The organism is Micromonospora sp. NPDC048947 (assembly GCF_040649495.1).
GTDB lineage: Bacteria > Actinomycetota > Actinomycetes > Mycobacteriales > Micromonosporaceae > Micromonospora > Micromonospora alfalfae.
Window position 1 is genome coordinate 1 of the sequence record NZ_JBEZFO010000003.1, and the last position, 57,671, is coordinate 57,671.

Annotated in this window: 46 protein-coding genes (1 of these 46 running past the window's edge); 30 read left to right on the forward strand and 16 right to left on the reverse strand. The window is 70.0% G+C overall.

Features of this window, described 5'->3' with window-relative positions:
- Positions 1–160: 160 nt before the first annotated feature.
- Both AB0B98_RS05530 and AB0B98_RS05535 read right to left on the reverse strand, forming a co-directional pair.
- Positions 161–1,384, reverse strand: a complete 1,224-nt coding sequence (locus AB0B98_RS05530; RefSeq protein ID WP_357361147.1) for an ice-binding family protein — start codon at positions 1,382–1,384, stop codon at positions 161–163.
- 240 nt (positions 1,385–1,624) lie between these two features.
- Positions 1,625–2,278: a methyltransferase domain-containing protein gene (locus tag AB0B98_RS05535; RefSeq protein ID WP_357361148.1), complete on the reverse strand. Its 654-nt coding sequence runs from the start codon at positions 2,276–2,278 to the stop codon at positions 1,625–1,627.
- A 117-nt stretch (positions 2,279–2,395) separates the two neighbouring features.
- Here AB0B98_RS05535 and AB0B98_RS05540 point away from each other — a divergent pair, with 117 nt between their 5' ends.
- Positions 2,396–3,151 (forward strand): SDR family oxidoreductase, encoded by a 756-nt coding sequence (locus AB0B98_RS05540; RefSeq protein WP_357361149.1) that lies wholly within the window; start codon positions 2,396–2,398, stop codon positions 3,149–3,151.
- A 9-nt stretch (positions 3,152–3,160) separates the two neighbouring features.
- Here AB0B98_RS05540 and AB0B98_RS05545 read toward each other — a convergent pair whose 3' ends face one another.
- The gene (locus AB0B98_RS05545) at positions 3,161–5,392 is read right to left on the reverse strand and encodes a hypothetical protein (RefSeq protein ID WP_357361150.1); all 2,232 of its coding nucleotides are present in this window, start codon (positions 5,390–5,392) and stop codon (positions 3,161–3,163) included.
- A gap of 134 nt (positions 5,393–5,526) precedes the next feature.
- Entirely contained in the window at positions 5,527–6,498 is a 972-nt protein-coding gene (locus AB0B98_RS05550) for an AraC family transcriptional regulator (RefSeq protein WP_357283182.1), read from the reverse strand.
- Between the two features lie 84 nt (positions 6,499–6,582).
- On the opposite strand from AB0B98_RS05550, the gene AB0B98_RS05555 reads away from it, so the two are divergent.
- The 19 genes from AB0B98_RS05555 (at position 6,583) to mmsB (ending at position 31,814) form a co-directional block, all read left to right on the forward strand.
- Positions 6,583–7,551: an SDR family NAD(P)-dependent oxidoreductase gene (locus tag AB0B98_RS05555; protein ID WP_357361151.1), complete on the forward strand. Its 969-nt coding sequence runs from the start codon at positions 6,583–6,585 to the stop codon at positions 7,549–7,551.
- Between the two features lie 57 nt (positions 7,552–7,608).
- Entirely contained in the window at positions 7,609–8,787 is a 1,179-nt protein-coding gene (locus AB0B98_RS05560) for an FUSC family protein (RefSeq protein ID WP_357361152.1), read from the forward strand.
- A 60-nt stretch (positions 8,788–8,847) separates the two neighbouring features.
- The gene (locus AB0B98_RS05565; RefSeq protein ID WP_238669232.1) at positions 8,848–9,372 is read left to right on the forward strand and encodes a hypothetical protein; all 525 of its coding nucleotides are present in this window, start codon (positions 8,848–8,850) and stop codon (positions 9,370–9,372) included.
- A gap of 73 nt (positions 9,373–9,445) precedes the next feature.
- The gene (locus tag AB0B98_RS05570) at positions 9,446–10,288 is read left to right on the forward strand and encodes a DUF4097 family beta strand repeat-containing protein (RefSeq protein ID WP_238669233.1); all 843 of its coding nucleotides are present in this window, start codon (positions 9,446–9,448) and stop codon (positions 10,286–10,288) included.
- Between the two features lie 33 nt (positions 10,289–10,321).
- The gene (locus tag AB0B98_RS05575; RefSeq protein ID WP_357361153.1) at positions 10,322–11,299 is read left to right on the forward strand and encodes an ATP-binding cassette domain-containing protein; all 978 of its coding nucleotides are present in this window, start codon (positions 10,322–10,324) and stop codon (positions 11,297–11,299) included.
- A complete protein-coding gene (locus AB0B98_RS05580) occupies positions 11,296–12,084 on the forward strand; it encodes an ABC transporter permease (RefSeq protein ID WP_238669235.1) in 789 nt (262 codons plus the stop codon). Before AB0B98_RS05575 ends, AB0B98_RS05580 begins: the two co-directional genes overlap by 4 nt.
- Before the next feature lie 768 nt (positions 12,085–12,852).
- Complete coding sequence (gene araB / locus AB0B98_RS05585) at positions 12,853–14,535, forward strand: ribulokinase (RefSeq protein WP_238669236.1); 1,683 nt, start codon at positions 12,853–12,855, stop codon at positions 14,533–14,535.
- Positions 14,532–15,224 carry an L-ribulose-5-phosphate 4-epimerase gene (locus AB0B98_RS05590; RefSeq protein WP_238669237.1) on the forward strand — a complete coding sequence of 231 codons (693 nt, stop codon included), beginning with the start codon at positions 14,532–14,534 and terminating at the stop codon, positions 15,222–15,224. The genes araB and AB0B98_RS05590 overlap by 4 nt, the downstream gene beginning before the upstream one ends.
- Before the next feature lie 138 nt (positions 15,225–15,362).
- Positions 15,363–16,358 (forward strand): ABC transporter substrate-binding protein, encoded by a 996-nt coding sequence (locus tag AB0B98_RS05595; protein ID WP_357361395.1) that lies wholly within the window; start codon positions 15,363–15,365, stop codon positions 16,356–16,358.
- Between the two features lie 187 nt (positions 16,359–16,545).
- Entirely contained in the window at positions 16,546–18,087 is a 1,542-nt protein-coding gene (locus AB0B98_RS05600) for a sugar ABC transporter ATP-binding protein (RefSeq protein WP_357361154.1), read from the forward strand.
- A complete protein-coding gene (locus AB0B98_RS05605) occupies positions 18,084–19,154 on the forward strand; it encodes an ABC transporter permease (protein WP_238669239.1) in 1,071 nt (356 codons plus the stop codon). The genes AB0B98_RS05600 and AB0B98_RS05605 overlap by 4 nt, the downstream gene beginning before the upstream one ends.
- On the forward strand, positions 19,151–20,143 hold the full coding sequence (yjfF, locus tag AB0B98_RS05610; RefSeq protein ID WP_238669240.1) for a galactofuranose ABC transporter, permease protein YjfF: 993 nt from the start codon (positions 19,151–19,153) through the stop codon (positions 20,141–20,143). Before AB0B98_RS05605 ends, yjfF begins: the two co-directional genes overlap by 4 nt.
- A gap of 26 nt (positions 20,144–20,169) precedes the next feature.
- On the forward strand, positions 20,170–21,672 hold the full coding sequence (gene araA, locus AB0B98_RS05615; RefSeq protein ID WP_357361155.1) for an L-arabinose isomerase: 1,503 nt from the start codon (positions 20,170–20,172) through the stop codon (positions 21,670–21,672).
- Positions 21,673–22,009: 337 nt separating this feature from the next.
- A complete protein-coding gene (locus AB0B98_RS05620) occupies positions 22,010–24,115 on the forward strand; it encodes a family 43 glycosylhydrolase (protein WP_357361156.1) in 2,106 nt (701 codons plus the stop codon).
- A 412-nt stretch (positions 24,116–24,527) separates the two neighbouring features.
- The gene (locus AB0B98_RS05625; RefSeq protein WP_210781556.1) at positions 24,528–25,514 is read left to right on the forward strand and encodes a LacI family DNA-binding transcriptional regulator; all 987 of its coding nucleotides are present in this window, start codon (positions 24,528–24,530) and stop codon (positions 25,512–25,514) included.
- A 320-nt stretch (positions 25,515–25,834) separates the two neighbouring features.
- Positions 25,835–27,490, forward strand: a complete 1,656-nt coding sequence (locus tag AB0B98_RS05630) for a ricin-type beta-trefoil lectin domain protein (RefSeq protein ID WP_357361157.1) — start codon at positions 25,835–25,837, stop codon at positions 27,488–27,490.
- Positions 27,491–27,802: 312 nt separating this feature from the next.
- Positions 27,803–28,945, forward strand: coding sequence for a multiple monosaccharide ABC transporter substrate-binding protein (chvE, locus tag AB0B98_RS05635; RefSeq protein ID WP_112624825.1), 1,143 nt, complete (start codon positions 27,803–27,805; stop codon positions 28,943–28,945).
- A gap of 83 nt (positions 28,946–29,028) precedes the next feature.
- Entirely contained in the window at positions 29,029–30,567 is a 1,539-nt protein-coding gene (mmsA, locus tag AB0B98_RS05640) for a multiple monosaccharide ABC transporter ATP-binding protein (protein ID WP_238669243.1), read from the forward strand.
- The gene (gene mmsB, locus AB0B98_RS05645) at positions 30,564–31,814 is read left to right on the forward strand and encodes a multiple monosaccharide ABC transporter permease (RefSeq protein WP_238669244.1); all 1,251 of its coding nucleotides are present in this window, start codon (positions 30,564–30,566) and stop codon (positions 31,812–31,814) included. Before mmsA ends, mmsB begins: the two co-directional genes overlap by 4 nt.
- 56 nt (positions 31,815–31,870) lie before the next feature.
- On the opposite strand, the gene AB0B98_RS05650 is transcribed toward mmsB, so the two are convergent.
- A complete protein-coding gene (locus AB0B98_RS05650; RefSeq protein ID WP_357361158.1) occupies positions 31,871–33,250 on the reverse strand; it encodes a DNRLRE domain-containing protein in 1,380 nt (459 codons plus the stop codon).
- Positions 33,251–33,470: 220 nt separating this feature from the next.
- On the opposite strand from AB0B98_RS05650, the gene AB0B98_RS05655 reads away from it, so the two are divergent.
- The 4 genes from AB0B98_RS05655 (at position 33,471) to AB0B98_RS05670 (ending at position 38,702) form a co-directional block, all read left to right on the forward strand.
- The gene (locus AB0B98_RS05655; protein ID WP_357361159.1) at positions 33,471–34,751 is read left to right on the forward strand and encodes an MFS transporter; all 1,281 of its coding nucleotides are present in this window, start codon (positions 33,471–33,473) and stop codon (positions 34,749–34,751) included.
- A complete protein-coding gene (locus tag AB0B98_RS05660; protein WP_357361160.1) occupies positions 34,748–35,731 on the forward strand; it encodes a hypothetical protein in 984 nt (327 codons plus the stop codon). The genes AB0B98_RS05655 and AB0B98_RS05660 overlap by 4 nt, the downstream gene beginning before the upstream one ends.
- A gap of 122 nt (positions 35,732–35,853) precedes the next feature.
- On the forward strand, positions 35,854–37,380 hold the full coding sequence (locus tag AB0B98_RS05665) for an alkaline phosphatase D family protein (protein WP_357361161.1): 1,527 nt from the start codon (positions 35,854–35,856) through the stop codon (positions 37,378–37,380).
- 14 nt (positions 37,381–37,394) lie between these two features.
- Complete coding sequence (locus tag AB0B98_RS05670) at positions 37,395–38,702, forward strand: hypothetical protein (RefSeq protein WP_357361162.1); 1,308 nt, start codon at positions 37,395–37,397, stop codon at positions 38,700–38,702.
- A gap of 82 nt (positions 38,703–38,784) precedes the next feature.
- On the opposite strand, the gene AB0B98_RS05675 is transcribed toward AB0B98_RS05670, so the two are convergent.
- Genes AB0B98_RS05675 through AB0B98_RS05685 form a run of 3 tightly spaced genes read right to left on the reverse strand, consistent with a single transcriptional unit; the run spans position 38,785 to position 42,506 of the window.
- Entirely contained in the window at positions 38,785–39,351 is a 567-nt protein-coding gene (locus tag AB0B98_RS05675; protein ID WP_357361163.1) for a TetR family transcriptional regulator C-terminal domain-containing protein, read from the reverse strand.
- A gap of 51 nt (positions 39,352–39,402) precedes the next feature.
- On the reverse strand, positions 39,403–40,068 hold the full coding sequence (locus tag AB0B98_RS05680; protein WP_357361164.1) for a hypothetical protein: 666 nt from the start codon (positions 40,066–40,068) through the stop codon (positions 39,403–39,405).
- Positions 40,065–42,506: a PEP/pyruvate-binding domain-containing protein gene (locus AB0B98_RS05685; RefSeq protein ID WP_357361165.1), complete on the reverse strand. Its 2,442-nt coding sequence runs from the start codon at positions 42,504–42,506 to the stop codon at positions 40,065–40,067. Before AB0B98_RS05685 ends, AB0B98_RS05680 begins: the two co-directional genes overlap by 4 nt.
- 134 nt (positions 42,507–42,640) lie before the next feature.
- Between AB0B98_RS05685 and AB0B98_RS05690 the strand changes: the two genes are divergently transcribed.
- From AB0B98_RS05690 to AB0B98_RS05700, 3 genes are all read left to right on the forward strand, one after another.
- Entirely contained in the window at positions 42,641–43,288 is a 648-nt protein-coding gene (locus AB0B98_RS05690; protein ID WP_357361166.1) for a M23 family metallopeptidase, read from the forward strand.
- Positions 43,289–43,361: 73 nt separating this feature from the next.
- A complete protein-coding gene (locus AB0B98_RS05695; protein ID WP_357283241.1) occupies positions 43,362–43,592 on the forward strand; it encodes a DUF2188 domain-containing protein in 231 nt (76 codons plus the stop codon).
- A 162-nt stretch (positions 43,593–43,754) separates the two neighbouring features.
- On the forward strand, positions 43,755–46,763 hold the full coding sequence (locus AB0B98_RS05700; protein ID WP_357361167.1) for a fibronectin type III domain-containing protein: 3,009 nt from the start codon (positions 43,755–43,757) through the stop codon (positions 46,761–46,763).
- A 92-nt stretch (positions 46,764–46,855) separates the two neighbouring features.
- Here AB0B98_RS05700 and AB0B98_RS05705 read toward each other — a convergent pair whose 3' ends face one another.
- From AB0B98_RS05705 to AB0B98_RS05720, 4 genes are all read right to left on the reverse strand, one after another.
- Positions 46,856–47,839 carry a hypothetical protein gene (locus AB0B98_RS05705; RefSeq protein WP_357361168.1) on the reverse strand — a complete coding sequence of 328 codons (984 nt, stop codon included), beginning with the start codon at positions 47,837–47,839 and terminating at the stop codon, positions 46,856–46,858.
- A 16-nt stretch (positions 47,840–47,855) separates the two neighbouring features.
- Positions 47,856–48,401 carry a hypothetical protein gene (locus AB0B98_RS05710; protein WP_357361169.1) on the reverse strand — a complete coding sequence of 182 codons (546 nt, stop codon included), beginning with the start codon at positions 48,399–48,401 and terminating at the stop codon, positions 47,856–47,858.
- Positions 48,402–48,674: 273 nt separating this feature from the next.
- Positions 48,675–49,697, reverse strand: a complete 1,023-nt coding sequence (locus AB0B98_RS05715; RefSeq protein ID WP_357361170.1) for a DUF4331 family protein — start codon at positions 49,695–49,697, stop codon at positions 48,675–48,677.
- 159 nt (positions 49,698–49,856) lie between these two features.
- Positions 49,857–51,116: a glycoside hydrolase family 16 protein gene (locus AB0B98_RS05720; protein WP_238669261.1), complete on the reverse strand. Its 1,260-nt coding sequence runs from the start codon at positions 51,114–51,116 to the stop codon at positions 49,857–49,859.
- 380 nt (positions 51,117–51,496) lie between these two features.
- On the opposite strand from AB0B98_RS05720, the gene AB0B98_RS05725 reads away from it, so the two are divergent.
- On the forward strand, positions 51,497–51,895 hold the full coding sequence (locus AB0B98_RS05725) for a hypothetical protein (RefSeq protein ID WP_238669262.1): 399 nt from the start codon (positions 51,497–51,499) through the stop codon (positions 51,893–51,895).
- Between the two features lie 18 nt (positions 51,896–51,913).
- On the opposite strand, the gene AB0B98_RS05730 is transcribed toward AB0B98_RS05725, so the two are convergent.
- The 3 genes from AB0B98_RS05730 to AB0B98_RS05740 form a co-directional block, all read right to left on the reverse strand.
- Entirely contained in the window at positions 51,914–53,380 is a 1,467-nt protein-coding gene (locus tag AB0B98_RS05730) for an aminotransferase class V-fold PLP-dependent enzyme (RefSeq protein WP_357361171.1), read from the reverse strand.
- Positions 53,370–55,052: an ATP-binding cassette domain-containing protein gene (locus AB0B98_RS05735; protein ID WP_357361172.1), complete on the reverse strand. Its 1,683-nt coding sequence runs from the start codon at positions 55,050–55,052 to the stop codon at positions 53,370–53,372. Before AB0B98_RS05735 ends, AB0B98_RS05730 begins: the two co-directional genes overlap by 11 nt.
- 112 nt (positions 55,053–55,164) lie before the next feature.
- The gene (locus AB0B98_RS05740; protein WP_238669265.1) at positions 55,165–55,785 is read right to left on the reverse strand and encodes a TetR/AcrR family transcriptional regulator; all 621 of its coding nucleotides are present in this window, start codon (positions 55,783–55,785) and stop codon (positions 55,165–55,167) included.
- A 68-nt stretch (positions 55,786–55,853) separates the two neighbouring features.
- Between AB0B98_RS05740 and AB0B98_RS05745 the strand changes: the two genes are divergently transcribed.
- Positions 55,854–56,570: an SDR family oxidoreductase gene (locus AB0B98_RS05745; protein ID WP_357361173.1), complete on the forward strand. Its 717-nt coding sequence runs from the start codon at positions 55,854–55,856 to the stop codon at positions 56,568–56,570.
- A gap of 30 nt (positions 56,571–56,600) precedes the next feature.
- Positions 56,601–56,831 carry a 4-oxalocrotonate tautomerase family protein gene (locus tag AB0B98_RS05750; RefSeq protein WP_357361174.1) on the forward strand — a complete coding sequence of 77 codons (231 nt, stop codon included), beginning with the start codon at positions 56,601–56,603 and terminating at the stop codon, positions 56,829–56,831.
- 106 nt (positions 56,832–56,937) lie between these two features.
- On the opposite strand, the gene AB0B98_RS05755 is transcribed toward AB0B98_RS05750, so the two are convergent.
- A protein-coding gene (locus AB0B98_RS05755) for an alpha/beta fold hydrolase (protein WP_357361175.1) crosses the window boundary here: on the reverse strand, positions 56,938–57,671 show its 3' portion. It continues 100 nt past the right edge of the window; 734 of the gene's 834 nt are visible here — the last part of the coding sequence; its start codon lies beyond the right edge, outside the window — the gene reads right to left on this strand; it ends in the stop codon at positions 56,938–56,940.

A 57,671-nucleotide genomic window follows, 5' to 3' on the forward strand; every position in this document is an offset into this window, starting at 1 on the left:
CGACCAGCCCGGTGGAGAGCAGCCGGGCGGCGGTGGTCAGGAAGCCGGCAAGCAGGTTGACCGGCCCCACGTTGGCCACCAGCAGCAGCGTGGCTCCCGGTGGGGAGCGGGCCGACGACGTGACGTGGCCCGGCCGGGATCACACCGGCCGGGCCACCGATCAGGACTCCAGGCGTCGACGCCGGGCCAGGAAGAACGCGAACGCGCCCAGCACGACCATCACACTCCCGACGCCGGTCAGGGCCGGGACCGCACCGCTGCCGGTGACAGGCAGGATGGGTTGCTTGCCGCCGCCACCAGGTTGACCGGGTGCGCCAGGGCTGCCTGGTGCTCCAGGTGCTCCGGGGGGCCCGGACGGACCAGGTGCTCCGGGGCTGCCGGGCGCCCCAGGTGCTCCGGGGCTGCCGGGCGCTCCGGGCGCTCCCGGGCTACCTGGTGCGCCAGGCGCTCCCGGGCTGCCAGGCGCTCCCGGGCTGCCGGGCGCTCCCGGGCTACCGGGTGCGCCGGGGCTGCCAGGCGCTCCTGGACTGCCGGGTGCCCCTGGACTGCCAGGTGCCCCTGGACTGCCGGGTGCGCCAGGGCTACCGGACGGGCCGGGCGGACCGGTGGGCCCGGGCGGGCCGGTCGGTCCGGGCGGGCCCGTCGGCCCGGCGCAGATCGGCGCGGTGATGACGTTGGTGTCGAGGGTGACGGCGGCGGTGCGCGCCAGCGCGCGGCCCTGAAGGGTCGCGCCCGTGGCCATCGTGATCGCGGCCTGAGCCATGATGGTGCCCACGAAGGTGGTGCCGGTGCCGATCGTCGCCGAGCTGCCGATCTTCCAGAACACGTTGCAGGCCGAAGCCCCATTGATCAGGACCACGCTGCTGTTCGACGCCGTTGTCAGCGAGGAGTCGACCTGGAAGATGAACACGGCCGACGGGTCACCCTGGCCGTTGAGCGTCAACGGTCCGGTCAGTTGGGCGGCCCCGATCCGGTAGACCCCTTCGTTGAGCGTGTTGCCACCCAGCTCCGCCGGGAGGTTGGTGAACGGGGTCCGGCCGGCGGCGTCGTTGAAGGCGATGGTCAGGTCGCTCTGAGCCTGGAGCGCGACCGCGTCGCCGAGGTGTACCTCGCCGCCGATGGTCGCCGTACCGAAGCCGGCCGCGGTGTTTCCGGGGAACCGCCCGAGGCTCTGGGCCAGGAAGCTGGGACCGGTGTTGGTCGGCTCCGCTCCGGCCAGGACGGAGAAGTCGGCCGCCGTCCCCAGGTTGACCGGTGCCTCCTGCGCGTTGGCGGCGGTCGAGCTGAAGAGCAGCAGGCTGGCTGCAACTGTGGCGGCTGCGCCAGCCGCGAGCGACGGCAGGACGACCGGCCGCCGTAGCCAGTGTTTGGGTTTAGCTGTCACAGAACACCCTCCGTGGGTAACTACTCGCAGGAGACGTCCAGCGAGTGGCGTCCTGCGTGATACGGCCTGTATAGCGCCGAGAAGCGCGCTGATTACCACATCACGTCAGGTGTTCAAATAAGAGCAAAACGGGACAATAGCCGACGGGCATCTATCTGAATTGGACCGACCCTCGCGTTCGTGTTCGCCGCTTCCGTGACAGGCGGGCGGGTGCGCCCAGGCGGTCGAGCGAACCTCGGCCTACCGGCGGGTGGCCGGGACCGGCCTGATCGCGCGGCCGAGGACGCAGGGGGAGGAGGGGCTGTTACTGGTGGCCGGGAAACGGAACCTGCGCAGCTGCTCCACCTCGAAGCCGGCCGCGCCGATGGCGGCGACGGTGTCGCGGTTGGTGTGGCAGCCGGCGAACAGCTTCGGCCACAGCGTGGCGTCGAGGAGTCGTTGGGCGCGGTGCAGACCGGTGGCCTCCTCGGCGGCCACGTGCTCGAAGAACCGCACCTGGCCTGTGGGGCGCAGCACCCGGCTGATCTCGGCCAACGCGCTCGCCTGATCGGGCACTGTGCACAACACCAACGCGACCACCGCCGCGTCGAACTCGCCGTTCCCGACAGGCAGCGCCTCGGCCAGGCCGTCGACGACAGTGACCGGGACCGGCGCGCTCGACGCGGCGCGCTCGGCAGCGGCACGCAGACGCCGCTCCGGCTCGACCGCGAGGACCTGGGTCACCCCCGGCGGGTAGTGGGCGAACATCCGCCCGTTGCCCGCGCCGATCTCGATCACCCGGCCGGAGAGGCCGGCGACCAGGTCCCGCCGGAACGCCGCCGTGCCGGCACGGTCCATGGCGACGCTGAGCCGCTCGTAGACCCGGGCGAACACCGGGTGGGACACGGTGGTCACGTCGACCTCCTCATCTCCGTCGAGCTTTCTCCGGCATTGTCCTGCATCTGTGCACGCTTTCCGTCTTACTGGTTGGCAGCACGATTCAACCCAGTGCAGACAGGACGTGGTGCGACCATGAAGATCGTCGTCATCGGGGGCAGCGGCCTCATCGGTTCCAAGCTCGTGGATCGCCTCGCCGCCCAGGGCCACGAGGCGGTGCCGGCATCTCCGAAGACCGGCGTGAACACCCTGACCGGCGAGGGAGTTGCCGATGCGCTCACCGACGCCGAGGTCGTCGTCGACGTGTCGAACTCGCCGTCGTTCGAGGACGCCGCCGTACTGGAGTTCTTCGAGACCTCGACCCGGACGCTCCTCGCCGCCGCGTCGGACGCCGGGGTGAACCACTACGTGGCGCTCTCCATCGTGGGGTGCGACCGGATCCCGGACAGCGGGTACATGCGCGCGAAGGTCGCCCAGGAGAAGCTCATCGTCGCGTCCGGACTTCCGTACTCGGTGGTGCACGCCACCCAGTTCTTCGAGTTCCTTCAGGGCATCATCGACACCGCCACGGACGGCGACACCGTGCACCTCGCGCCGGTGCTCATCCAGCCGATGGCCGCTGACGACGTCGCGGCCACGGTCTGCGAGGTCGCGCTCGGCGCGCCGACGAACTCAGTGGTCGAGGTCGCCGGCCCGGAGCAGTTCCGCCTCGACGAACTGGGTCGATCCCTCCTCGCCGACACACAGGACCCTCGGTCGGTGGTGGCCGACCCCGACGCCCGGTACTTCGGCGCCAAGCTGGGCGAACGCTCGCTCGTCCCGGCCGACGATGCCCGCCTCGCCGGCACCGCCCTGGACGACTGGCGTACCCGGGCGGGCCGGGGGCACTGAGCCGGCCCGCTACCCCGGCGTCCCGGGCGGACCGACCCGTCCACCGAGGCGCCGCACCAACTCCTCTACCGCCTCGGTGAACGGCTCGTCGGACTCGCCCGGCCAGTGCCCGTGGATGGGTGGGGCGACGCTGTCCCCTGGGGGTGCCACCACGTCACAGGGGTCACGCTGTCGACGATCCACAGCGGCGGCCGGGTCGCCGGTGGTGGCCGGCTCGGGTGCGGAATGCGGCGAGAAGATCCAGCCACCGATGGGGTCGGTGTCGCGCCACAGGTTCACCCAGCGCCAACCCACCCGCCGGCCGATCTCGTACAGTGCCGCGTCGTCGACGTACGCGGGGAAGAGCCGTGCGTAGAGGCGGCGCAGCGGGGATCCGTGGGTGAGCAGGGCGATCCGGGCGCCGACCTGCGGTGGCAGTTGGAGCACCGTGGCGGCGAGCAGAACCGAGCCGTGGCTGTGCCCGGTGAGCAGCACCGCGTCGCCGCGCTCGACGAGGTAGGTGATTCGGCGGGCCAGTTCCGGCACGGCCCGTTCCGAGTAGCAGGGCGGCGCGAACGGGTGGGCGGCCCGGGGCCAGAAGGTGCCGAGGTCCCAGAGGACGCCGACGTGTCGGCGGTACGGCTCGGTCCGGTACGCGAAGATTCCACCGATGATCAGACCGAGGATGATCGCCGCGATCACCCAGCTACCGAACGCGATGCTGAACGTGACCGCCGCCGCCGGCAACCCGATGTTCGGCTCGATGAGGTCGCCCGGGAGGTGCGCGAGCAGGCCGATCGTGGTGGTGGCCGTGCCGAGTCCGGCGAGGCAGCTGTAGACCACTGCCAACGGCATCAGCTTCTCGGTGAAGCGAGCCCGGGCTATCGCGTCTCGGACCTGCCCCAGTCGGGGTCCTGCGCCGGCCGGCGGGTTGGGGAAGTCGCGCGCGACGATCGCCGCCGCGGCCCGGCGTCGACTCCGGCGGGAGAGCAGGATGACGAGACCGGCGACGATCGCGGTGCCCAACAATGCGCGGAAGAAGCCGTGGATCGCCCAGGTGTAGGCCGCAGGTGGTCCGGTGGCGATGCCCTCCTCGGTCGGCACGTCGCGATCCAGGAAGTCCGCCACCCGGTAGACCAGCTCGGCGGAGTACGCCACCGCAATGCTGATCCCGGTGGCGACGACAACGAGAGCGCCCAGCCCGAACAGCGGGGTGGCGCCGCGTTCCCGGCGCCGGTGCCAGAGCAGCACCACGCCCAGGGCGGCCAACAGTGTCGTCTGAGCTGCGAACAGACCGGTCAGGGTCCGGTCGTAGCCGGGAAGCCCGTGCTGCTGCGACCACGGCCGTGAACTGGTCGGCACGTGTGCCACGACGACCACGGTCAGGATGATGGCAGCGTTCCGGAGGGTGCCGGTGATCCGGTCGAGCCGCCGGTCGCCGGGGGACCGGTCCATCAGCGGTGGTGTGCAGAGCAGCCCCACGCACCCCGTCAGGATCACCCCCGTGATCGCCGTCAGCGCGAGCGTGGCCGCTGACGCGTCGTTCGCGCCCTGGGCCAGGAGCAGGACGAGGTCCAGCGTCGCGAACGCCGCGGCGACGTGGATGGCGCGTAACCGCCCCACCAGCGGCTCGGCGTCCCACTGGCCGACGGTGCCGAGCCGGGGCGCGGCGCTGCCCTGGTCGGGTGCGCGAAACGCCTCGAAGGTCCGCCCCGGACGGCAGCTGACCCGCCAGATCAGGCCGATCGCGGCGACCGGGACCAGCGCGAGCACCGCCAACCGCAGGCCGACCGGCCGCCCACTCAGCCAGGACAACCAACTGCGTCCGGCGTGGCAGTCCGGCGAGGCCAGGCACTGCCAACCGACGAGATCCAGGGCGACACCGGCGACGGCGAGCACGTAGAGCACGGTGAGCGTGAGCGCCAGCACCCGGCACAGGGACTTGACCGCCGCCTCCGACCCGGGGTTCGCCGGGCGCATCCAGATCGCGACGTTGACCAGCATGAAGGGGAGCAGGAACACCACCGCCAGGGTGCGGGCCACGGTTCCGGAGGGCAGATCACCCCAGCGGTACGCCTCAAGCGTCACACCGTGCGCGCCGGTGCTGTCCGAGTACGGGGGGCGCGGCCGGTAGAACCCGCCACTGCGGTCACCGGCGACCTGCCCGATCTGTTGCAGGTCCAGCACCTGTGCGGCGCTCGCGCCGGAGACCCCGTGCACCCGCAGCTCCACGACGTTGCCGGAGTCGTCCGGCCCGCTCAACCGCGCTGATCCATCCGACGTCCCCCCGAGGCGTCTCGCAGCCCTCGTCCCGCGATCCGGCCCGACGTCACGCTCGGGGCTGCAGAGCCGGGTCTACCCGATCCGGCTGCCCTCAATCTCGGCCGGGTGGGGCGCTACCGCCCAAGCCGTGCTCGACCGGCGGTCACTGTCGGTTCGGGTACGTCGTTCCGGCCCGCCTTCGCCAGCTCGGTGCGGTAGGCGCGTGGCGAGAGGCCGGTGGTGCGCTTGAAGGCCACGCTGAGCGCGCTCTCCGAGCCGTACCCGACGGCCTGGGCGATGGTGGCGACAGTGTCGGAGCTGTGCCGGATGCGGTCGGCCGCGAGTTCGATCCGCCACCCGGTCAGATACTCCAGTGGGCCCACCCCGACGACCCTCTTGAATCGGGCCGCCAGCGTCGACCGGGAGACGGTGGCCGCGCGGGCGACCTCGTCCACCGTCCACCCGTGCGCGGGTCGCGCGTGCATCACGCGTAGCGCGGGGGCGACAACCGGGTCGGTGAGGCCGGCCAGCCACCCGGTGGTGGGCTGTTCGTCGCGGGCCAGGTGCAGCCGCAGGACTCGGATCAGCAGGACCAGCGCCAGGTGCTCGGCGACGAGGTGGGAGCCGAGTCGCGTGGACCGCAGTTCCTCGTCGATCTCGCCGAGGGCCCACCGGACGGTACCGGCCTCCGGGGTGTCGGCGGGGACGTGGATGACCGGCGGGAGGTTGTCCAGCAGGAGGCTGCGCGCCCGTCCGCCCAGGGTGAAGGCACCGCCAATGAGGAACACGTCGTCACCGTCGCCGACGTGCGCCACACCGTCGGTGGCGGCGGCGAAGATCGGGTACGCGGGCTGGACCGGCACATCGGGGTCGCTGAAGAGGGTGTAGGCCGCCGGTCGGGTCAGCAGGAAGCAGTCGCCCGTACCGAGGTTGATCGGCTCGGCGTGGCCGTCGACCCGTAGCGAGCATCGGCCCCGCCGGACGGCGTTGAACTTGGCCCCGGCGGGAGGGTCGAAACCCACGGCCCAGCGTCCGCCCCCGACCAGGCCGGCGGAGACGTGGCTCGTCGCGCCGAGCAGGGCCAGCACATCCTCCAGCGGATCCATCCCCACCTTTTCTGGACGCTCACGAAAGTATGAAGGACCCCAGACTATAGGCAGTCCGGTCCGAGCGTTCGTAGCCTGGGTTTCATGACAGCGAACGCACGCCTCACCACCCCGTTCAACGCCCGCACCACCGCCGCCGAGGTCCTCGACGGTGTCGACCTCACCGGACGCCGGATGATCGTCACCGGGGGTGCCTCCGGCATCGGCGTGGAGACGGTGCGCGCGCTGGCCGGGGCCGGCGCCGAGGTCACCATCGCGACCCGGAATCCGCGGGCGGCCGACCGGCTCGCCGAGGAGTTCGCCACCGGTGCCAGACCTGGCACGGTCCGGTCGTCCGCCCTCGATCTCTCCGACCTGGCGTCGGTCGACGCCTTCGTCGCGGCCTGGCAGGGCCCGCTCGACGTGCTGGTGGCCAACGCCGGAATCATGGCGATCCCGACCCGCCAACTGACCGCCGTGGGCTGGGAACTCCAGCTCGCGACGAACCACCTCGGCCACTTCGCGCTGGCCCGGGGCCTGCACGACAGCCTGCGGGCCGCCCACGCGGCCCGGGTCGTGATGGTCAGCTCCGGGGCACACCTTGCCGCGCCGTTCGACTTCGACGACCCGCAGTTCGAGCGGCGCCCCTACGACCCGTGGTCGGCCTACGGCCAGTCGAAGACCGCGGAGGTCCTGCTCGCGGTCGGCATCACCCGCCAGTGGGAGAGGGACGGGATCACCGCGAACGCCCTCAACCCCGGGTACATCTTCACCAACCTCCAGCGCCACATCGACGACGACACGATGCGCGCGATGGGCGCGATGGACGAAGCGGGCAACCTCATCGAGGCGGAGTACTACAAGAAGCCCGACCAGGGCGCGTCGACCACAGTGCTGCTCGCCGGCTCACCCCTGCTCGACGGCGTCGGCGGCCGGTACTTCGACGACAACCAGGAGGCCGAGGTCATTCCCGGTGGCCCCGACGCCACCGGCGGAGTCGCCGCCCACGCGCTGGACCCGGCTGCGGCCGACCGGCTCTGGGCGTACGCCGAGAAGACCCTCGCCTCGCGCTGAGGACGGCCGGGCCGTGCCGGCGATGATTGATCCGGTCGTGGCGGGGTAGGTGCCGCCATGGTCGCTGCCGGTCGGCGCGGAGCGGACGCGGGCCCGTCGACCGTCGCCCGGTGGGGGGACCGCTTGGTGGTCGCGTTGCGCGACCGGATCCGTCGGGTCCGAACCATCGGCGGCCTCGCCCTACAGGCCGGCCTGGCCGCGGCGTTGTCCTGGCTGGTGGCGCATTCGCTGCTGCATGTGTCGCAGCCGGTCTTCGCGCCGATCTCCGCCGTCTCGACCCTCGCCGCGTCAGTCGGCCAGCGGTTGCGTCGCACCGTCGAGCTGATCATCGGTGTCACCGTCGGGGTGCTGATCGGCGACCTGCTCCTCCTGGTGATCGGCACCGGGTGGTGGCAACTCGCCCTGATCGTCGTGCTGGCCATCGTCGTCGCGCTCTTCCTCGCGGGTAGCGCGGCGGTGGTCATCCAGGCGGGAGCGACGGCGGTGCTCATCGCCACGCTCAGCCCGACCGTCCGGGACCTGGAGATCCCCCGGTTCGTGGACGCGCTCGTCGGGGGAGGGGTGGCGCTGCTGGTCACCGCCGTGTTGCTGCCGTTGAACCCGCTGCGGGTGCTCAACCGGGCCGCGCGGCCGGCGTTGGATCTCCTCGCGACCCAGCTCGACGCCACCGCCGAGGCACTGACCGAGCGGGATGCCGCTCGGGCCCGTGCGGCCCGGGGTGAGCTGCGGCAGAGCGCGGGCCGGTTGAAGGCGTTCGTCGAGGCAACCCAGGGCGCCCGGGAGGCGAGCACCCTGTCACCCGTGTACTGGCATCAACGGCGTGGGCCGGTGGGCCGCTACGCGCAGGCGGCGGAGCCGATCGACCGGGCGGTGCGCAACAGCGGCACCCTGATCCGACGGTCGGTGTCGCTCATCGAGGACGGCGAGCCGGTGCCGGAGTCGTTGCCGACGGCGGTGGCCGATCTCGCCGAGGCGGTCCGCCTGCTCAAGCGGCAGTTCGCCGCCGGCGCCGAGCCGAACCGGGCCCGGGAGCAGGCGCTGCGGGCGGTCCGGACGGCTGGGCACGCCTATCGGGACGGCGTCGGCTTCTCCGGCGCGGTGGTGGTGGCACAGGTCCGGACGACAGTCAGTGACCTCCTGGTCGCCACCGGGCTGAGCCAGGAGGACGCGAATCATCTGGTCCGGAGGCTCTTCGGCGACCTGTCAGAGTCGGCTGACCCCGGCGGAGCCAGGTAGCGGCATCTTCCTGAGCCACGTCTGTTGCATTGTGAGCCAAAGTGGTGCCATCATGGTGCCATGGAACTGAGGTCATACGTCGAGAACCTGCGTGACGAGTTCGCCGTGGCCGCTGAGGGCGTGGACCCGGAGGCCCGGGCGCTGGCCGAGCGACTCTTCGCGCAGTTGGAGGCGGCCACCCGTCTCACCCTGCTCGAAGCGCTCTCCGACGCGGCCGACGAGATCACCCGTGACCTCGCGCCGGGTTCGGTGCACGTCCGGTTGCGCGGGCGCGAGCCCGACTTCGTGGTGACGCCGGCCAGCCCGCCGGTCGAGGTGGCGAGTGAGCCCAGTGGCCCGCCACCGCTGTCGGTGCCGGTGACCGCGCCCGACGGTGACGACGGCGGCACCTCGCGGATCAACCTGCGGCTCCCCGACCACCTGAAGGCCAGCGTCGAGGACGCCGCCGGCCGCGCCGGGCTGTCGGTCAACGCCTGGCTCGTGCGCGCCGTCGCCGGTGCCATCGGGACGGGCGACACGCAGCGCCGTCCATCCCGCCGGGTGGAGCCGATCTCCGGCCAGCACTTCACCGGCTGGGCCCGCTAACTCCCCGTACCCCTTCCACCACCACGCCGCTGACCAGCGGCGACCTCCGCCGACCACCTTTCGGGAGACCACCATGCCTGTTTTCGAGACGCCAGAACCGATTTCCGTCCAGATCGAGCTGCCGATCGGCGATGCCTGGATCGCCGCGAGCGACCGCACCGACACCGTGGTGACGGTGCGGCCCCGCGACCCGTCGAGCAAGGCCGACGTGAGCGCCGCCGAACAGAGCACAGTCGAGTTCGCCGCCGGACGACTGGTGATCCGGGTGCCGAAGAGCTGGCGCCGCTACGCGTTCGGCCCCGGGCCGTCGGTCGACGTCCAGATCGAGGTGCCGACCGGGTCACGGGTGTACGCCGAGGCGGCGTGGGCGGCGTTCCGCTGCGAGGGTCGGCTCGGCGAGTGCCGGATCAAGACCGGCAGCGGCATCCGACTCGACGAGACCGGGCCGTTGGAGATCGACAGCAGCCACGGCGAGGTTGCTGTCGAGCGTGTACTGGGCTCCGCCCGGGTGAAGGCCTCGTCCGGCAAGGTGCGCATCGGCGCGGTCGACGGCACCGCCGAGATCAAGAACTCGTCCGGCGACTGCTGGATCGGCCGCAGCGGTGGCGACGTCCGGATCAACACTGCCTACGGCGACATCACGGTGGACGCCTCGCAGGCTTCGGTGACGGCGCGCACCGCCTACGGCAACCTTCGGCTGGGTGAGGTCACCCGCGGCGCTGTCGACGCACAGACCTCCTACGGCGCGATCGAGGTCGGCATCCGTCGCGGGACCGCCGCCTGGCTCGACGTCAGTTCCAAGCACGGCCGCGTGCACAACGCGCTGGAGTCGACCGACAGCCCGGCGCAGACCGACGAGACGGTCGAGGTCCGGGCGAACACCTCCTACGGCGACATCATGATCCGCCGCGCCTGACCCACCGCCCCGCCGACCACAGAGGAGGAGACCATGACCAGCTCCATGAACCCCGCGATCGTCGCCACCGACCTGCGCAAGTCCTACGGCGACAAGGTCGTGCTGAACGGCATCGACCTGATGATCACCGAGGGCACCATCTTCGCGCTGCTCGGTCCGAACGGCGCCGGCAAGACCACCACAGTGCAGATCCTCTCCACCCTGATCGACGCCGACGGCGGTGACGCCCGCGTCTTCGGCCACGACCTGACCCGGGAACCCGACGCGGTACGCGCGCTGATCGGCGTCACCGGCCAGTTCTCCGCCGTCGACAGCCTGCTCACCGGTCGGGAGAACCTGACCCTGATGGCCGACCTGTGTCACCTGGAGAGGGCCGCCGGTCGGCGGCGGATCGCCGACCTGCTCGACCAGTTCGACCTGACCGACGCGGCGGGCAAGCCGGTGTCCACGTACTCCGGCGGCATGCGTCGTCGGCTCGACCTCGCGATGACCCTGGTCGGCGAGCCCCGCGTCATCTTCCTCGACGAACCGACAACCGGCCTCGACCCGCGCAGCCGCCGGGCAATGTGGCACATCATCCGCGCGCTCGCCGCCGAGGGCGTGACCATCCTGCTCACCACGCAGTACCTGGAGGAGGCCGACCAGCTCGCCGACCGGGTGGCGTTCCTCGACCACGGCCGGTTGATCGCCGAGGGCACGCCGCGCGAACTCAAGCGGCTCATCCCGGGCGGCCACGTCGTCCTGCAGTTCGCCGACCAGGAGGGTCTCGACTCGGCGGCCCGGACGTTCGAGGCCGCCACCCGGGACGACGCGGCGCTCACCCTCCAGGTGCCGAATGACGGCGGGGTCGGGTCGCTGCGATCCCTGCTCGACCAGCTCGACCGCGCCTCGATCAGCGTGGCGGGCCTCTCCGTGCACACCCCCGACCTCGACGACGTCTTCCTCACCCTCACCGGTCAGCCCGACACCCGGGCCAACCGACCCGACCACGAAAGGGCTCCCGCGCGATGAGCACCCTCTCCCTCGCCGTCCGCGACTCGAGCACCATGCTGCGGCGCAACCTGCTGCACATGCGGCGGTACCCGTCGATGACGTTCCTGCTCATCGGCATCCCGATCATCATCCTGCTGCTCTTCGTCTACGTCTTCGGCGGCACGCTCGGCGCCGGCCTCGGCCCGTCCGGCGACCGTTCCCAGTACGCCAACTACGTCACCCCCGGCATCCTGCTCATCACAGTGGTCAGCGCCGCGCAGGGCACCGCCATCTCGGTCGCGATGGACATGACCGAGGGGATCATCGCCCGGTTCCGCACGATGTCGATCTTTCGACCGTCGGTCCTGACCGGTCACGTGCTGGGCAGCCTGGTCCAGACCATGCTCAGCCTCGCGGCCGTCACCGTCGTGGCGCTGCTGGTGGGGTTCCGGCCCACTGCCAACCCTGTCGAATGGCTCGCCGCGATCGGCGTCCTCGCCATGATCACCTTTGCGCTGACCTGGCTGTCCGTCGCCCTCGGTCTGGTCAGTGACAGTGTCGAGACGGCCAGCAACCTGCCCATGCCGCTGATCCTCCTGCCGTTCCTCGGCAGCGGGTTCGTCCCCACCGACTCCATGCCGACCGCCGTACGGGTGTTCGCCGACTACCAGCCCTTCACGCCCGTCATGGAGACCCTTCGCGGCCTGCTCCTGGGTACCGGGATCGGCGCCAACGGGATCATCACGGTCGCCTGGTGCGCCGTCATCACGGTGGGCTGCTTCCTGTGGGCCAAGGCCCTGTACAACCGCAACCGGACGGCCTGATCCGACCGGCGCGTCTCGTCACCACCGCAACGGAGAGCCGGCGGCTCGGCCCACAGGGGTCGGGCCGCCGGCTCGTGGCGTCGTGCGACCGGCGGCGAGAGCGTGTGATCGGGCGGCGGGGTCGGTGGCGCGGGCGCGTGGTGGGGCGGCGGGGTCGGTGGCGCGGGCGCGTGGTCGACTCGGATTTCGTGAAGTCGGCCGATCACTCCGCCGCGGACCCCGCGACTCCGGCGCGCACTAGTAGATCTTGCCTTCGGGGCCGCGCGACGCCCCGTTGGACGCACGGGTCGACCGGGCGGCGCGGGCACACCAAGACGTTGAATGTTATCGATAACACAGGGCTGCCGCCCGGCTTCACGCCGGGTGTGTCGCCCCTCCGGCGCGCCCAGTCAGGAGCGCGCATGGTCGTCGATGGCAGCCTGGCCGATTCGAGCACGCGACCGCGACGGCACGGGAATGTTATCGCTGCCATCATCGGCGGGGGAGAAGTGGTCGCTATCGGACGGCGTTGTCGCAATGTGCGGCGCACTGGACCTGTCGCACCCGCCGGTCGACGGGTCTCCGGGTGGCACTCGTACCCGACTCGGGCCCCATTCGTCGGATGGTTACCGCAGTTGAGTGCGGAATGTCGAGGTTTGCACCGGTCCGCTACCTACCCTCCCGAGTCCGTGCGCCTTTCGCGTTCCGTTACGGAGCTGTTGCGGGTAGATGTCTTGACGAGCCTGGATGTGAGCGTTAACACTATCCCCGTTAACGGTGGAGGTGAACATGAACCGTGTGGACGGAGCTGACGACCGCTACGTCGTCGGTGTCGATTACGGCACCCTGTCCGGGCGAGCTCTGGTGGTCCGTGTCGGCGATGGTGCCGAGTTGGGGACCGCGGTGCACGAGTACGGCGATGGCGTTATCAGCACGGCGCTTCCGGGAGGTCGAACGCTGCCCCCGGACTGGGCCCTGCAGAACCCGCAGGACTACCGCGACGTTCTGCGCTACGCCGTCCCGGCGGCGGTGTCCGCCGCGGGGGTGGACCCGGCGGCGGTGGTCGGCATAGGCATCGACTTCACCGCCTGCACCGTGCTGCCGACGCTCGCCGATGGCACCCCGCTGTGCGAGACCCCCGAGCTGCGCGACCGACCGCACGCCTGGGTCAAGCTGTGGAAGCATCACGCCGCGCAGCCGCACGCCGACCGGATCAACGCGCTCGCCCATGAGCGGGCCGAGCCGTGGATCGGCCGGTACGGCGGCAAGATCTCCGCCGAGTGGCAGTACGCCAAGGGCCTGCAGATCCTGGAGGAGGACCCGGAGGTCTACGACCGGGCCGAGCGCTTCATCGAAGCGGCCGACTGGATCGTCTGGCAGCTCTGCGGCACCGAGACCCGCAACGTCTGCACGGCCGGCTACAAGGGCATCCTGCAGGACGGTCAGTACCCCTCCAAGGGCTTCCTGACCGCGCTCAACCCCAACTTCGGCGACTTCGTGGCCAAGCTGGACGGCCCGTTGCTGCCCCTCGGGGCCAGGGCCGGCGCGCTCACCGCCCAGGCCGCCGCCTGGACCGGCCTGCCGGAGGGGATCGCGGTGGCCGTCGGCAACGTCGACGCGCACGTCACCGCGGCGTCCGCGCAGGCGGTGCAGCCCGGTCGGCTGGTCGCCATCATGGGCACCTCGACCTGCCACGTCGTCAACGGCGCGGAGGTCGCCGAGGTGGCCGGCATGTGCGGTGTGGTGGATGGCGGCATCAGCCCCGGCGCGTGGGGTTACGAGGCTGGGCAGAGCGGTGTCGGCGACATCTTCGGCTGGTTCGTCGAGCACGCCGCCCCGGCCGGCGTCGACTCGCACGAGCGCCTCACCGAGCTGGCCGCGAGTCAGCCCGTCGGCGCGCACGGCCTGATCGCCTTGGACTGGTGGAACGGCAACCGTTCCCTGCTTGTCAACCACGACCTCAGCGGGATGATCGTCGGCATGACCCTGGCCACCCGGCCAGCGGACATCTACCGGGCCCTGCTGGAGTCCACCGCGTACGGCACCCGGATGATCATCGAGGCGTTCGTCGACGCCGGAGTTCCGGTGAACGACCTGGTGATCGCCGGTGGTCTGACCAACAACGCGCTGCTGATGCAGATCTACGCCGACGTGACCAGGCGACCGCTGAACATCATCGCCTCGGCGCAGGGGCCGGCGCTCGGCTCGGCGATCCACGCCGCCGTCGCCGCCGGTGAGTTCCCCTCGATCCACGAGGCGTCGCAGGCCATGGGTCGGGTGCACGAGGCCGTCTACCGTCCGGACCCCGAGCGGGCCAGCGCCTACGACGCCCTCTACGCCGAGTACCGGGCGCTGCACGACCACTTCGGACGTGGCGGCAACGACGTCATGCTCCGACTGCGGGCGATCCGCAACGCGGCGGTCGAGACCGCCGCGACCCCGCACGAGGCCCCGCTGGAGGTGGTGGCGTGAACGCCGAGGTGACCCGACAGATCGCCGAGCTGCGCGAGACCGTCGCCCGCCTGCACGCTGAGCTGACCCGGTACAACCTGGTCGCCTGGACGTCCGGCAACGTCTCCGCGCGGGTCCCCGGCCAGGACCTGATGGTGATCAAGCCGAGTGGGGTGAGCTACGACGACCTCACCGCGGCCACCATGGTGGTGTGCGACCTCGACGGTGTTCTCGTCGAGGGCGACTTCGCCCCGTCCAGCGACACCGCCGCCCACGCCTACGTCTACCGGGCCATGCCCGAGGTCGGTGGGGTAGTGCACACGCACAGCTCGTACGCGACCGCCTGGGCCGCGTGTGGGGAGTCGATCCCCTGCCACCTCACCGCCCAGGCCGACGAGTTCGGTGGGGAGATCCCGATCGGGCCGTTCGCGCTGATCGGTGGTGACGACATCGGCAAGGGCATCGTCGCCACGCTCTCCGGGCACCGCTCGCCAGCGGTGCTGATGCGCAACCACGGCGTGTTCACCATCGGCCGCGACGCCCGCGCGGCGGTCAAGGCGGCGGTCATGTGCGAGGACGTGGCCCGTACCGCGCACCTGGCCCACACCCTCGGGCAGCCGGTTCCGATGGCGCAGGCCGACATCGACTCGCTCTACGACCGCTACCAGAACGTCTACGGCCAGCAACCAGTCGCACCGACGGGCTCCTGACCCTGCACCGATAACCCGGGACCCGTCGGTCTGCACCACGACGCACCAGCACGCACCACCCGCGTACGCCGCTCTTTCGCACCTCGGCGGTTGGCGCGGTTACCCACCACATCCAGCCAAGGAGATTCGATGGGAAAGATGCGAACGCAGTCCGCTCCGTGGCGCGCTGCCGCGGTCCTCGCCAGCGTGCTGCTGGTCGGCGGCGTGGCGGCCTGCGGCAATAGCGACACCGGCGGCGGCGGCACCAAGGACGACGGCAAGATCACGATGGGCTTCTCCCAGGTCGGTGCGGAGAGCGGGTGGCGTACCGCGAACACCATCTCGATCAAGGAGGCCGCCACGGCAGCCGGAATCGAGCTGAAGTTCGACGACGCGCAGCAGAAGCAGGAAAACCAGATCAAGGCGATCCGCAACTACATCCAGCAGAAGGTCGACGTGATCGCCTTCTCGCCGGTGGTGGAGTCCGGGTGGGACACCGTGCTCAAGGAGGCCAAGGACGCCGGCATCCCGGTCATCCTGACCGACCGCTCGGTGGACTCGGCCGACAAGTCGCTGTACAAGACCTTCCTCGGCTCGGACTTCGTCAAGGAGGGCCGGCTCGCCGGTGAGTGGCTGGTCGAGCAGAAGAAGACCGCCTCGGGCCCGGTGAACATCGTCGAGCTGCAGGGCAGCACGGGCGCGGCACCCGCGAACGACCGTAAGAAGGGCTTCGCCGAGGCGATCGCCGCCAACCCGAACCTGAAGGTCATCGCCTCCCAGACGGGCGACTTCACCCGGGCCGGTGGCAAGCAGGTCATGGAGCAGTTCCTCAAGGCCAACCCGAAGATCGACGTGCTGTTCGCGCACAACGACGACATGGGTCTGGGCGCGCTTGAGGCGATCACCGCCGCCGGCAAGGTGCCCGGCAAGGACATCACCATCATCACGATCGACGCTGTCAAGGACGGCATGCAGGCTCTCGCCGACGGGAAGTTCAACTTCATCGCGGAGTGCAGCCCGCTGCTCGGCCCGCAGCTGATGGACCTGGCCAAGAAGGTCAAGGCCGGCCAGGAGGTGCCTACTCGGATCGAGACCGAGGAGACCACCTTCACGTCCGAGCAGGCCAAGGAAGCTCTGCCCAACCGTAAGTACTGATCGACGACGGGGCCGCCGCGTTCGCGTGGCGGCCCCGCCGCGTCGCTTCCCTACCCGAAACGGACCGGGCTTGGCCCGCGACGACCCCCGTACCACGCCCGCCTGAGCGCCCCCAGGGGCGACCGGGCGGGCGTGGCGGGAGCGTAGCGGCCCTTCCGTGTCGACAACCCAGAAGAGGTCTGATGGGATGACGGATAGCCGTCCGGTCCTGACGATGACCGGGATCAGCAAGTCCTTCCCCGGGGTGCGTGCACTCCACGACGTCAACTTCCGGCTCTTCCCCGGCGAGGTGCACGCCCTGATGGGCGAGAACGGCGCCGGCAAGTCCACCCTCATCAAGGTGCTCACCGGCGTCTACGACACCGACCAGGGCGCGATCACCCTCGACGGCGAGCCCGTGTCGTTCACCGGGCCGATGCAGGCGACCGCCGCCGGTGTGAGCACCGTTTACCAGGAAGTCAACCTCTGCACCAACCTCTCGGTGGCGGAGAACATCTTCATCGGCCGTGAGCCCCGGGTCTTCGGCGCCGTCCGTTGGGGTGAGGTTCGCCGCCGCGCCCGAGCCCTGCTGGCCAGCCTCGACCTCGACCTCGACGTCAGCGCGCCACTCGGCTCGTACTCGCTGGCGATCCAGCAGATGGTCGCCATCGCCCGCGCCATCGACATCAAGGCTCGGGTGCTGATCCTGGACGAACCGACGTCCAGCCTCGACGCCGGTGAGGTGGCGCAGCTGTTCCGCATCATGCGGCAACTGCGCGACGAGGGCATCGCGATCCTGTTCGTGACCCACTTCCTCGACCAGGTCTACGAGATCTCCGACCGGATCACGGTGCTGCGCAACGGCGGGCTCGTCGGCGAGTACCTCACCACCGAGCTGCCCCAGCTCTCCCTGGTCGAGAAGATGATCGGCAAGGAGCTCGACGTCCTGGAGGGCATCGAGGAGCACTCCCGGCGGGACCTGGCCGCGTTGGAGGAGGGCACCCCCCTGGTGGCGGTGTCGAACTTCGGTCGGGCGGGTGCTGTCGAGCCGTTCAGCCTCACCATCCACGCCGGCGAGGTGGTGGGCCTGGCCGGCCTGCTGGGCTCGGGGCGTACCGAGGTCGCGCGGTTGTTGTTCGGTGCCGACCGCACCGACGGCGGTCAGGTGGCGATCGACGGCACGGCGAGCAGCCTGCGCACCCCCGCGCAGGCCATCGACCACGGCGTGGGCTTCTGTTCGGAGAACCGCCGGGCCGAGGGGATCGTCGCGGACCTGTCGGTCCGCGAGAACATGATCCTCGCCATGCAGGCGGCCCGCGGCTGGCTGCGGCCCATTCCGCGTCGCCGCCAGGACGAGCTGGTCGACAAGTACGTCAAGGCCCTCAACATCCGGCCCGCCGACCCGGAGGTGCCGGTACGCAACCTCTCCGGCGGTAACCAGCAGAAGGTGCTGCTGGCCCGGTGGCTGATCACCGAGCCGCGGCTGCTGATCCTCGACGAGCCGACCCGGGGCATCGACATCGGGGCGAAGACCGAGATCCAGAAGCTCGTGACGCAGCTGTCCGACGGGGGAATGGCGGTGCTGTTCATCTCCGCCGAGCTGGAGGAGGTGCTGCGCCTCAGCCACAAGGTGGCAGTCATGCGGGACCGGCAGATGGTCGCGCAGCTCGCCAACGACGAGAGCCTGGACGCCGACCGCGTCATGCAGACCATCGCCAGCGGATCCCACCGGGAGGAGGCAGACCGATGAACGACACCATGAGCCGCTATCGGACGATGATCGGTCACCGGCTGTTCTGGCCCGCCGCCGTGCTGTTCGTCATGCTCGCCGCCAACACGATCTACCGGCCCGGCTTCCTGTCCATCGAGCTCAAGGACGGGCACCTGTACGGCACGCCGATCGACATCCTGCGGCTGAGCGCACCGCTGATCCTCGTCGCGCTGGGCATGACCCTGGTCATCTCCACCGGCGGCATCGACCTGTCGGTGGGCTCGCTCTGCGCGATCAGCGGCGCGATCGCCTGCATGTACATCAGCAAGCAGCCCGACCAGAACAGCCTTGGCGTGGTGGTGACCGCCCTCGCGATGGCGATGGGTGTCTCGCTGGTGCTCGGCGCCTGGAACGGGGTGCTGGTGGCCGTCATCGGGATCCAACCGATCATCGCCACCCTGATCCTGATGGTCGCCGGCCGGGGTCTCGCCCAGCTGATCACCGAGGGTCAGATCATCACCATCAACTCCGAGCCGTACCGGGCGATCGGCCTGGGCCACGCGTTGACACTGCCGCTGGCCATCTTCATCGCGCTCGCCGCGGCCCTGCTGGTCGCCGCGTTCACCCGTCGCACCGCACTCGGCATGATCATCGAGTCGGTGGGTGGCAACGCCATGGCCAGCCGGCTCGCCGGCATCCGGTCCGGTCGGGTCATCTTCCTCGCGTACGTGATCAGCGCCGCCTGTGCCGCGGTCGCCGGTTTCATGATGACTGCCAACGTCTCCAGCGCCGACGGCAACGCCGCCGGCCTCTGGGTCGAGTTGGACGCGATCCTCGCTGTCGTCATCGGCGGTACGTCCCTCGCGGGCGGCCGGTTCTTCCTGAGTGGCACGATCATCGGCGCGCTGATCATCCAGACCCTGACCACCACTGTGTACGCCATGGACATCTCGCCGCAGACCTCGCTGCTGTTCAAGGCGGTCGTCGTCATCGCCGTCTGCCTCATCCAGGCGCCGGCCTTCCGGGCCCGGTTCAGCCGGCGTAGGCGCAACGTCCCGCCGCCCGCCACCATCGCCGACAAGCCGAAGGAGCAGGTGCCGGCATGACCACTGGAACGCTTACCGCCGCCGGTCGGACCCGGTTCCGGCTGCCGAGGAAGCAGATACCGGTCCTGGCGACGCTCGCCCTGCTGCTGGTGATGTACGGCATCGGCGTCTCGCAGTACACGGCGTTCTCCAACGTCCAGGTCATCTTCAACGTCTTCATCGACAACGGCTTCCTGCTCGTCGTCGCGGTGGGCATGACCTTCGTGATCCTCACCGGTGGCATCGACCTGTCGGTCGGTTCGGTGGTCGCCATGACGGCGATGGTGTCGGCAGCGCTGCTGCAGGACGGCATGCCGGCGGCGCTGGTGCTGGTCATCGCCCTGCTCATCGGTCCGACGCTCGGCCTGTTGATGGGCTGCGTCATCCACTTCTTCGAGATCCAGCCGTTCATCGTCACGCTCGCCGGGATGTTCTTCGCCCGGGGCATGTGCACCTTCATCTCCGGCGCGTCGATCCCGATCACCGACGGGTTCTGGACCTCGATGTCGCAGGAGCGGATCGGGGACCCCCGGGGCAACTTCGTGTCGATCAGCGTGCTGATCGCCTTCGTGGTGGTCGTCATCGCCGCGTACACGCTGGCCTACACCCGGCTGGGCCGCAACGTGTACGCCATCGGCGGCAACCCGCAGTCGGCGCTGCTGATGGGCCTGCCGGTGGGGCGGACCCGGATCGCCGTCTACACGATCAGTGGTCTGTGCTCGGCCATCGGCGGGATCCTGCTGTCCTTCTACACTCTCTCCGGCGCGCCGCTGATCGCCGTGGGGATGGAGCTGGACGTCATTGCCGCCGTCGTCATCGGTGGCACGGTGCTCACCGGCGGCGCGGGTTACGTCTTCGGCACGGTGCTGGGCGTGCTGGTCCTCGGCGTGATCCAGACCCTCATCACCTTCGACGGGAGTCTCAACTCCTGGTGGACCAAGATCGTGATTGGTGGTCTGCTCTTCGCGTTCATCCTCCTTCAACGCCTCATCGGAATCCGTTACAAGTGACCGCCCCTCTCGCGGAAGGCAACTCCATGGCACCACACACCGAACCCGAGATCTGGTTCCTCACCGGCAGCCAAGGCATGTACGGCGAGGAGACGCTCCGCCAGGTGGCCGAGCAGTCTCGCCAGATCGCGGCAGCGCTCGACGACTCGCCGCAGATTCCCGCCCGCGTGGTCTGGAAGCCCGTCCTGACCAACAGCGGTGAGATTCTGCAGGTCTGCCGGGACGCCGCCGCTCAGGGTGCCGTCGGGGTCATCGCCTGGATGCACACGTTCTCGCCGGCCAAGATGTGGATCTCCGGTCTGGACGCGTTGCAGACACCGCTGCTGCACCTGCACACCCAGGCCAACGTTCTGCTGCCGTGGAACGACATCGACATGGACTTCATGAACCTGAACCAGGCCGCCCACGGCGACCGTGAGTTCGGGTACATCCAGACCCGTCTCGGTGTGGCCCGTAAGACGGTGGCCGGGCACGTCAGCGACCCGCGGGTGACCACTCGGATCGGGGCCTGGGCCCGCGCCGCGACGGGCTGGTCGGCGATGCGGTCGCTGCGTCTGGCCCGCTTCGGTGACAATATGCGCGACGTCGCGGTCACCGAGGGCGACAAGGTCGAGGCCGAGCTGCGGTTCGGGGTCTCGGTCAACACCTACGGCGTCAACGACCTGGTCGAGGTGGTCGGCGAGGTCACCGACGCGCAGGTGGACGACCTGGTCAAGGAGTACGAGGACACCTACCGCATCGTCGGCGAGCTGCTGCCCGGCGGGGAGCAGCACGACTCGCTGCGGTACGCCGCGCGTGTCGAGTTGGGCATGCGCGCCTTCCTGGACGCGGGCGGCTTCCGGGCCTTCACGACGAACTTCGAGGACCTCGGCGGGCTGCGTCAGCTGCCGGGCATCGCCGTGCAGCGGTTGATGGCGGACGGCTACGGCTTCGGCGGTGAGGGCGACTGGAAGACCTCGGTCCTGGTTCGCACCCTCAAGGCGATGTCGGTGGGCGTGAGCGGCGGCACGTCGTTCATGGAGGACTACACCTACGACCTCACCCCGGGCAACGAGCTGGTGCTCGGTGCCCACATGCTGGAGGTCTGCCCGACGATCGCCTCCGACGTGCCCAACGTGGAGATCCATCCGCTGAGCATCGGTGGCCGTGAGGACCCGGTCCGGCTGGTGTTCGACGCCGCACCCGGGCCGGCCGTGGTGCTCGGGTTGTCCGACATGGGGGAGCGGTTCCGGCTGGTGGCCAACGAGATCGACGTGGTGGCGCCGCCGCAGCCGCTGCGCCGGTTGCCGGTTGCCCGTGCCGTCTGGCGTCCGCGTCCCGACCTGCCGGTCTCGGCCGAGGCGTGGATCACCGCGGGCGCGCCGCACCACACAGTGCTGTCACAGGCGGTGGGCGTGGAGGAGCTGCACGACCTGGCGGAGATGAGCCGCACCGAGCTCGTCGTCATCGACGCCGCCACGGAGCCCCGCCGTTTCGCCGACGAGCTGCGCTGGAACCAGGCCTACTACCGGCTGGCCCGCGGCTTCTGATTCGCGCGGTCGGATCGTCCGGAAACGGGTGGTCCACCCCTGCCTGCGGGCGGGGGTGGACCACCCGTTCGCGTGTGCGCCAGCCGGGCCACGAGGCGGTTGTGTTACGCCTTGACTAACAGCATGTTATCGCTCACAGTCTATAACCAAGATGGTCGATGTCGTTGGCTGGTCCGGCCGCGCGCGCGTCCTACCCCGCGGTTTCGGCACCTCGTCGCCGCGACGGTCGGGCGATCGGTGTTAGCGATCACATGGCCGGGCGTGGTCAGCTCGGTGCCCCGCCCGGTGCCGCGGACGCCGACCCAGACCGCACGGTTCGCGTCAGCAGAGGAGGATCATGCTTTCCATCGGTCGGGTTCCCCGGGGTGCGCCACGACGGCGCGGGTGGCTGTCGAGACTCGCCGTCGCCGCGATGGTGCTGGTGGTCGGTGGCGCGGCTGTGGCCGTCGCCTCGTCGCCCGCGTCAGCGGCCACCGTCGACACCAACGCCTGGTACGTGTTGGTGAACCGCAACAGTGGCAAGGCCGTGGACGTGTACAACCTGGCCACGAACGACGGTGCGCGGATCACCCAGTGGACGCGCAACAACGGTAACCAGCAGCAGTGGCAGTTCGTGGACTCCGGAGGCGGCTACTACCGACTCAAGTCGAGGTTGTCGGGCAAGGTGCTGGACGTCTCCGGCCGCTCGACCGCCAACGGTGCCAGCGTCGTGCAGTGGAGCGACAACAACGGCACCAACCAGCAGTTCCGGCTGGCCGACTCGGACGGCGGCTACGTCCGGTTGATCAACCGCAACAGCAACAAGGCGATGGAGGTGCAGGGCGCCTCGACCGCCGACGGTGGCAACATCGTGCAGTACGACGACTGGAACGGCACCAACCAGCAGTGGCAGCTCGCTCGCATCGACGGCGGGACCGACCCCACGACGCCACCCCCGTCGAACGGCACGTACTCGAACCCGGTGGTCTGGCAGGACTTTGCCGACGTCGACATCATCCGGGTGGACAACGCCTACTACATGTCGGCGTCCACAATGCACTACTCGCCCGGCGCGCCGGTCCTGCGCTCGTACGACCTGGTCAACTGGGAGTTCGCCGGTCACTCCGTGCCCAAGCTCGACTTCGGGTCGAAGTACGACATGAGCGGTGGTAACGCCTACGTCGATGGCATCTGGGCGTCGACGTTGAACTACCGGCCGAGCAACCGGACCTACTACTGGGCCGGGTGCATCGACTTCGCGCAGACCCACATCTACACGGCGTCCGCCGTCGACGGCACCTGGAGCAAGCACACCACCATCCCCAACTGCTACTACGACGCCGGGATGCTGATCGACGACAACGACACCATGTACGTGGCGTACGGCAACGGCACGATCAGCGTGGCGCAGCTGTCCGCCGACGGGAAGTCCCAGGTCCGCGCCCAGCAGGTGTACCAGACGCCGTCGAGCATCGGGACGCTGGAGGGCGCGCGTTTCTACAAGCGCAACGGCGCCTACTACATCTGGCTCACCCGCCCGGCCAACGGCCAGTACGTGCTCAAGTCGACGAACGGCCCGTTCGGCCCGTACGAGCAGCGGCAGGTGCTGCTCAACCTACCCGGCCCGATCTCCGGTGGCGGTGTGCCGCACCAGGGTGGGCTTGTGCAGACCCAGAACGGCGACTGGTACTACATGTCCTTCGTCGACGCGTACCCCGGTGGTCGGATGCCGGCCATGGCACCGATCACCTGGACCGGCGACGGCTGGCCCGTGCTGCAGACGGTGAACGGCACCTGGGGCAGCTCGTACCCGAAGCCGAACCTGCCCGCGCCGCCCCGCGCCGTCAAGCCACTCACCGGCACCGACACGTTCGCCGGCACCACGCTCGGACCGCAGTGGGAGTGGAACCACAACCCGGACAACAGCAAGTGGTCGGTGAACAACGGGCTGAACCTGCAGACCGCCACCGTCACCAACGACCTGTACAAGGCGCGCAACACGCTGACCCACCGCATCCAGGGCCCCACCTCGACCGCGACGATCGAGTTGGACTACTCCACGATGCGCGACGGTGATCGCACCGGCCTGGCGGTGCTGCGTAACTCGTCGGCCTGGATCGGAGTCCGACGGGACAACGGGTCCACCCGGCTGGTCATGCAGAACGGGCTGACGATGGACGGCAGCTGGAACACCACAAGCACCGGCAGCGAGGTGGCGAGCACCGCCGTCTCCGGTGGCCGGATCTGGTTGCGGGCCAACGCCGACATCAGACCCGGGTCCGGTCGGCAGGCCCGTTTCTCGTACAGCACCGACGGGGTGAACTTCACCTCGTTCGGCAACGCCCTGACGCTGGCGAACAACTGGCAGTTCTTCATGGGCTACCGGTTCGCCATCTTCAACCACGCGACGCAGTCGCTCGGTGGCGCCGTCACAGTGCGGCAGTTCAGCCTGACCACACCGTGACTCCGGTCACACGACGATCGCTCTGACCGGTGGCGCTGGCGACGCAGCCCTGGCGGCATGTGAGGTCCGCGCCACCGCGTCAGTTCCCCGCCGGCCTGTTCCACGCTCTGTCAAGGAGCGAGGGCAGGCCGGCGTACCACACCAGGACCGTGTCCCGGGTGGGTTGGTTGGGGACTTCCGACGGGTATCGCGTCGTACGGCTGCGGCGCGTCGAACGGTCCCCACACAGGCGTGCCGTGTTCGGGGTCGTTGCTGGCGTAGACTGTCGGCGATCCAGCGCTGGTCACCTGGGATTCAGCACCGGCGTGGTGACTGAGCGAGGGGGATCGGGCCGGGCCGCTCCAGTCGACGTCGACGGGCTGCGGGCCGGCGATGTAGCGGGGGGAGTGAAATGGCCGTCCACGGTCCCGCGATGACGGACGTTGCCCGTCTCGCCGGTGTCTCCCATCAGACGGTGTCGCGGGTGCTCAACGGGCACCCCAACGTCCGTGAGCAGACCCGACTTCGGGTACGCGCGGCGATCGCCGAACTCGGCTACCGCCCCAACGGCGCGGCACGCGCCCTGGTGACCGGTCGATCACAGGTCATCGGTGTGGTCGCGCAGAACACGACGCTCTACGGTCCGGCATCGCTGCTGGCCGCCCTGGAGCAGACCGCCGCCGAAGAGGGCTTCGCGGTCAGCGTCGGCAGCGTGCGAAACCTTGACCACCGCTCCATCTCGGCGGCCGTCGAGCGGCACCTGTCGCACCGGGTCGCCGGCATCGTGGTCATCGCCCCGGTCGAGTCGGCCGGTGAGGCGCTGGAGCGCCTTCCCAAGGATGTCCCGCTGGTCACTGTCGACGGTGACCCGAGCCGGCCGGTGCCGCTGGTGACTGTCGACCAGGTGGCGGGCGCCCGGGCGGCGACGCAACATCTGCTCGACGCCGGGCACCGCACCGTCTGGCACGTCTCCGGCCCGACCGACTGGTTCGACAGCGTGGGGCGGATCGACGGATGGCGGCAGGCGTTGCTGGCCGCCGGGCTGGATCCGCCGCCGCCGATGCCGGGGGACTGGTCCGCGGCGTCGGGTTACCGGTGCGGGCAGATGTTGGCGCGGATGCCGGAGGTCACAGCGGTCTTCACCGCCAACGACCATCTCGCGCTGGGCGTGCTGCGGGCGCTGCACGAGTTCGGTCGACGGGTGCCGCACGAGATCAGCGTGGTCGGCTTCGACGACGTACCGGAGGCGGCGTACTTCATTCCGCCGCTGACCACCGTCCGACCGGACTTCGACGCGGTGGCGCGAGCGAGCCTGCAGATGCTGCTGTCCCAGATCGAGTCGGGCACCGGTGGGGCGCTGCGGCAGACCATCGCCCCCGCTCTGGTCGCCCGCGAGAGCGTCGCCCCACCTCGCCACTGACTGTCGACCAACCGTAGGTCGCCCCGCATGGTGCGGGGAGTGGTCCCGCCGCCGTCCCCGCCCAGCGGTGCACGCGCGTGCGGGTAAGCGCCAGCACGCGCCAATTTCGGCTTCCTCACCCGATAAGACGCGACTCGATGGGTTGCTGAGCGTCACCAATCGATGGCAAGCGATACGGCACGGTGAAGGTATTGAACCTCGTGAAATGTCGCCGTAACATGATGGGCGTCTCTGTTAACGCTAACAAAAATGGCGTCCAACTATCGGCGTACCGACCAGAGATCGTAATCACGGGCGGGCGTCACCGACAAGGAGGCTCGATGAACCGCAATACCCGAGGTCGTCGCTGGGGGAGCGCACTGGCGGCCGGAATTCTGCTCGCCGGTGCCCTGGTCGGCCTTCGCGCTCCGACGGCGCAGGCACTGGACAACGGCGTGGCGCGCACTCCCCCCATGGGTTGGAATTCGTGGAACTCGTTCGGCTGCAACATCAACGAGGGGCTGATCCGGCAGACGGCGGACGCGATCGTCAGCAGCGGCATGCGGGACCTGGGCTACAACTACGTGGTGGTCGACGACTGCTGGTTCAACCCCAACCGGGACAGCTCCGGCAACATCCAGGGCGACCCCGGCCGGTTCCCCAGCGGGATGAAGGCGCTCGGCGACTACCTGCACGCCCGGAACCTGAAGTTCGGCCTCTACCAGGTGCCTGTCGACAAGACCTGCGCGCAGTACTTCGGCTCCTACCCGGGCGCGACCGGCAGCCGTGGTCACGAGGTGCAGGACGCGCGCCAGTTCGCCGCGTGGGGTGTCGACTTCCTCAAGTACGACTGGTGCTCGCCGGAGGGCAGCATCAACGACCAGGTGACCACCTTCGCCAAGATGCGTGACGCGCTGGCCGCCACCGGCCGACCGATCGTCTACAGCATCAACTCCAACAGCATTCACGCCAAGACCGGCCCGCAGCGCAACTGGGGCGACGTGGCGAACATGTGGCGAACCACCGAGGACATCACCAACGCGTGGGACACCGGCCAGAGCAACGGGTACCCGATGGGCATCCAGAACATCATCAACGTGACAGTTCCGCTGGCGTCCTACGCGAGGCCGGGTGGGTTCAACGACCCCGACATGATGGAGGTCGGCCGCGGCGGCATGAACGACACGGAGATGCGCAGCCACTTCGCGATGTGGGCGATCATGGCGTCTCCGCTGATCGCCGGCAACGACGTACGGAACATGAACACCGCGACGCAGACCATCCTCAAGAACGCCAACCTGATCGCGATCAACCAGGACTCGCTCGGGTTGCAGGGGACGCAGGTGTCGTTCGACGGCACCCGTCGGGTGCTGGCCAAGCGGCTCGCCAACGGTGACGTCGCCGTCGCCCTGCTCAACCAGGGCGGCTCGACGACGACGATCTCGACCACGGCCGCGGCCATCGGCAAGTCCGGCTCGTCGTTCACCCTGGTGGAGGCGTGGACCGGTGGCACCAGCACCAGCAGCGGGACCATCAGCGCCAGCGTCCCCGCGCACGGCACCGTGGTGTACCGCGTCAGCGGTGGCGGAACGACTCCTCCGACGACGCCGCCGCCGAGCACGTCGAGCGCGTACGCCAGCGCCGCCTCCGGCCGCTGCCTCGACGTGCCGAACAGCAACACGACCAACGGCACGCAGCCGGTCATCTGGGACTGCAACGGCGCCGCCAACCAGCGCTGGACCAGCAGCGGTCAGACCCTGCAGGCCCTGGGCAAGTGCCTGGACGCGCCGCTGAACGCCGCGGCCGGCGCCAAGGTGCAGCTCTGGGACTGCAACGGCGGGACCAACCAGCAATGGACTGTCAACGCCAACGGCACGATCAGCAACGCGCAGTCGGGGCTCTGCCTGGACGTCAACAACAACGCCACTGCCAACGGCACCACGGTGATCCTCTGGACCTGCACGGCGGCGGCGAACCAGCGGTGGTCGCAGCGGTAGCCGACCGGGGTCGCCGATCGTCGAGGTCGCGGCGACCCGCCTGATCCGACGGTAGTGCCGGTGCCCGTGGACGACAGACGTCGTCCGCGGGCACCGGTCTGTAGAGTGCTGCGGACGACCACGCTGAGTCGCCGCGTCCTACCCTTCCGACAGATCGGCCACATGGCTACGCTCGCCTGGATGCTCCGTTACGAGACCGTGACACCGGTATTTCGGATCTGGTGTTGACGCAATCTATGTGAGCGCTAACACTACCCGAAAGATGATACTTGGCCCCGGCAGTCGGCGGGGGAGTCCAGAGAGGAGAAGCCCGTGGGCAGGAAATTCCTGGTTGCTCTCGGCGGCGCGGCACTCGCGCTGAGTTTGGCGGCGTGCAGCGGCGGGGGTGCGGGCAGCGGTGAGAAGTCCGGCGACGAGAAGCCGAGCGATCTGACCATCGGCGTCTCGATGCCGACGCAGACCTCGGAGCGGTGGATCGCCGACGGCAACGCGGTGAAGTCGAAGCTGGAGGCCAAGGGCTACAAGGTCGACCTCCAGTACGCCGGCGACGACATCCCCACGCAGTCGCAGCAGGTCGACCAGATGATCACCCAGGGTGCCGATGTTCTGGTCCTCGCGGCGATCGACGGCACCGCGCTCAGCAGCCAGCTGCAGGCCGCCGCGGCCGCGAAGATCCCGGTCATCTCCTACGACCGGCTGATCCGTGGCAGCAAGGACGTCGACTTCTACGTCAGCTTCGACAACTACAAGGTTGGCGTCGCCCAGGGCACCGCGCTGCTCGTCGGTCTCGGCCTGCTGAACAAGGATGGCTCGAAGGGCACGGCCAAGGGGCCGCTGAACGTCGAGCTCTTCGCCGGGTCGCTGGATGACAACAACACCCAGTACTTCTTCGGCGGCGCGATGGACACGCTGAAGCCGTTCATCGAGAACGGCACGCTGGTCGTCAAGTCCAAGCAGACCACCCCCGAGCAGGTAGCCATCCTGCGGTGGCAGCAGGAGACCGCGCAGAAGCGGATGGAGAACCTGCTCACCTCCAGCTACAACGACGGCTCGAAGGTCGACGGGGTGCTCTCGCCGTACGACGGAATCTCCCGCGGCATCATCACCGCCCTGCAGAACGCCGGTTACGGCAAGGGCGCGAAGAAGCTCCCGGTGGTGACCGGCCAGGACGCGGAGATCGCCTCGATCAAGCTGATCAACGACGGCGTGCAGAGCTCCACTGTCTTCAAGGACACCCGGCTGCTGGCCGAGCAGGCCGTGAACGCTGCCGAGGCGTTCCTGCAGAAGAAGCAGCCGCAGGCCAACGACACCCAGACGTACAACAACGGCGTCAAGGTCGTCCCTGCGTACCTGCTGCCGATCGCGACCGTCTACAAGGACGACATCAAGGCGACGCTGATCGACTCCGGCTACTGGACCGCGGACGAGGTCGCCGCCGGTCAGGCCAAGAAGTAAGCCACTCGTCGGGCCCGGCGGTCACCCGCCGGGCCCGACGCCTGGGCGCGTACCACGTCCAGACCTGACGGAGGACAGTGACAATGGACGACACCATCCTCGAGATGCGTCGCATCACCAAGACCTTCCCCGGCGTGACCGCGCTGGAGGACGTCACCCTCGCAGTGCGCCGCGGGGAGATCCACGCCATCTGTGGTGAGAACGGCGCCGGCAAGTCCACCCTGATGAAGGTGCTGTCCGGCGTCTACCCGTCCGGCTCGTACGACGGCGAAATCCTCTTCGACGGCAAGCCGATGCAGTTCCGTGGCATCCGCGACAGCGAGGCCAACGGCATCGTCATCATCCACCAGGAGCTTGCCCTGGTGCCGTACCTGTCGATCGCGGAGAACATCTTCCTCGGCAACGAGCGGCGCGGCCGCAGCGGGCTCATCGACTGGAACTTCGCCAACGCCGAAGCGGCGAAGCTGCTGGCGTCCGTCGGGCTGCACGAGAACCCCGTCACCCCGGTCATCCAGCTCGGCGTCGGCAAGCAGCAGCTCGTGGAGATCGCCAAGGCGCTGTCGAAGAAGGTGCGCCTGCTCATCCTGGACGAGCCGACGGCCGCGCTCAACGACATCGACTCGGCGCACCTGCTCGACCTGCTGCGGGCACTCAAGGAGCAGGGCATCACCTGCATCATGATCTCGCACAAGCTCAACGAGATCACCGCCATCGCCGACTCGACCACAGTCATCCGCGACGGGCGCGCGGTGGAGACCCTCGACATGAGGTCCGACGAGGTGACCCAGCAGCGGATCATCCGGGGCATGGTCGGGCGCGACCTGGACAGCTTCTACCCCGACCGCGAGTCTTCCCCCGGCGACGAGGTCCTGCGCATCGAGGACTGGACGGTGCGGCACCCGGTCCAGGACCGGATGGTCGTGGAGGGCGTCGGCCTGTCCGTACGCGCCGGTGAGGTCGTCGGCATCGCCGGCCTGATGGGGGCCGGACGGACCGAGCTGGCCATGAGCGTCTTCGGTCGGTCCTACGGGCGCGACATCCGGGGCCGACTCTTCGTCCACGGGCGGGAGGTGCAGGCACGCACCGTCGCCGAGGCGATCGACAACGGCATCGCGTACGTCACCGAGGACCGCAAGCGCTACGGCCTCAACCTCATCGACGACGTGCGGCGCAACGTGTCCGCCGCCGCGTTGGACCGGCTGTCCCGCCTGGGCTGGGTGAACGGCAACGAGGAGATCAAGGTTGCCGAGTCGAGCCGCAAGGAGATGAACATCCGGACGCCGAGCGTCATGGCGGTGGTCGGCAAGCTCTCCGGCGGCAACCAGCAGAAGGTCGTGCTGTCGAAGTGGCTGTTCACCGACCCGGACGTGCTGATCCTCGACGAGCCCACCCGCGGGATCGACGTCGGCGCCAAGTACGAGATCTACACGATCATCAACCGGCTGGTGGCCGCCGGTAAGGCGGTGATCGTCATCTCCTCCGAGCTGCCGGAGCTGCTCGGAATGTGCGACCGCATCTACACCCTCGCCGCCGGCCGGATCACCGGCGAGATGCCGGTGGCCGAGGCGACTCAGGAGAGCCTCATGGAGCTGATGACCAAGGACAAGGAGCTCGTCGGATGACCAGCATCAAGACCCCTTCGACGGAGCGCCCCACGCCCCCGGACAGCCCGCCCACCGCCGCCCTGCACAGCGGGACGAGCGACCTGCGGGCGCTGGTGTTGAACAACCTGCGGCAGAGCGGGATCTACGTCGCCCTGGTCGTCATCGTCGCGCTCTTCGCGGTCCTGACCGACGGGGTGTTGCTGAGCCCCGGCAACATCACCAACATCGTCCTCCAGTACTCGTACATCCTGGTCCTCGCGATCGGGATGGTCATCCTGATCATCGGCGGGCACATCGACCTGTCGGTCGGATCGGTCGTCGCGCTCACCGGAGCGGTCTCCGCCGTCCTGGTGATCCAGCAGGGGCACCCCTGGTGGATCGGCGTCCTGGCCGCGCTGGTCGTCGGCGTAGCTGTCGGCGCGTGGCACGGGTTCTGGGTGGCGTACGCCGGCATTCCGGCCTTCATCGTGACCCTGGCCGGCATGCTGCTGTTCCGGGGGCTGACCCTGCGGGTGCTCGACAACATCTCGCTGTCGCCGTTCCCGTCCGAGTACCAGCAGGTCGCGGCGGGCTTCCTCAACGGCCTGCTCGGCGGGCAGGGCTTCGACGCCTTCACGTTGCTGATCGGCGCCATCGCCGTGGCCGGCTACGCGGTCAGCGGCTTCCGTACCCGCGTGGCGCGGATCCGCTACCAGCAGCCCGTCGAGTCGTTCCCGCTCTTCGTCGCCCGGGTCGTGCTGGTCGGCGCGGTCCTCATGTACTTCGCCTGGCAGTTGGCGCACGCCCGAGGGCTGCCGATCGTGCTGATCATCCTGGCGGTCCTGGTGCTGGTCTACGGCCTGCTCACCCGGCGTACCGTCTTCGGTCGCCAGGTCTACGCGATCGGCGGCAACCTGTCGGCGGCGGCGCTGTCCGGGGTGAAGGTCCGCACCGTCAATTTCTGGATGTTCGTCAACATGGGCTTCCTGGCGGCGGTGGCCGGCGTCATCTACTCGTCGCGGTCGAATGGCGCTCAGCCCGCCGCCGGCAACATGTTCGAGCTGGACGCGATCGCCGCGGCCTTCATCGGCGGCGCGGCGGTAACCGGTGGCGTGGGCACCGTGGTGGGCGCGATGGTCGGCGGTCTGATCATGGCGGTGATGAGCAACGGTATGCAGCTGATGGGCATCGACCAGTCGACCCAGTCGGTGGTGAAGGGTCTCGTCCTGCTCGTCGCGGTCGCCTTCGACGTCTACAACAAGCGTCGCGCCGGCACGGCCCGCTGACGCCTGACGGTTCGACCGTGCCCCCTGCCCGCCTCGCGGACAGGGGGCACGCGTCGTCAGTGGCAGGTGGTGGTGCCGCTGTCGGTGTAGGTCTGGCCGGCCACCGGCACGAACTGCCAGTCGTAGCTGTTGGAGTGCAACGTGAACTTCAGTAGGCCCCACGCCGAGCTGTTGCGCGCCTCGCTGTTGGGCTGGATGGTGCCGAAGCCGTAGTGGCCGGCGCCGCCCATCCCGGCGACGAAGCTGCGCAGACCACGGCTGGTGTCGGCGCCACCGGCCGGGTTCATCGGGGCGAACCGCTCGTAGACGTGGTTGTGCCCCCAGACCACGACGTCGGCGTTGTAGTCGTAGAGGGCCTGGTACAGCGGGCGCGTCGACGTCGACGGGGCGTGGTTGGAGCTGGACGTGAACAGCGGGTGGTGCCAGTACGCGATGGTGCACGGCTTGCTGCTGGCGGCCAGGTCCGCGCGCAGCCACTGCTCCTGCGTCGAGCCGGCCGACATGCTGATGTTCGAGTTCAGCGACACGACGTGCCAGTTGCCGAGGTCGAACGAGTAGTAGCCGCGACCGCTCGGGCCGGCCGACGTACCGAAGTAGTTGTAGTAGCCGGTCGCGCCCGACGTGTTGTAGTCGTGGTTGCCCGGCGACGGGCGGGTGCGGGACTTGTGCCGACCCCAGGTGGGCTCGTAGTAGTTGTTGAACTGCGACGCCGTCCCGCTGTCGTAGACGTTGTCGCCGGTGGTGAAGACCGTTCCCGGGATGCTGTCGAGCAGAGTCGCCGTGGCGCTGTCGCCGGAGCCCGAGTCGGCGATGTCGCCGGCGCCGACGAACACCGGGTCGCCCGACGGGGGTGTCGTGGTGCTCCCGGTGGTGACCACCAGTTGCGGAGCGTCGGCGCCACTCTCGCGGGTGTCGTAGTAGGCGCCGTCGCCGCTGGTCGAGGTGGCACCGAAGCTGTACGTGCCGTTGCCGGTGACCGCGGCCGTGACGTCGACCTCGTACCAGGTGTTGCCGCTGACCGCGCCGATCGTGCCGAGCGTGGCCCCGTCGATGGTCGGCTGGTTGTTCCAGGTGGTGCCGGTCTCCGACCAGGTCGTGTTGGACATCCGGCGGAACGTGCCACCGGCGTCGCTGCCGCTGTTGCCGCTGATCGTGCGCAGTCGCAGCTTGGCGCCGGTCACAGTGCCGCTGACACCGCTCACAGTGAAGCGCAGGAACGAGCGCCGCACTGGCGAGTTGTCGACGACGACCTGCGTGGACGTGCCGTAGTTGGTGGTGGCCGCGTCGCTCTGGACGTAGGTGTCGGCGACGGGCGTGAAGGTCACGCTGGCCGCCGACGCCGCGCCGGCGCTTGTCACGACGACGGCGGCGGTCGCGGCGACGATCACCGTGACCACCCCCAGCGTCACCGACGGACGGGGGAATCGAATGTCCATCCAGGACTCCTTACCTCGTGGGAAGAGCGCAAGGAATGTAGGAAGGTCGATGAGCCGGCGGGCGACGGGCGGATGAACACCACGTCCCGGCAGGCGAACACCTCGCTGTTGGGAGCTCGTTCACCCGACCCTCGCCCGGATGCCACCCGTGGTCCGTTGTGCCGCCTCCACTGAGTACGGACGATGGCTGCCCGTCGACCGTCGATCAGAGGAGATGCTCGTGTACCTGTCGACCGTCTCCCGACCGGTCGCCGACCAACCCGGATCGGGGCCTCGACGCCGCCGGCTCGCGATGGTCAGCGGCAACGTCGTAGCGCTCGGCACTGTCAGTCTGATCACCGACGTGTCGGCCGAGATGGTGGCCGCGGTCCTGCCGCTCTATCTGGTGCTGGGCCTGCACCTCAGCCCGGTGGCCTTCGGTGTGCTGGACGGCGTCCACACCGGCGCCACCGCGCTGCTGCGGGTCGTCGGCGGTTTCGCCGCCGACCGGTTCCGGCGGCGCAAGTTGATCGCCGGCCTCGGGTACGCGCTCTCGGCGGTCGCGAAGCTCGGCCTGCTGCTCGCCGGTCGGTCGATCCCGGCGATCGGCGCCGTCATCGCCGTCGACCGGCTCGGCAAGGGGGTGCGGAGCGCGCCGCGCGACGCGCTGATCACGCTCTCCACGCCACCCGAGGCGCTGGGTCGGGCGTTCGGGGTGCACCGGGCGATGGACAGCGTCGGCGCGTTCCTCGGGCCGCTCGCCGCGTTCGCGGTCCTGCTGGTCGTCGGGCAGTCGTACGACGCGGTCTTCGTCACCAGTTTCTGCATCGCGGCCCTGGCCGTCGTGGTGCTGGTGCTCTTCGTTCGGGAGCAGCCGCCCGGCGAGGCGGCGGACGGGAGCAACGACCCGAAGGTCTCCGTCCGCGAGGCGCTCGGGCTGCTGCGCCGCGGACGGGCCCGGCGGTTGGTGCTGGCCGCCGCGCTGCTCGGCCTCGCCACCATCGGCGACGGCTTCGTCTACCTGCTGCTGCAACGCCGAATGGACCTCGGCCTGCGCTGGTTTCCGCTGCTCGCGGTGGGAACCAGCCTGGCGTACCTGCTGCTCGCCGCTCCGCTCGGCGTGCTCGCCGACCGGATCGGTCGCCCGCCGGTGGTGATCGGCGGCTACACCGCCCTTGGTGCGACGTACCTGCTGCTGGCCGGCCCGGTCGACGGTTGGCCACTGATCGCCCTGGCGCTGACGCTGTACGGCGCCTTCTACGCGGCCACCGACGGCGTGCTCATCGCGCTCGCCGGTCCGGTGTTGCCGGCGCGCGTGCGGACCACCGGGATCGCGTTGGTGCAGACCGGGCAGGCGCTCGCGTACCTCGTCTCGTCGGTGCTGTTCGGTCTGGCCTGGCAGGCGTGGGGGCCCCAGACCGCGATCCGCGTGGCGGCCGTGGCCGTCGCGGGCGTCCTCGTCGGCACGCTGTTCCTGCTGGCCACCCCATCCCGACTCACCACCCGGAAGGTGCCCCGATGACAGCGATGTCGACCCGAGCGAAGCTCGGCGTGGTGGTCGCCTCGACAGTGCTGTTGGGGGCGGTGGCGGCCGGCTACGCCGCCACCGCCGCGGAGGCTCCCGGGACACCGCCATCCGCCGGCGGCGAGCAGGCAGTCACCCTGACGTCCGGGCCGCGCCTGCTGGCGATCACCGACCGGCACGTCTCCACCGTCGCCGCGACCGACCCCGGCGGGCCGCGCACCGTCGCCGGCCTGGAATGCCTCCGGGTGTACGCGGCGGCCGGCACCGGCGTGTGCCTGAAGCCGGAGACCGCGTGGTCGTACCAGGTTGTCGTGCTCGACGCGACGCTGCGCCAGACCCGGGCGGTCAGTGTGCCAGGGCTGCCGAACCGGGCCCGGGTCTCGGCCTCCGGCCGGATGGTCTCCTGGACGACGTTCGTCGGTGGCGACTCGTACACCGCCAGTGGCTTCTCCACCCGCACCGGGATCCTCGACACCCGCACCGGCACCACAGTGGCCTCGCTCGAAGAGTTCGCCATCACCCGGGACGGCCGGGGCTACCGCAACGCGGACGTCAACTACTGGGGTGTCACCTTCACCGCCGACGACAACCGCTTCTACGCGACGATGGCGACCGGTGGTGAGAGGTACCTCGTCCGGGGTGACCTCGCGGCTCGTACGGTCGAGACGCTGAAGGAGAACGTCGAGTGCCCGTCGCTGTCACCGGACGGCACCCGGCTCGCGTTCAAGGAGGCGGTCGACGCCGACCCGGCGAAGGGCTGGCGGCTGTCGGTCCTGGACCTGTCGAGCATGCGGGTGACCGCGACCGCCGAGGTGCGCAGCGTCGATGACCAGGCCGCGTGGCTGGACAACGGAAAGCTGGCCTACACGCTGCGCCGGGACGACGGCCAGCCCGACGTCTGGAGCGTCAGGGCGGACGGGGCCGGCACGCCGACGTTGGTGATCCCCGGCGCGGAGTCGCCGTCCCCGCTCACCTGACGGGCCGGCCCCCGGCCCCGGCGGTCCGGACACCTGAACGCCTTGGCGCGGACAGCATTCCGTCATGTCGGATTCCGCCCCGCAGCCATCGCCGTTCATCGACGTTCCCGAGGCTGTTGACCATGACAAGGCTGAGCCGTCGCATATTCGTCCTCGGTGGACTCGTCACCGCCGGAGTCGCGGTGACACCCCGTCAGGGTGCCCGCGCCGCGGTGCCGTACCCCTTCAAGCTCGGTGTGGCGTCCGGTGATCCGGCCCCCGACAGCGTGGTCCTCTGGACCCGGCTGGCACCGTCCCCGCTCAACGCCGACGGGCAGGGCGGCATGGCCAACGCCGACGTGACAGTGGAGTGGCAGGTGTCCACGACCGACCGGTTCACCTCGCTGGTCGCCTCCGGCTCGGTGGTCGCCCGGTACGCCGACGCGCACTCCGTGCACGCCATCGCGGGCGGGCTCGCCGCCGACTCCGACTACTACTACCGGTTCCGGGCCCAGGGTCAGATCTCGCCGGTCGGGCGGACCCGGACCGCCCCGGCACCCAGCGCCTTCGGCCGCGACCTGGTGATGGCCTTCGCCTCCTGCGCGCACTACGAGGCCGGCTACTACACCGCGTACCGGCGGATGGCCGAGGACAACGCCGGCCTGATCCTGCACCTCGGTGACTACATCTACGAGGGCGGCGTCGGCACCTCCACTGTGCGACAGCACCTCGGCGCCGAGATCGTGTCGCTGGCCGACTACCGCCGCCGGTACGCGCTGTACAAGTCCGACCCGGACCTGCAGGCGGCCCACGCGGCGGCACCCTGGCTGGTGGTGCCGGACGACCACGAGGTGGAGAACAACTACGCCAACATGGTCCGCAACGACAGCAGCCCGACGCTGACAGCAGCCCAGTGGACCGCCCGGCGCACCGCCGCGTACCGGGCCTACTACGAGAACATGCCCCTGCGACCCGCGTCCGCTGCCAACGGCAACAGCATCCCGCTGTACCGACGGGTCCGGTGGGGGCAGCTCGCCACCTTCCACATGCTCGACACCCGCCAGTTCCGCGACGACCAGGCGTGCGGGGACGGCTGGAAGGTCTGCGCCGACGCGGACCTGGCCTCCCGGTCGCTGACCGGCGCCAGCCAGGAGGCGTGGCTGCTCGACGGGTTGGCCCAGCGCTACGGCACCTGGGACATCCTCGGCCAGCAGGTCTTCTTCGCCCAGCAGCTCGACGCGAACGGGGCGGCGAGCATGGACGCGTGGGACGGCTACCGGGCCTCCCGCAGCCGCATCCAGACCGGCTGGCAGCAGCGTGCGGTGCGCAACCCGCTAGTGCTCACCGGCGACGTGCACCGGTCGTGGGCCAACGATCTCAAGGCCGACTACGCCAACCCGTCCTCGGCCACCATCGGCACCGAACTGGTCTGCACCTCGATCAGTTCCACCGGCAACGGCAGCGGCAGCACCACGGTCCCGAACGCGGCGGCCAACCCGCACCTGAAGTTCTACTCGGACCGCCGCGGCTACGTCCGTACCACGATCAGCCGCAGCCAGGTCCGCGCGGACTTCCGCGCGGTGAACACCGTGACCGAGCACGGCGCGGCGGCGTCCACAGTGCGCTCGTTCGTCATCCTCGACGGCCAGCCCGGCCTGCAGGCCGGCTAAGGGAGAGAGCCACCATGACCGTGATCACCGCACTGCTCACCGCGTCCCTGCTGGTCCCGAACGTGGTTCCCGGCCCGACCGCGATGACCGCCGAGGCGGTCACCTGGACCACCGCGAACAGCGTCGCCACCGGCGACCAGGACCTGCCCTCCATCGCCATGAACCGCAACGGTCACGTCGCAGTGGTCTGGGAGGACGACCGGGACAGCGCCGCCCCGGAGGACGACACCCACAGCGAGATCTACCTGCGGCTGTTCCGCGACGGCACCCCCGCGTACGAGCTGAAGCTCTCCACCGGGGGGACCAGCGGAGCCACCTGGCGACACCTCAGCCCCGACGTGGGGCTCGACGACCGGGGCAACGCCGTGGTGGTCTGGGCCGCCGACGGCGACGGCAACGGCGTCTACAACATCCAGTACCGGGTGGTGTCACCCGCCGGCGCGGTGCTCGGCTCGGGACAGGCCAACGCCAGCGACGCCGGGCAGCAGATCTGGCCGAAGGTCGGCGTCGACCCGGACGGCTCGCCCACCACCGCCGCCGTCGCCTTCACCGTCGTCTGGGAGGACGTGCAGGGAACCGCTCCGGCCACCGTCAAGGCCGCCGGCTTCACCGCGGCCACCACCAAGGCGTACGAGGTGACCGCCTCACAGACGACGGGCACGCACCACCGTCCCGACGTGGCGGTGTCCGCCTCCGGCGAGGCGCTGGTGGTCTGGGACGAGGACGCCGACGCGAACGGCTCGTACAACATCGGGCTGACCCGGCTGGCCCGGTCCAACGGCGCCGTGGCGCTGTCGCGGCGGACGGCCAACGCCCAGAGCGGCGGGCAGCAGCGTGCCTCGGTCGCGGCGAACTTCGCCGGTGACTTCACCGTCGGGTGGGAATCCGACCACCTCGGCACCCGTGGTGTCTGGGCTCGATCGTTCACCGCGACGGGTACGGCCCGGCACGCTGAGGTGCCGGTCTCCACCGGCACCGGTGCCGTCGCTCCCGCTGTCGGCATCGACGACCAGGACAACGTCGTGGTCGGCTGGACGGTGTCCGGCACCAACCCGGACGTCTGGGCGCGCGGCCTCAACCCGGACGGCACGTCCACCGGCCGGCTGGCGGCCCAGGCGCTGAGCCAGACCACTACCGGTCGCCAGGAGCACTTCGCGGTCGCCGCGTCGCCCTGGGGTGAGGTGAGCGTCTGCTACACCGACGACAACGACGGCAACTCCTTCGACCAGGTGCTCCTCGGCCTGGGGACGACGAACTCCACCTGGCTGATGTCCGCCGACGAGCTGCGCCGCCTGAAGGCACGGGGCACCCCGACCCACTGAGCCGGGCGTGATCCACTCGGGTTCGGTGAAGTCGCGGTGTCCCCGGCAGCGGGACACCGCGACTTCGGCAAAACCGAGTCGATCAGCCGAAGAGCAGGTCGAGGTGGGCGTCCAGCGCGCCCAGCGCCTGTTCGGCGGTGTACTGCCCACCCAGCAGGTAGACACCGAGCCCCTCCATCAGGGCCAGCAGGCCGGAAGCGGCGGCGGTGCCGTGGCGGTCGGGCAGGACGCTGGCGATGAACCCGGTGAACTGTGCCGTGTCCTCGTGCAGGCTGGGCGCGGCCGACGGTCGCACCGCCGTGTAGGCCAGGAACGCGAGCGCTACCCGCCCGTTGTCGCGGGTGCCCTCGTCGAGCGGCAGCAGCGCGGCGAGCATCGTGCGCAGCAGCAGTCGAGGCGACGGGGTCTCGCCCAGTCGTGCCACCGCCTCGGTGACCCGGAGCTGGCTGCGCTCACGTACCACGCTCAACGCGAACGCCATCATCTCGTCCTTGGTCCGGAAGTAGTGCTGGACCATCCCGGCGGACACCCCGGCCTCGGCAGCCACGTGTCGGAGGCTGACGGCCTCCAGGCCCTGATCCGCGGCGACCCGCATCAGCGCGTCCGCGATGAGGGTGCGTCGCTCCTGGTGATCGACCTTCTTGGGCATGGCCTCGATCGTTTCACAGTGGGTGGCCCGGAGACTCCGCCAGCGCGGCGGTCACCGGCTGACGGTCCGGCTGACCGGGGTGCCCCGCGCGCTGCGCAGCAGGCCGTCCGGGTCGTCGGCGTACAGTCGCAGCTCGTTCACCGGCGTGGACCCGGTCTTGGGCAGGTCGAAGGTCAGCGGCCGGCGCAGCAGGACGTCGATGCTGGTCTGGCTGCCGACCGAGATGGACACCACCCGTCGGTCGCCCTCCTGCTCGACCTGCACCGATCTGCTCGACGGTAGCGAACGGTGGCGCTTGCGCAGCGCCTCGACGTCCGTCCACGGGATCCAGATGTCGATGCCCCAGCTGAGCCGCACCCGCAGGCCGCGGTCGCCCACGACGTGGGGGTGGATCGTCATGCTGGCGAACAGGCCGATCATCCAGAGCAGACCCCAGATGCCGAGGCCCAGCACGATCCAGCGGGCGGGCCGCCACGGCACCACGTGGGTGACCACCACGTCGAAGATCGGGATCTCCACTACCGACAGGCCGATGAAGATGCCCAGGATCGGCTTGACCACGCCGAGATAGCCGAACGGCTCGTCGCCGGGCCCCAGCGGCAGTGGACGACGCCGCGCCCACACGTACAGGCTGCGCCACGTCGCGGCCTCGGCCTCGGCCGCCCGACGCAGCAGTGGGCCCACCCGCGCCCTGGTCGGTGTCTTCGTGTCGGTCATGGTCGTCCTTCTTGATCGTGGGCTGCCGGTCCGTGCGGCGTGACGGTTCCGGCGCCGCCGTCCACAGTGACGAGCTGCCCGGTGGTGATGGTCCGGGTGGCGTCCGGCACGCAGATGACTGCGGGAATGCCGTACTCACGGGCCACCGTCGGACCGTGCGCCATGATCGCGCCGGTCTCGGTGACCAGCGCCGCCGCGGTGAGGAACAGCGGGGTCCAGCCGGGGTCCGTGGTAGCGGCGACCAGGACTTCGCCGGGCTCGATGTGGGCGGTGCCCGGGTCGTGCACGACGCGGGCGGGGCCGGTCACCCGGCCCGCCGACGCACCCACTCCGGCGAGCGTCCCGTCGCCCGTCGATGCCGCCGGCAGGACGGTCTCGACATCCGTGCCGTCGGAGAGCAGTGCCACCGGCACCGTCCGACGCCGCAGCTCCCGGCGGTGCACGGTCCGTCGGGCGGTGACGGTGCCGCGCAGATCAACACCCTGGTGTACGGAGCTGTGCACCTCGTCGAGGGTCAGGAACATGATGTCGTCGGGCTGGTCCAGCAACCCGCGGCCGTGCAGGTCGGCGCCGATGTGCAGCAGTTGGCGACGGGTCTCGCGCAGCGGGTACAGCCCGGCGAACTTGCCGGCCTCGCGCAGGCCGGCCAACGACCGCGCCCGGCGCAGCAGGAAACCGGCGATCCTGCCCCGCACCGGCCGCCGACGGCGAGCCCGGGTGACCAGTTCCTCCAACGCTGTCTCCGCAGCCGAGGCGGCCCGCTGGAAGCGCTGGTCGGGACCCTGTTGCGGATCGGTGACCCGTAGGTAGTTGGCGATCGCGGCGAAGACCGGCGTGGGGTCCTCCGCCCAGCGCGGCACCCCGAGGTCGACCTCGGCGACGCCCCGGTGCCCGTAGGCGTCCAGGAAAGCTGTCATGCCGATGTCGGGCAGCGTCCCGCGCAGGTGGCGTGCGGCCAACTCGGCCGGCGGGGTGTCGAGGAGAAGCTGGCGGTGGTCGCCCACGCCCTGGGTGAGCCGCCACAGGGCCAGGTCCATCTCGATTGTGACGTTGTGCGGCATGCCGCCGAGCACCGTGTGGACCTCGTCCGGGCCGGCGATGCCCTTGAGCAGGGCGGTCGGCAGGGCGGCGGCGAGCATCCCGGCGACGATCGGCCACATGATCGCGTCGGCGCTGTCGTCGGTGTCGTCGTCCTGCGCCTGCACGAAGCGCAGCCGGTCGGCGGTGGTGAGCAGCTCCGCGGGGGCGGCTGAGCTCACCCTCAGCTGCTCGATCGCCTCGAACATCCGGGTCCGCGCGGCCTCGGGACGGGCCAGCGCCCGCAGGATTCCCACCACCGCGCGGCGGGCCGTCCGCAGCGACGCGCCTCCGGGCGCCCCACCGCGCCGGACGCCGCCGCTGGTCGGGGCGAACCGGGGATCGGCCAGCACGTGCTGCATCACCGCCTGGGCGCGCGGCCCGAAATCGACAGCCAGGAGCTTCACCAGTCGCTTGCGGGACGACCGGTCGCGCGCGAGGTCGGTCAGGTCGCCGTAGAGGCGGCCGCCGATGTCGACGATCTCGACCCGCACCCCGAGCGCGGCGAGCATCGCGGCGATCTGCGTCCGCAGTGTCGACATGCCCATCGGGGTGACCGGTTGCAGCATGCCCTGAACGTGCCCGAACTCCAGGTAGACGCGGGGGAGGGGCTTCTCGCTGACCGGAGGTGCGGGGAACAGGCTGGTGATCGGCCGGGACTGGAGGAGCCACAGCACGTCGTCAGCGTCGATCGCCCACTCGACATCCTGCGGGCAGCCGAAGTGGGTCTGCAACCGTTCGCCGGTGGCGTGCAGGCCTGCCAGTTGCGCGGACGTCAGGCATCCGGCCTCGGTTCGCGTGACGCCGTCGAGGGAGTAGTGGTCGACGGCGGTGGCGCCGTCGACCACTGTCGTGCCGAGGCCGGGGGCGGCGTCGACGGCCATCTCGTCGCGACGCCCGGTCAGCGGGTTCGCTGTGAACAGCACTCCCGCCACGGCGGGTGTGACCATGCGCTGCACGACGACGGCCATCCGCACCGTCTGGTGATCGATGCCGCGGGCGTCGCGGTAGGCGGTCGCGCGGTCGCCGTGCAGCGAAGCCCAGCATTTCTCGACGGCGGCGATCAGCTCGGCGGTGCCGGTGACGTTGAGGACGGTGTCCTGCTGCCCGGCGAAGCTCGCGTCCGGCAGGTCCTCGGCGGTGGCGCTGGAGCGCACCGCCACCGGGCCCGCGCCGAGCCGCTGGTACGCGGCGACGATCTCGGCAGTGGGCATGACGCCGAGCCGGTGTGCCTCGGTGGTGACGCAGAAACCGTCGGGGACCCGCTCGCCGTGCCGGATCAGCTCGCCCAGCCCGCCCGCCTTGCCGCCGACAAGGGCGTTCATGGCGGCGGTCACCTCGGACAGTGCGATCACCTGCATGGCAGCTCACTCTCGTTGCAATACAACTGCATTGCATCTGACGGTATCTCGTTTACGATTCGACTGCAATGTCAAGGCTGTGTGCGGGCGACCTCGAAGCCGGGATGTTGCCGCTGTCTGCCATGCTCGGGCCGGTGACGACCGGTCGCCCCACCAGATCCCGCTCCCACCGCCGCCCCCGAAGCCGTGCCATCCGCGCCCTGCTCGTGCTCGTCCCGGTGGCAGCCGTTCTTGGCGTCGCGGTGGTCGCGGTGCCGATCCTGCGACCGGCCGGGCCGCGCCCGCTCTTCCAGATGCCGGTGACCTGCGGCGAGACGTGGCAGCTCAGCACCTACCCCGGTCACGACGACTACGACGTCGATTTCTTCCCCGTCGAGGGCGAGACGTGGGGGCGGCCCGTGCTCGCCTCGTACGCCGGCACGGTGACCGTGGCGGGCATCAACGGCTCGCTGGGCGGCCGGACCCCGCAGGACCCGGACGGCCCACGGGGACGCGGCGGCGGCTACTGGGTGAAGATCGACCACGGCGGCAAGTGGGAGACGCAGTACCTGCACATGCTCGAACCGCCACTGGTCACTGTCGGTCAGAAGGTCGCCCAGGGTGACCAGATCGGGCGGCTCGGCAGCACCGGCAACTCCGGGGCCCCGCACCTGCACTACGAGCAGCGCCGCGGCTGGGACAAGGTGGAGACCCACTTCGACGGCAAACCGTCGGGCATCACCACCGACGAACGCGAACAGATCCTGCGGCGGGTGAGCAACAACTGCCCGGCCGTCTCATGAGGACCGCGGTTTGCCCGGCCCGGCTCGGGGCACTGATTGGGGGGACAGTGCAGACGCAGGGAGGGAGCCGGCCATGGCCAAGGGCGATGTCGACACGTACCACGAGGACGGGCAGTGGAAGAACAAGCCGGAGGGCCAGGAGCGGGCCAGCAGCACGCATGACGTGAAGGCTGACGCGCAGGCCCAGGGCCGCGAGATGGCGGCCGACCGCGGCGTCGAACACGTGGTCAAGAAGCAGGACGGCACGATCGGGGAGAAGAACACCTACCCCCGCAGCCGCGACCCTCGGGACATCGAGGGCTGACAGCTTCCAGTCTCAGCGGACCGACCTCCTCGGCGTGATCGAGGGGGTCGGTCCGCTTCTGCGCGGTCGGGTACCACGATGGCTTTGCCGCTGTCCGGGAAATATGGGCGTTTTGGGGGGATATAGTCCGTATCGGGACTGGAGTGAACGCTGGGAGTAGGCATGTCGTTTCGGGGCCGGAGTCGGCCGATCAGCAGCGCAGCGCTGGTGGCGGCCGTGATCGCAGGGGTTTTCGCGGTCGCGCCGCTCCCCGCGTGGGCGGCCGGGTCCGTGCTGTTCGACCAGCCGTTTCACAACAACACCCCGGACGGCGTCGGCCCGGTGACAGTGCCCGGCGTGCCACTCGCGACCGCGACCAACGTCGCCTGCCTGAGCGCCGCCGGCAACTCGACCATCGGCCCGCTACTGAGCTGCCCGACGGCGACCGATCCGCAGGGCTCGGGCAAGCTGCGCCTCACCCCGGCCGTCGCGAACCGGCAGGGCGGCGTGTTCGGTGCGGTGAGCGTGCCCACCTCCCAGGGGTTGCACGTCACCTTCAACACCTATCAGTACGGCGGCAGCAGCCCCGGAGCGGACGGCCTGGCGTTCGCGCTGGCCGCTGTCGACCCCGCCAACCCGCGGTCCCCGGGGGTGATCGGCCAGTCGGGCGGCTCGCTGGGCTACTCGGCGGCGTTCAACGGCGGCTCGGTGGGTCTGTCCAACGGCTACCTGGGCATCGGGCTGGACGTCTTCGGCAACTTCAGCAACAGCCTCTACCAGGGCACCGGCTGCACGAATCCGCCCTACATCTCGACCACCAACACGCGGGTCCCCGGCCAGGTGGTGATCCGGGGGCCGGGCCGTAACGGGGTCGGCTACTGCGCGATCAACAGCACCGCCACCAACACGTCCTCGGCCGCGCTGCCGTTACGGGCCAGCACCCGGGCCGCCTCGGTGGTGCCGGTCGAGGTGGTCGCCAACACCACCGCGTCGCCGTTCACCACCGACACCGGCATCACCGTGCCGGCCGGGGAGTACCGGGTCAGGTTCACCCCGGTCGGCGGGTCGGCGCGGACCCTGGCCGGCAGCCTCCCGGTCGTGTCGCCGAGCCTGTACCCGTCACCGACCTGGCTCAACGCCAGCGGCTACCCCCGGCAACTCGCCTTCGGCTGGGTGGGCTCCACCGGTTCGGTCACCGACTTCCACGAGATCGACAACGTGCGGGCGGTCAGCTTCAACCCGGTGCCGGACCTGAACGTGTCGCAGACCAGCGCGGTCGGGGCCGCACCGCAGCCCGGTGATCCGGTCACCTACTCGATCACCGCCGGGGTCGATGCCGGGACCGCCGAGACATCGCCGATCTCGGTCACCCAGACCGTGCCCACGGGTGTCGTGCCGCGTGGCGCGTTCGGCTCCGGCTGGGTCTGCGCCGCACCATCCGGACAGAGCGTCACCTGCACCAACAGCAACGGCCCGTTCGCCGGCGGAACCTCCCTGCCGCCGATCACGGTCGTGGCGACCGTCACCGGCACCGGAGTGACGCCGGCACTGATCCAGACCGCGACGGTGGCGACGTCGTCGTCGGTCGACGCGAACCCGGGCTACTCCTCCGTCGCCACAGCGGTTGCGCCGGCCACCGCACCGAGCGGCGTGACCGTCACCCCCGCGCAGAGCACGATCTCCGGGGGCATCGCGGTCACCGTCGGCGGCAGCAACCTCACCGGCGCGACAGCGATCACCATCGGTACGGCCGCCGAGCAGCAGGCCGGCACCTCGGTGGTGCTGTTGCCGTGCAGCTCCGGCCCGGCCGCCGGCTGCTTCACAGTGAACCCCGACGGCACCCTCGGCATCTCCAGCATGCCGGCCCGGTCCAGCCCGGCGACGGTCACGGTCAGCGTGGCCACCCGAGGCTCCACCGGATCGGCGACCTACGTCTACGCGGCCGCGCCGAACAGCCCGGCCACACCCACCGCGACCGCGGGCGTCAGCAGCGCCACGGTGAGCTGGATTGCGCCGGAGAGCAACGGCAGCCCGATCACCAGCTACCTGATCACCCCGATCCGGGACGGCGTCACCCAGCCGACCCTCACCTTCGACGCCTCCACCACCAGCCGCACCCTGACCGGGCTGACCGTCGGCGCGTCCTACACCTTCCGCGTGGCGGCGGTGAACGCGTACGGCACCGGTGCGGCCAGCCCACCCTCGGCGGCGGTGGTCCCGTACACACTGCCCGGAGCGCCGACGAACACATCGGCCACCGCGGGCACCAACGCCGCCACGGTGAGCTGGACCGCCCCGGCCAACGGAAGTTCACCGATCACCGGATACACAGTGACGCCCTACCTCGGCGGGGTGGCGCAAAGCCCGCAGACCTTCGCCGGGACCGCGACGACCCAGGTCGTCACCGGGTTGACGGCCGGTGCCGCCTACACCTTCCGGGTGGCCGCGACGAACGCCGCCGGGACCGGCCCACAGTCGGTTCCCTCCGCGTCGGTGACGGTCAACCCGCCGCCGACGCTGACCTTCCCACCGCCGCCACCCGGCAAGGCGTACGACCCGTACCAGTACCAGCTCACGGTGGCCGGCGGCACCGGCCCGTTCGCCTGGTCGGTCAGCGCCGGGAGCCTGCCCGCCGGGCTGACCCTCGACCCGGTCACCGGCCTGCTCTCCGGCACGCCCACCGTGTCCGGCACGTTCCCGTTCACCGTCCGGGTGACCGACTCGTTCGACCAGTCCGCGACCCGACCGGTCGACCTGGTCATCGCCCCGCTCGGTGGGCTCTCCATCAGCGTCCCGGCGATCTCGGCGCTCGGCACCGTCGCCTCGGGCACGACAGGCGTCTCGGGCCAACTCGGCCCGGTGACCGTCACCGACGACCGCGGGCCGTTCTCCGGCAACTGGGTCACCGTCGTCTCGAGCACGAGCTTCACCACGGGCTCCGGATCGGGCGGCGAGACCATCCCCAACAGCAACATCACGTACGCCTCCGGGGCCGCCCTTGCCAGCACCGGGGTCGGATCCTTCGTCCCGCAGCCCGGGGCGGTGCTGAACACCCCGCGTACGGCCGCCGGCTGGTCCGGACAGACCGGAGGCCCGAACACCGTCACCTGGAACCCCACCCTGTTGGTGAGCCTCCCGTCCGAGCTGGTGGTCGGCGACTACGTGGCGGTCGTGACGCACTCCGTCATCTAGCTCAGCCGGTTGTTCGTTCCCGGCCCACACCCCAGACGTCGCTGCCCGGCCGCTCCCTTCGGAACGGCCGGGCAGTCTCTGGTCAGGGAACGTCAGGCCAGCTGGGTCCGGTGCCGGCGGACGAGATACCAACCACCGAGGGCGACCAGCACCAGCAGGGCGATCCCGCCGACCGTGTAGACAAGCCAACTCGGCCCGCTGGAGGCCGAGACCGTCATCGGCGCCGCGACGGGCAGGACGATCTTCCCGGTCGCGGTGCGTTCCACTGTGCCGCTGGCGAGCTTCGCGTGCACGTCCCAGGTCCCGGCGGGCAGGGCCTGACTGACCTCGATCCGCACCTGACCGCTCTGGCCGGGCAGGATCGTCACGCCGTTTGTCACAGTGAACGGGCCGGCCCGGACCGCCGCCTTGGTCAGTGACAGGGTGCCGGTCATGTCCAGTGCGCGTTCGCCGGTGTTGGTGACCCTCGCGGTGACCACGGGGAACTCGCCGGTGCCGGGCTCCGCGGCCAACCCCTCGATGCGGAAGTCAGTTGGCGGCTCGCCACCCGGACCGACGTCGAGGTAGACCCGGATGCCCACGCGGTGGATCTGGGTGACGTTGCCGGTGCGTTCCTTCGCGCTGGTGACCTGCGCCCAGATCGCGCCGTACCGCTCGCCCTTCGATGCCTTCTCCGGCACGGCGAGCTCGACCTCGACCGGGCGTCGCTCGCCCGGGTCCAGCTCCATCGTGGCGGTTCTCAGCCGGATCCACCCGCTCAGCTCGTTGCCCGTGCGGCCCTCGGGCACTGTGAAGGCGTTGTTCTCGACCGACGCCGCGCCGGCATAGAACTCGATCTTCTGCGTCTCGGCGGAGGTGTTCCGCACCTCGACCCGGCGATTGATCGTCGTCCCGGGCTTCAGGTGATCCACGATGTAGACCTGGGCCCGGGGGTCCTGCACCCGACTGGCCGGGATGTCCAGCATCCGGATGCTGATGGCGGCTTCCTCGGCCGGATCCTGTCGCTGCTCCCGCACGGCAACGGCTGGCGCCGCCGAGACCCCGAGCGCCACGAGGGCGACCGAGGCCAGCAGCACCAGCCGGCCGAGCGGCTCAGAACACCGAATGTGTCACCGTCCCCGTGTAGACACCCTGGACGGTGCCGACGGGCACGTTCACCACCAGGGTGGGGTTCCAGGTGGCGAAGTTGTTGCCGGTGCCGCCGGTGTGGGCCATCGCCGTGCGGGGCACGTTGATGATCACCTGGTCACCGGAGGTGGGCTGACCCGGCGTGAAGGTGCCGCCGCCGGCGGTCGCCGTCGCGGGACCGGACCAGTACAGGACGTTGATGTTCGGGATCGTCTCCCCGGAGGAGCCACCGCCGGTGGTGAAGTCGGTGGAGATGACGTTGGCTGTCCAGTTGGGGGTGAGCGCCCCGCGCTGGTCCAGCACGGTGACCGGGCCAAGTTGGCCGGAGACGGTCGTGCCCTCCACGCCGTTCCCGATGTTGGCGGTCGCCGGCACCGTGATCGACAGACCACCGGCGGCGTCGACGGTGAGGGTCACGACCGTGTCGCCCGTCGTGTCCGCGGCGGCTGGTCCGGCGAGCGCGACGACGGCGGCGACACCGGCCAAGCCTGCGAGAATCTTTCTACGCATCGAGTCTCCTTTGTCCCAAACAACCCTTAGCAAGCAGTTCAGAGACTAACTACGCAAAACGCCCACAGGGGCCTGAATGACGCGAGCATCACCCGGTGGTCGGCAGGTGTTCGTTCTCGATCCTCGGTGTGGTGGCGTCGCGGGAGCGGGAAGGCCCCTTCCCGGAATCGAGCGTTGTCTCGGATGGTCCGGGACCGCGCTGGTGGCCGTCGCGGAGGGCGCGCACGACAAGGGCTCGGCGCCCTGCCGGCCGCCGAGCCCCGCGAGCGGATTTCAGGCCGCGACCACGTACGGGAACGTGGCGGAACGGGCGGCCTTGGTGACGTCCGAGGTGAGGCCGGAGGTGGTGCCGGTGTTGAGAATCAGGGAGAACATCACCTCGGGCACGTTGTCGGCCAGGGTGCGTCCGTTGCGGACGGCGAAGCCGAAGTTCGCGGCCGTGCCGACCTTGTACGACAGCAGGTCGGGGTAGAGCTGCCGGGCGACGCTCCAGCCGTACGCCTGCGGATCCGGTGCGGTGCCGTTGGCCTTGACCACGCCGGCGACCGCGTTCGCGATCTCCTCCCCGCCCTCGGTGAGGTCGTTGCCGGGGTGCCGGAAGTTGGCGGGGTCGGAGAAGTCGGTGTCGTGGGGCCAGAAGATCGGCCACATCATGGGGTGGCCGGCGCGGTTGATCTGGCGCCATCCGCCCGCGTCGGTGGCCAGCATGGTGCGACACCACACGCCGATCTCGGTGCCGTCGCGCAGCAGCGGCTCGTCGTGCGAGACCTCGAGGACGATCGACTCGACTGTGGTGCCGGCGAAGCTGTTCCTGGCCTGATCGGCCCGCCATGCCGAGCGGTCCACCCGCGAACCGTTCTTGACCGCGCCGTTGATGGTGGCGAGTTCGTCGAGGTCGATGAAGAAGGGGTCGGTGATCCGGCCGGCCCAGATCCGGACGTTGCCGCCGGTCGTCACCTCGCCGGTTCGCCCCTCGGCGATGGGGGTGCCCATCACGGCGTCGTCGCGGGCGTCCGCCCCGGTGAGCTCGTACAACTGGAGGGCCTGCCGGGCGTCGCCGTCCGGCTCGCCGAAGGCGAACCGGTAGGTCAGGTCCTCCGCCTCGGCGCCGTTGATGTGAATCTTGATCTCGTAACGTGCCTCGGCGTGGAAGCCGCGCTTGATGTCAGCCTTGGTCACCGAGCTGTTGACGTCCATGACGAACACGGTGGCGCGGTCACCGTTGAAGACGAACAGGTCGTCGATGTAGAGCTGACCGCCCTGGGCGGCCAGGGGCGTATCGAGGTGGTGCGACATTGGCTCACTCCCGGAACTGCCGGATTATGGACTAATCCGAACATAGTGGGCATGAACCTGGCCTCCCCGCTCATCGAGTCAATCCGGTCCGCTGGGCCCGCGTACGGCGGTGGGCCGCCCGAGTTCTCCTCGGGCGGCCCACGCTTTCGTGCCTGATGGTCAGATGCGAGACCACTTCTGGTTGGCGGCGCCGAGGCAGTCCCACAGGTGCAGCTTGCCGCCGTTGTTGGGGTTGGCCTCCCGTACGTCCACGCACTTGTTGGCGTTGAGGTTGACCAGGTCGCCGGCGGCGTTGAGGGTGAAGCGTTGGGCCGTGTTGCCGTTGCAACTGACCAGGTTGACCTCGGTGCCGTTGGCGGTGCCGGCCCAGGCCGGGTCCATGCACTTGCCCATCGCGCGGATGGTCCCGTCGGAGGCGAAGGTCCAGCTCTGGGCCGCCGTGGTGTTGCAGTCCCAGATCTGGAGCTTGGCGCCCTCGACCGGGTTGGCGCCGGGGATGTCGATGCAGCGACCGCTCTGCGCACCCCGGATCCGGTTGGTGCCGGGAGTCGGGTCGCCCCCGCCGCCCGAGGTGTAGCTGGACACCCGCACGTAGTCGACGAGCATCTGCTGCGGGAACTGGGTCGAGCCGTCCGGGTAGCCGGGCCAGTTACCACCGACCGCCACGTTGAGGATCATGAAGAAGGGGTGGTCGAACACCCAGCGGTTGCCGCCGAGCCGGGCGGGATCGACCCGGTGGTACTGCACCCCGTCGACGTACCAGGTGATGACGTTCGGCTCCCAGTCCACCCGGTAGGTGTGGAAGGTGTCGGCGAGCGGCGCACCGAGGGTGCGGCTGCCCGTGATGCCGCCGCCACCGGAGTAGCCAGGCCCGTGCACGGTGCCGTAGACGGTGTTGGGCTCCCGGCCGATGTTCTCCATGACGTCGATCTCGCCAGCGTCGGGCCACCCGCCGCCGGTGCCGAGCATCCAGAAGGCCGGCCAGATGCCCTGACCACGCGGGATCTTGATGCGGGCCTCGAACCGCCCGTACGTCTGGGTGAAGGTGGCCGCCGTCAGCAACCGCGCCGACGTGTACTCGCAGCGCCCGTAGTGGCACTGGTAGTTGGCGGGATTGTCCCGGCGGGCGGTGATGACCAGGTTGCCCTGGCCGTCGTGGACGGCGTTGCTGGTGCTGTTGGTGTAGTACTGCCGCTCGTTGTTGCCCCAGCCGCCGCCGCCGATGTCGAACCGCCACTTGTTCTGGTCGACGGGCGTGCCGGCGGGGGAGTTGAACTCGTCCTGCCAACTGATGGGGCCGATGGCGGCCTCGGCCCGGTCGGGGTACGCCGGGACGACGAGCGCCGTCGCGGTCGCGACGAGGGCGACAGCCAGGAGTGCGAGGGGACGGAAGCGGAGGCTGGGCCGGGCTGTGAACACGGGAGGCTCCTCAGCTTGGGGTCAGTGGAGGTGGTCTACCAGGATAGAGAGCGCTCTCTAAAGCGAAGCATGTCGATATGGTGTCTTTCTGTCAAGAGTGTTTCCAATATCACGACCGTCCGTTACCGCCCGATGCTGACCAGTGAGCGGCGACGCGCCGGGGCCGGTCGACGCCGGTGGCATCGCTCGATGTCTCCGAGTTGGACGACGCCGACCCATCGAAGGAAGTTCGGCGCCGCCGAGGGTAACTCGATAGCGGTCGAATCGACCCGTCCTATTGCCGTGGGGCGTCCACGCGGGACAGGATGACGAGGCGTGCCGGAAACTTTCCCGTAACCTGCGCGCTGCTGGTCTCTGTCACAAGGAAGTGGGAGTCAGTCATGAGCGAGGCGTCGACGGCGCTGGGTGTGCGCCTCTACCCGGATCTGGTCGAGCGGGGTGGCCTGGCCCCCGCGCTTGTTGAAACTGCTGCCCGCCACGGGCTCGACATCGGCCGGGTGACCGCGCCGGAGCAGGGGCGGGCCCGGTTCACCTGCGCCGAGCTGCACTCCGACGAGGGCGTGGTCTGCGTCGGGCTGGGATCGCAGGCCCGATACTTCATGATTGACCTGCGCGTCTCGGGAGAGGTTCTCGCCCGCGGCGACGTCATGGATCTGGTGCAGGTCGCCCAGGTGGCCGCGGCCTGGCGGGCCGGCCTGACGTTCGCCGAGCTGACCACCCGGTTCCCGTTCATGGAGGAGATCAAGCACCGCCCGGCGCCGGTGGCCCAGGTCAGCTAGTCGGCGGGCTCGGGCAGGTCAGCAGCGCAGCCGAGGTGGCAGTGGTGACTCCGTACCGGCACTCCGGTTGAGGTAGGTCGACTGGACGAAGTCGACGAGGCGCTCCGCGTCGGCCGCAACCGAGGCCAGTCCGAACGAGACGCGAACCGCCCCACCCGTCGGTAGGCCCAGCACGGCGAGGTACTTGTCGATCGTGTCGACCCCCGCCAACAGCCGCTGCCGCATCGACGTCCGGCTCATCCCGAACGCGCCCTCAGCTGCGCCCGGGTTGCAGAAACAGCCGGTACGCAGGGCGATTCCGACCGCTGCCGCCTCCCGTGCCACGAGCCGTTCGTCGACCAGCGTGCCATCCGGGTGGCGGAGGTTGAAGGTCACTGTGCCACCGCGCCCCGCACCCGTCGTCGGCCCGTACACCTGGACCAGCGGCCCGCCGGTGTCGTGCCGCATTGTGGCCAGCCGCTCCAGCAGCCACCCGGTGAGCAGGCCGACCCGGGCGTGGACGAGGTCCACGCCGATCGAGTCGAGCCAGCGCAACCCGAACTCCACGTCCGGGATGCTCAGAAAGTTGAGCGTGCCGTCCTCGAACGCCGACTCGTCGTCCATCGGCCGGTGCCAGTCGCCCTGCACGCTCACCGCGCGGATCGTGCCGCCGGCGAACCACGGCCGGCGCAAACGGGCCAGCGCCGAACGGCGCGCCAGCAGCGCGCCGACCCCGGTGGGGTAGCCGAAGAGCTTGTACCAGCTCAGGCAGACGAAATCCGGCCTGACGACGCTGAGGTCCAGCCGGTTCGTCGGCGCGAAGGCGGCAGCGTCGAGCAGCACGTCGTAGCCGCGCTGGTGGGCCAGCTCCACCCAACCCAGCGGGTGCTGTACCCCGGAGAAGTTGCTCTGCGCCGGGTAGGCGAACAGCCCGCGCCGACCGGGCCGACCCCACCGACGGGCCAGGCCGCCACTGCCTGCGTCGAGCGCCGCGACCAGGTCCGACTCGGCGACCCGCAGCTCCCGCCCGGTCAGCGGCAGGTAGCGCACTGACGCGCGAGCCGACCGGGCGTACTCGCGAATGCCGTTCACCGAGTTGTGGTTGTCCCAGGTGAGCACCAGCGGCGCGGCCCGGCCGAAGTCGTACGCCTCGCCGACCAGCCGGCAGGCCCCGCTGGCGTTCGGTGTGAAGATGACCGCGTACTCGGCCGGGTCGGCGCGGAAGAAGTCGAGCACCGCGCGTCGCGCCGACTCCACCAGCGAGCCCGCCGCCACACTCGTGGGGTTCTCCGAGTGGGGGTTGCTGTAGAGGCCGGCGAGCAACCGGTCGTGGTGGGCGCGAACCTGCGCCTGGGCAGCCACCCCGGCCCCGGCGTAGTCGAGGTACACCTGCCCGTCGGTGTCCAGGTGTGGGTACTCGGTGGCGCGCAGCTCGTCGATCCGGCCGGTGGCGGCGTATCCCGGCAGCCCGGTGGGGGAGGCGTGCGACGTCGGGTCAGGACGCACGACGGGGATCCCGTCGGAGCAGGACCGCCCAGGCCGCGCCAAGGAAGAGCAGCACGAAACCGCCGAGCACCAGCCAGTCGATCCACACCGGCCGGGAGAAGCTGTCGCCGTACGTGGCCAGCAGCGGCGGGCCGAGCGGGGAACCACCGTCGCGCCAGAGCCGCTCCACTCCGGCGGTGTGCCCCAAGCCCTCGAACGCCCACCGGTTGGACATCGCGTAGCTGAGCCACTGACCGCCGACCGCCATGGCCGGCACCGGCAGGATCGCGCCGACGAACAGCACCTGTGGGAAGCAGAGCATCGGCAGCATGAGCGTCGCCTGGGCCGCGTCGGACACGGCCGCCGAGCAGAGCAGACCGAGGGCGAGCGCCGCCGCCGAGGAGAGCAGCAGCGTCGCGTACAGGGCGGCGAAGTCGGCGCCGCCGACCGGCGGCAGCCGGTCCATGCCGCGCAGCACCCCGAGCAGCGCCAGGTCCACCACTGCCAGCAGCGGCAGCAGCACCGCGACCTTCGCCAGCAGGTACGGGACCAGCCGGACACCGGCCAGCCGCTCCCGGCGCAGGATCGGCAGCTCGGTGCAGATCTGGAGGAGCCCGTAGGTCAGCCCGAAGAAGAAGCCGCCGAACGCGATCCAGAACAGGATCATCACGGTCACCGTCGGGCTGAGTCTGGTCGGCTCGAACGCCCCCGGGCGGAACAGCAGCGCGAACATGCCGAGCACCATCAGCGGCGAGCCGAGCAGGATCGCCAGGGTCAGCCGGTTGCGGACGACGATCTCCGCGTTGCGCGCGCTGAGGACCGCCCACTGGCGCAGCCGGCCGACGCGCCGCGGCGGCCTCTCGGCGACGTCACAGTCGGTGCTACGGGGCAGCGGCTCGGCCGGGCGCTGCTCGGCGAAGCGATCGGGCCACTCGGCGGGTTGCGTCGCTTCGTCGAGCCGGAGGTGCACCTCGACCAGGGACCGCAGGCCGAAGAACTCCCGGGCGGCGGCCGGCGCGCCGGTGAACGCCAGCCGGCCCTGACGGGTCAGCACGACGACCCTGTCGCAATGGTCCACGTCGGTGACCTGGTGGGTGGTCAGCACGACTGTGGCACCCGTGTCGGCGAGCGCGCGGAGCGCCCGGAGCAGCTCCACGGCGATCGCCGGGTCCAATCCGGAGGTGGGCTCGTCCAGGAAGAACACGCCGGGCCGGGTGAGCAGCTCGACGGCGATGCTGGCGCGCTTGCGTTCACCGCCGCTGAGCAGGCCGACCGGCGTGCCGGCCCGATCGGTGAGCCGCAGCTCGGCGAGCACCTCCGCGACCCGGTCACTGATCTCGGCCGGCCCGGTGGTGGAGGGCAGGCGCAGTTGGGCGGCGTACCGCAGGGTGCGGGCCAGGGGCAGCTCGCTGTGGATGATGTCGTCCTGCGGAACGACACCGATGGTGCCGGCCGTGGTGGTGCCGTCGTACGTGACGGTGCCGGCCACCGGTCGCTGTACCCCGGAGAGGATCTCCAGCAGGGTGGTCTTGCCGGCGCCGCTGGCGCCGATGATCGCGACCAGTTCGCCCGGCGCGATGCTCACTGAGATGTCGGTCAGGATCTGGCGACCGCTCCGGACGCTCTGGCCCAGCCCTTGAGCGGCGATGCCGACCCCGGCACGCGGGGGAGACGTGGTCTGCTCGGTCGTCATGTCGAGTGCTCGATCCGGTCGGGGATTGGTCCGCCTGAAAATCGTGCCTCGTCGATGCTACTGAGCGGCCGCGCGGTGTGCCCGGAGTGGACGGTCAGCGACCGTCGTCCGTTCAGCCGGTGGTGGTCCGCGCCCGCGCGGGCACCTGGAGGAGATCGAGGCAGTTGCGCCACAGCGTCTCCAGCTGGGTCGGGTCGTTGAGCAACTTCGCGAGCAGGACCCGCCCCTCGATCTGCGCGACGATCGATCGGGCGGCCTCCCGGCTGTCGACCGCCGGGCCGGCCAGGCCGCGCTCCTTCGCCTCGACGACCACCTGCTCGATGAGGCTGATCTGCTCCTCGAAGATCTCCTGGAGCCGGCCGCGGATCTCCTCGGCCTGGTTGCTGAGTTCGAGGGCGAGGTTGCCGAACAGGCAGCCCGCGACCACGCCGGCCTTCTGCTGGCCGACGCGCTGGACCTCCTCGGTGGCCTCGAACAGGTCCCGGAGCCGCTGTAGCGGGTCGCGCTCGCTGCCGAGCAACTGCTCCCACTGGCGTCGCTGGGTGACCCAGTGCTCGTCGATGACGGTACGGGCGAGAGCCTGCTTGGACTCGAAGAAGTAGTAGAAGCTGCCCTTCGGCACGCCTGCCGCCGCGCAGATCTCGGCCACGCCGAGCGCCGTGTAGCCGCGCTGCTCGATCAGCGTGGCGGCCGCGTCGAGGATCTTGTTCTTCGCGTCACTGGTTCGACCCACGCCTCGACGATACACGACCGGTCGGCTAGTTTTTAGTAGACCAGTCGTCTAGTGAAGGTGATTCCCTCATGAACAGCAGTCAGAACCAGAAGGTCGTTGTGATCACCGGCGCCTCCCAGGGCATCGGCGCCGACCTCGTGGCCGCCTACCGCAAGCTCGGGTACGGCGTCGTGGCGACCTCGCGCTCGATCGGCGCGTCCGACGACCCGGAGATCGTCACGGTCCGGGGCGACATCGCCGAGGCCGACACGGCCGAGCGGGTGGTGCGTGCCGCTCTGGACCGTTTCGGGCGGATCGACACCCTGGTGAACAACGCCGGCGTCTTCGTCGCCAAGCCGTTCACCGACTACACCGACGAGGACTTCGACCAGGTCACCGGGATCAACCTCGCCGGCTTCTTCCACCTCACCCGGCGCGTCATGCCGCACCTGCTGGCCAGCGACGCCGGTCACATCGTCAGCATCACGACCAGCTTCGTCGACCAGCCCAACTCGAACGTCCCGTCGGTGCTCGCGTCGCTGACCAAGGGCGGTCTCAGCTCGGCCACCAAGTCGCTGGCCATCGAGTACGCGGCGCGCGGTGTACGGGTCAACGCCGTCGCGCCCGGAGTCATCAAGACCCCGATGCACCCGGTCGAGACGCACCAGACGCTCGCGGGTCTGCACCCGGTCGGCAGGATGGGCGAGACCAGCGACGTCGTCGACGCCGTCCTCTACCTCGAGTCCGCTCCGTTCGTCACCGGCGAGATCCTGCACGTCGACGGCGGGCAGAACGCCGGTCACTGACTCCACCCCACACCGAGAAGGGAGTAGCCGATGCCGATCGTGACCATCCAGATCACTCGCGAGGGCAGCACCGCGGGGACGTCCGCGGCGACCGCCGAGGAGAAGGCCGCCCTCATCAAGGGCGTGAGCGAGCTGCTGCGCGACGTCCTGAACAAACCGTTGACGTCGACCTTTGTGGTGATCGACGAGGTCGAGACCGAGAACTGGGGTCGCGGCGGCCTCCCGGTCGAGCAGTTCCGGCAGCGGCAGGTGCCCGAGTAGACGCGCTGCCCCGGCGTCGGCCCGCTTCAACGCGCCGGCAGCGGGACGGCTCCATGGCGGCGGCCGGTGTGCCACCGGCCGCCGCCGGGCGTTCGGGTGGGTTGGGTCAGACCGGCGGGGCCTCGGCGAAGAACTGCCGCAACGCGTCGGCGACCATTGTGGGTGCCGTCATCGTCACGAAGTGCGACTGACCCGGCCAGACGACGTAGCTTGCCGTCGGAATCGCCTTCGCGAGGGCGTTCATCGTGGTGGGCATCGGCTCCCAGGTGTCCGCGCCGGCCAGCAGGAGAGTCGGCACGGCGATCGAGGACCACCGGCTGATGTCGGTGCTGTCCTGCGCGAGCGCCTCCAGATCATGCAGCCAGCCGATCGCCGAGCGGCGCGCCTCGACCGGGTCGGGCACCCGATCGCCCGCTCCGGCGGCCATCGCTGCGACGATCTCGGCCGGAACCCGCGTCACGTCGTTCAGGGCCGCTGCCATCGCGGCGGCATCGTCGCGCTCGAAGGCGGCACGGTACCGGTCGAGCAGCGGCGCGACCTGCGCCCCGGCCGCGTAGAGCGGCGGCTCGAAGATGGCCAGGGAGCGTACATCGCGCGGATTAGCCACTGCGGTGTGCAACGCCAGTGTCGCTCCGTAGGACGCGCCGACGAGATGGACCGGCTGGCCCGAGGATCGCCGGGCGGCCTCGATGACGGCGAGCAGATCGGCGGTCTCGGCCCGGAAGGACTTGGTGCCGGCCGGGACATCGCTGGGACCGTATCCGCGCCGGGCCGGCAGCCATAGCTCGTGCTCCTGAGCCAGGTGCTCCGCGACGGTGGCCCAGGAGTGCAGCCCGCCAC

Bases quoted from the DNA above. Each gene is read 5' to 3' on its own strand.
- AB0B98_RS05650 (WP_357361158.1), bottom strand. From the start codon at position 33,250: ATGGACATTCGATTCCCCCGTCCGTCGGTGACGCTGGGGGTGGTCACG.
- AB0B98_RS05710 (WP_357361169.1), bottom strand. From the start codon at position 48,401: ATGCGTAGAAAGATTCTCGCAGGCTTGGCCGGTGTCGCCGCCGTCGTC.
- AB0B98_RS05750 (WP_357361174.1), top strand. From the start codon at position 56,601: ATGCCGATCGTGACCATCCAGATCACTCGCGAGGGCAGCACCGCGGGG.
- AB0B98_RS05675 (WP_357361163.1), bottom strand. From the start codon at position 39,351: ATGCCCAAGAAGGTCGATCACCAGGAGCGACGCACCCTCATCGCGGAC.
- AB0B98_RS05745 (WP_357361173.1), top strand. From the start codon at position 55,854: ATGAACAGCAGTCAGAACCAGAAGGTCGTTGTGATCACCGGCGCCTCC.
- mmsA (WP_238669243.1), top strand. From the start codon at position 29,029: ATGGACGACACCATCCTCGAGATGCGTCGCATCACCAAGACCTTCCCC.
- araB (WP_238669236.1), top strand. From the start codon at position 12,853: ATGAACCGTGTGGACGGAGCTGACGACCGCTACGTCGTCGGTGTCGAT.
- AB0B98_RS05560 (WP_357361152.1), top strand. From the start codon at position 7,609: ATGGTCGCTGCCGGTCGGCGCGGAGCGGACGCGGGCCCGTCGACCGTC.
- AB0B98_RS05700 (WP_357361167.1), top strand. From the start codon at position 43,755: ATGTCGTTTCGGGGCCGGAGTCGGCCGATCAGCAGCGCAGCGCTGGTG.
- AB0B98_RS05595 (WP_357361395.1), top strand. From the start codon at position 15,363: ATGCGAACGCAGTCCGCTCCGTGGCGCGCTGCCGCGGTCCTCGCCAGC.
- AB0B98_RS05550 (WP_357283182.1), bottom strand. From the start codon at position 6,498: ATGGATCCGCTGGAGGATGTGCTGGCCCTGCTCGGCGCGACGAGCCAC.
- AB0B98_RS05620 (WP_357361156.1), top strand. From the start codon at position 22,010: ATGCTTTCCATCGGTCGGGTTCCCCGGGGTGCGCCACGACGGCGCGGG.
- mmsB (WP_238669244.1), top strand. From the start codon at position 30,564: ATGACCAGCATCAAGACCCCTTCGACGGAGCGCCCCACGCCCCCGGAC.
- AB0B98_RS05660 (WP_357361160.1), top strand. From the start codon at position 34,748: ATGACAGCGATGTCGACCCGAGCGAAGCTCGGCGTGGTGGTCGCCTCG.
- AB0B98_RS05555 (WP_357361151.1), top strand. From the start codon at position 6,583: ATGACAGCGAACGCACGCCTCACCACCCCGTTCAACGCCCGCACCACC.
- AB0B98_RS05565 (WP_238669232.1), top strand. From the start codon at position 8,848: ATGGAACTGAGGTCATACGTCGAGAACCTGCGTGACGAGTTCGCCGTG.
- AB0B98_RS05715 (WP_357361170.1), bottom strand. From the start codon at position 49,697: ATGTCGCACCACCTCGATACGCCCCTGGCCGCCCAGGGCGGTCAGCTC.
- AB0B98_RS05575 (WP_357361153.1), top strand. From the start codon at position 10,322: ATGACCAGCTCCATGAACCCCGCGATCGTCGCCACCGACCTGCGCAAG.
- AB0B98_RS05580 (WP_238669235.1), top strand. From the start codon at position 11,296: ATGAGCACCCTCTCCCTCGCCGTCCGCGACTCGAGCACCATGCTGCGG.
- AB0B98_RS05570 (WP_238669233.1), top strand. From the start codon at position 9,446: ATGCCTGTTTTCGAGACGCCAGAACCGATTTCCGTCCAGATCGAGCTG.
- AB0B98_RS05625 (WP_210781556.1), top strand. From the start codon at position 24,528: ATGACGGACGTTGCCCGTCTCGCCGGTGTCTCCCATCAGACGGTGTCG.
- araA (WP_357361155.1), top strand. From the start codon at position 20,170: ATGGCACCACACACCGAACCCGAGATCTGGTTCCTCACCGGCAGCCAA.
- AB0B98_RS05680 (WP_357361164.1), bottom strand. From the start codon at position 40,068: ATGACCGACACGAAGACACCGACCAGGGCGCGGGTGGGCCCACTGCTG.
- AB0B98_RS05540 (WP_357361149.1), top strand. From the start codon at position 2,396: ATGAAGATCGTCGTCATCGGGGGCAGCGGCCTCATCGGTTCCAAGCTC.
- AB0B98_RS05725 (WP_238669262.1), top strand. From the start codon at position 51,497: ATGAGCGAGGCGTCGACGGCGCTGGGTGTGCGCCTCTACCCGGATCTG.
- AB0B98_RS05630 (WP_357361157.1), top strand. From the start codon at position 25,835: ATGAACCGCAATACCCGAGGTCGTCGCTGGGGGAGCGCACTGGCGGCC.
- AB0B98_RS05685 (WP_357361165.1), bottom strand. From the start codon at position 42,506: ATGCAGGTGATCGCACTGTCCGAGGTGACCGCCGCCATGAACGCCCTT.
- AB0B98_RS05600 (WP_357361154.1), top strand. From the start codon at position 16,546: ATGACGGATAGCCGTCCGGTCCTGACGATGACCGGGATCAGCAAGTCC.
- AB0B98_RS05665 (WP_357361161.1), top strand. From the start codon at position 35,854: ATGACAAGGCTGAGCCGTCGCATATTCGTCCTCGGTGGACTCGTCACC.
- yjfF (WP_238669240.1), top strand. From the start codon at position 19,151: ATGACCACTGGAACGCTTACCGCCGCCGGTCGGACCCGGTTCCGGCTG.
- AB0B98_RS05695 (WP_357283241.1), top strand. From the start codon at position 43,362: ATGGCCAAGGGCGATGTCGACACGTACCACGAGGACGGGCAGTGGAAG.
- AB0B98_RS05605 (WP_238669239.1), top strand. From the start codon at position 18,084: ATGAACGACACCATGAGCCGCTATCGGACGATGATCGGTCACCGGCTG.
- AB0B98_RS05670 (WP_357361162.1), top strand. From the start codon at position 37,395: ATGACCGTGATCACCGCACTGCTCACCGCGTCCCTGCTGGTCCCGAAC.
- AB0B98_RS05735 (WP_357361172.1), bottom strand. From the start codon at position 55,052: ATGACGACCGAGCAGACCACGTCTCCCCCGCGTGCCGGGGTCGGCATC.